General features: G+C 58.5%; 52 protein-coding genes and 3 pseudogenes (1 of these 55 running past the window's edge). 32 read left to right on the forward strand and 23 right to left on the reverse strand.

From position 1 onward, the window contains the following. Positions 1-122: 122 nt before the first annotated feature. Positions 123-981, forward strand: a pseudogene (locus AC1DUY_RS10425) (cyclopropane-fatty-acyl-phospholipid synthase family protein). Between the two features lie 3 nt (positions 982-984). After that, positions 985-1569 (forward strand): hypothetical protein, encoded by a 585-nt coding sequence (locus AC1DUY_RS10430; protein WP_478114073.1) that lies wholly within the window; start codon positions 985-987, stop codon positions 1567-1569. Here AC1DUY_RS10430 and AC1DUY_RS10435 read toward each other — a convergent pair. Continuing rightward, positions 1561-1971, reverse strand: a complete 411-nt coding sequence (locus tag AC1DUY_RS10435; protein WP_478114627.1) for a DUF2177 family protein — start codon at positions 1969-1971, stop codon at positions 1561-1563. The genes AC1DUY_RS10430 and AC1DUY_RS10435 overlap by 9 nt on opposite strands. Before the next feature lie 482 nt (positions 1972-2453). On the opposite strand from AC1DUY_RS10435, the gene AC1DUY_RS10440 reads away from it, so the two are divergent. The 5 genes from AC1DUY_RS10440 (at position 2454) to AC1DUY_RS10460 (ending at position 6860) form a co-directional block, all read left to right on the forward strand. Continuing rightward, on the forward strand, positions 2454-3290 hold the full coding sequence (locus tag AC1DUY_RS10440) for a hypothetical protein (protein WP_478114075.1): 837 nt from the start codon (positions 2454-2456) through the stop codon (positions 3288-3290). A 571-nt stretch (positions 3291-3861) separates the two neighbouring features. Then, a complete protein-coding gene (locus AC1DUY_RS10445) occupies positions 3862-4113 on the forward strand; it encodes a hypothetical protein (protein ID WP_478114077.1) in 252 nt (83 codons plus the stop codon). A gap of 15 nt (positions 4114-4128) precedes the next feature. Further along, entirely contained in the window at positions 4129-4290 is a 162-nt protein-coding gene (locus AC1DUY_RS10450) for a hypothetical protein (protein ID WP_478114079.1), read from the forward strand. A 650-nt stretch (positions 4291-4940) separates the two neighbouring features. Beyond that, a complete protein-coding gene (locus tag AC1DUY_RS10455; protein ID WP_068738686.1) occupies positions 4941-5144 on the forward strand; it encodes a CsbD family protein in 204 nt (67 codons plus the stop codon). Positions 5145-6182: 1038 nt separating this feature from the next. After that, on the forward strand, positions 6183-6860 hold the full coding sequence (locus AC1DUY_RS10460) for a Crp/Fnr family transcriptional regulator (RefSeq protein WP_478114629.1): 678 nt from the start codon (positions 6183-6185) through the stop codon (positions 6858-6860). A gap of 248 nt (positions 6861-7108) precedes the next feature. Here AC1DUY_RS10460 and AC1DUY_RS10465 read toward each other — a convergent pair whose 3' ends face one another. Beyond that, positions 7109-7672 (reverse strand): outer membrane protein, encoded by a 564-nt coding sequence (locus AC1DUY_RS10465; protein WP_478114081.1) that lies wholly within the window; start codon positions 7670-7672, stop codon positions 7109-7111. A gap of 750 nt (positions 7673-8422) precedes the next feature. Between AC1DUY_RS10465 and AC1DUY_RS10470 the strand changes: the two genes are divergently transcribed. From AC1DUY_RS10470 to AC1DUY_RS10515, 10 genes are all read left to right on the forward strand, one after another. Beyond that, positions 8423-8971 carry a hypothetical protein gene (locus tag AC1DUY_RS10470; RefSeq protein ID WP_478114083.1) on the forward strand — a complete coding sequence of 183 codons (549 nt, stop codon included), beginning with the start codon at positions 8423-8425 and terminating at the stop codon, positions 8969-8971. A 132-nt stretch (positions 8972-9103) separates the two neighbouring features. Beyond that, the gene (locus AC1DUY_RS10475) at positions 9104-9379 is read left to right on the forward strand and encodes a hypothetical protein (protein WP_478114085.1); all 276 of its coding nucleotides are present in this window, start codon (positions 9104-9106) and stop codon (positions 9377-9379) included. A 99-nt stretch (positions 9380-9478) separates the two neighbouring features. Then, on the forward strand, positions 9479-9691 hold the full coding sequence (locus AC1DUY_RS10480; protein ID WP_141137210.1) for a hypothetical protein: 213 nt from the start codon (positions 9479-9481) through the stop codon (positions 9689-9691). Positions 9692-9886: 195 nt separating this feature from the next. Next, on the forward strand, positions 9887-10390 hold the full coding sequence (locus AC1DUY_RS10485; RefSeq protein WP_478114087.1) for a YciE/YciF ferroxidase family protein: 504 nt from the start codon (positions 9887-9889) through the stop codon (positions 10388-10390). 404 nt (positions 10391-10794) lie between these two features. Beyond that, positions 10795-10989: a hypothetical protein gene (locus tag AC1DUY_RS10490; protein WP_147421763.1), complete on the forward strand. Its 195-nt coding sequence runs from the start codon at positions 10795-10797 to the stop codon at positions 10987-10989. 413 nt (positions 10990-11402) lie between these two features. Next, on the forward strand, positions 11403-11576 hold the full coding sequence (locus AC1DUY_RS10495) for a DUF3606 domain-containing protein (RefSeq protein WP_120293199.1): 174 nt from the start codon (positions 11403-11405) through the stop codon (positions 11574-11576). A gap of 71 nt (positions 11577-11647) precedes the next feature. Continuing rightward, positions 11648-11806, forward strand: a complete 159-nt coding sequence (locus tag AC1DUY_RS10500; RefSeq protein ID WP_478114090.1) for a hypothetical protein — start codon at positions 11648-11650, stop codon at positions 11804-11806. Next, the gene (locus tag AC1DUY_RS10505; protein WP_184511603.1) at positions 11806-12027 is read left to right on the forward strand and encodes a hypothetical protein; all 222 of its coding nucleotides are present in this window, start codon (positions 11806-11808) and stop codon (positions 12025-12027) included. Before AC1DUY_RS10500 ends, AC1DUY_RS10505 begins: the two co-directional genes overlap by 1 nt. Positions 12028-12084: 57 nt before the next feature. Continuing rightward, on the forward strand, positions 12085-12261 hold the full coding sequence (locus AC1DUY_RS10510) for a hypothetical protein (protein ID WP_172980498.1): 177 nt from the start codon (positions 12085-12087) through the stop codon (positions 12259-12261). Positions 12262-13441: 1180 nt separating this feature from the next. Continuing rightward, a complete protein-coding gene (locus AC1DUY_RS10515) occupies positions 13442-13954 on the forward strand; it encodes a hypothetical protein (RefSeq protein WP_478114092.1) in 513 nt (170 codons plus the stop codon). 78 nt (positions 13955-14032) lie between these two features. Here AC1DUY_RS10515 and AC1DUY_RS10520 read toward each other — a convergent pair whose 3' ends face one another. From AC1DUY_RS10520 to AC1DUY_RS10545, 6 genes are all read right to left on the reverse strand, one after another. Further along, positions 14033-14524: an antitoxin Xre-like helix-turn-helix domain-containing protein gene (locus tag AC1DUY_RS10520; RefSeq protein ID WP_478114631.1), complete on the reverse strand. Its 492-nt coding sequence runs from the start codon at positions 14522-14524 to the stop codon at positions 14033-14035. A 454-nt stretch (positions 14525-14978) separates the two neighbouring features. Then, positions 14979-15281, reverse strand: coding sequence for a hypothetical protein (locus tag AC1DUY_RS10525; RefSeq protein ID WP_478114094.1), 303 nt, complete (start codon positions 15279-15281; stop codon positions 14979-14981). After that, positions 15278-16000 carry an SOS response-associated peptidase gene (locus AC1DUY_RS10530; protein ID WP_478114096.1) on the reverse strand — a complete coding sequence of 241 codons (723 nt, stop codon included), beginning with the start codon at positions 15998-16000 and terminating at the stop codon, positions 15278-15280. Before AC1DUY_RS10530 ends, AC1DUY_RS10525 begins: the two co-directional genes overlap by 4 nt. Before the next feature lie 16 nt (positions 16001-16016). Next, the gene (locus tag AC1DUY_RS10535; protein ID WP_478114098.1) at positions 16017-16466 is read right to left on the reverse strand and encodes a hypothetical protein; all 450 of its coding nucleotides are present in this window, start codon (positions 16464-16466) and stop codon (positions 16017-16019) included. Then, positions 16463-16912 (reverse strand): hypothetical protein, encoded by a 450-nt coding sequence (locus tag AC1DUY_RS10540; protein WP_478114100.1) that lies wholly within the window; start codon positions 16910-16912, stop codon positions 16463-16465. The genes AC1DUY_RS10535 and AC1DUY_RS10540 overlap by 4 nt, the downstream gene beginning before the upstream one ends. Before the next feature lie 43 nt (positions 16913-16955). After that, on the reverse strand, positions 16956-17360 hold the full coding sequence (locus AC1DUY_RS10545) for a hypothetical protein (protein WP_478114633.1): 405 nt from the start codon (positions 17358-17360) through the stop codon (positions 16956-16958). A gap of 433 nt (positions 17361-17793) precedes the next feature. Here AC1DUY_RS10545 and AC1DUY_RS10550 point away from each other — a divergent pair, with 433 nt between their 5' ends. Next, positions 17794-18096 (forward strand): ribbon-helix-helix domain-containing protein, encoded by a 303-nt coding sequence (locus AC1DUY_RS10550; RefSeq protein ID WP_478114102.1) that lies wholly within the window; start codon positions 17794-17796, stop codon positions 18094-18096. Between the two features lie 702 nt (positions 18097-18798). Here the strand turns inward: AC1DUY_RS10550 and AC1DUY_RS10555 are convergent. Continuing rightward, the gene (locus AC1DUY_RS10555) at positions 18799-18972 is read right to left on the reverse strand and encodes a hypothetical protein (protein ID WP_478114104.1); all 174 of its coding nucleotides are present in this window, start codon (positions 18970-18972) and stop codon (positions 18799-18801) included. Between the two features lie 770 nt (positions 18973-19742). Between AC1DUY_RS10555 and AC1DUY_RS10560 the strand changes: the two genes are divergently transcribed. Further along, the gene (locus tag AC1DUY_RS10560; RefSeq protein WP_478114106.1) at positions 19743-20768 is read left to right on the forward strand and encodes an alpha/beta fold hydrolase; all 1026 of its coding nucleotides are present in this window, start codon (positions 19743-19745) and stop codon (positions 20766-20768) included. 172 nt (positions 20769-20940) lie between these two features. Here the strand turns inward: AC1DUY_RS10560 and AC1DUY_RS10565 are convergent, their stop codons facing one another. Both AC1DUY_RS10565 and AC1DUY_RS10570 read right to left on the reverse strand, forming a co-directional pair. Beyond that, a complete protein-coding gene (locus tag AC1DUY_RS10565) occupies positions 20941-22146 on the reverse strand; it encodes a PepSY-associated TM helix domain-containing protein (protein ID WP_478114108.1) in 1206 nt (401 codons plus the stop codon). 99 nt (positions 22147-22245) lie between these two features. After that, positions 22246-24525, reverse strand: coding sequence for a TonB-dependent receptor (locus tag AC1DUY_RS10570; RefSeq protein ID WP_478114110.1), 2280 nt, complete (start codon positions 24523-24525; stop codon positions 22246-22248). Positions 24526-25097: 572 nt separating this feature from the next. On the opposite strand from AC1DUY_RS10570, the gene AC1DUY_RS10575 reads away from it, so the two are divergent. The 3 genes from AC1DUY_RS10575 to AC1DUY_RS10585 all read left to right on the forward strand — a co-directional run bounded on the left by AC1DUY_RS10575 (position 25098) and on the right by AC1DUY_RS10585 (position 29180). Continuing rightward, positions 25098-25235 carry a hypothetical protein gene (locus AC1DUY_RS10575; RefSeq protein WP_478114112.1) on the forward strand — a complete coding sequence of 46 codons (138 nt, stop codon included), beginning with the start codon at positions 25098-25100 and terminating at the stop codon, positions 25233-25235. Between the two features lie 108 nt (positions 25236-25343). Further along, complete coding sequence (locus AC1DUY_RS10580) at positions 25344-27506, forward strand: exonuclease domain-containing protein (RefSeq protein WP_478114114.1); 2163 nt, start codon at positions 25344-25346, stop codon at positions 27504-27506. A 63-nt stretch (positions 27507-27569) separates the two neighbouring features. After that, positions 27570-29180 (forward strand): FAD-dependent oxidoreductase, encoded by a 1611-nt coding sequence (locus AC1DUY_RS10585; RefSeq protein ID WP_478114116.1) that lies wholly within the window; start codon positions 27570-27572, stop codon positions 29178-29180. Between the two features lie 109 nt (positions 29181-29289). On the opposite strand, the gene AC1DUY_RS10590 is transcribed toward AC1DUY_RS10585, so the two are convergent. From AC1DUY_RS10590 to AC1DUY_RS10605, 4 genes are all read right to left on the reverse strand, one after another. Continuing rightward, a complete protein-coding gene (locus tag AC1DUY_RS10590) occupies positions 29290-29766 on the reverse strand; it encodes a 2OG-Fe(II) oxygenase family protein (protein WP_478114118.1) in 477 nt (158 codons plus the stop codon). A gap of 259 nt (positions 29767-30025) precedes the next feature. After that, complete coding sequence (locus AC1DUY_RS10595; protein WP_478114120.1) at positions 30026-30343, reverse strand: hypothetical protein; 318 nt, start codon at positions 30341-30343, stop codon at positions 30026-30028. An 80-nt stretch (positions 30344-30423) separates the two neighbouring features. After that, positions 30424-30663 carry a hypothetical protein gene (locus AC1DUY_RS10600; protein WP_478114122.1) on the reverse strand — a complete coding sequence of 80 codons (240 nt, stop codon included), beginning with the start codon at positions 30661-30663 and terminating at the stop codon, positions 30424-30426. Positions 30664-30745: 82 nt separating this feature from the next. Further along, complete coding sequence (locus AC1DUY_RS10605) at positions 30746-30964, reverse strand: hypothetical protein (protein ID WP_089261481.1); 219 nt, start codon at positions 30962-30964, stop codon at positions 30746-30748. Between the two features lie 596 nt (positions 30965-31560). On the opposite strand from AC1DUY_RS10605, the gene AC1DUY_RS10610 reads away from it, so the two are divergent. Continuing rightward, complete coding sequence (locus tag AC1DUY_RS10610) at positions 31561-31719, forward strand: hypothetical protein (protein WP_478114124.1); 159 nt, start codon at positions 31561-31563, stop codon at positions 31717-31719. Positions 31720-31733: 14 nt separating this feature from the next. Here the strand turns inward: AC1DUY_RS10610 and AC1DUY_RS10615 are convergent, their stop codons facing one another. Next, complete coding sequence (locus tag AC1DUY_RS10615; protein ID WP_349636603.1) at positions 31734-32384, reverse strand: response regulator transcription factor; 651 nt, start codon at positions 32382-32384, stop codon at positions 31734-31736. Positions 32385-32549: 165 nt separating this feature from the next. Next, a complete protein-coding gene (locus tag AC1DUY_RS10620) occupies positions 32550-33959 on the reverse strand; it encodes a sensor histidine kinase (protein ID WP_478114127.1) in 1410 nt (469 codons plus the stop codon). 548 nt (positions 33960-34507) lie between these two features. Here AC1DUY_RS10620 and AC1DUY_RS10625 point away from each other — a divergent pair. The 4 genes from AC1DUY_RS10625 to AC1DUY_RS10640 all read left to right on the forward strand — a co-directional run bounded on the left by AC1DUY_RS10625 (position 34508) and on the right by AC1DUY_RS10640 (position 47010). Continuing rightward, positions 34508-41479 carry a peroxidase family protein gene (locus AC1DUY_RS10625; protein WP_478114129.1) on the forward strand — a complete coding sequence of 2324 codons (6972 nt, stop codon included), beginning with the start codon at positions 34508-34510 and terminating at the stop codon, positions 41477-41479. An 82-nt stretch (positions 41480-41561) separates the two neighbouring features. Continuing rightward, positions 41562-43313 carry a type I secretion system permease/ATPase gene (locus AC1DUY_RS10630; protein WP_478114131.1) on the forward strand — a complete coding sequence of 584 codons (1752 nt, stop codon included), beginning with the start codon at positions 41562-41564 and terminating at the stop codon, positions 43311-43313. Next, on the forward strand, positions 43310-45646 hold the full coding sequence (locus tag AC1DUY_RS10635; RefSeq protein ID WP_478114133.1) for a calcium-binding protein: 2337 nt from the start codon (positions 43310-43312) through the stop codon (positions 45644-45646). Before AC1DUY_RS10630 ends, AC1DUY_RS10635 begins: the two co-directional genes overlap by 4 nt. A 20-nt stretch (positions 45647-45666) precedes the next feature. After that, on the forward strand, positions 45667-47010 hold the full coding sequence (locus tag AC1DUY_RS10640; RefSeq protein WP_478114135.1) for an HlyD family type I secretion periplasmic adaptor subunit: 1344 nt from the start codon (positions 45667-45669) through the stop codon (positions 47008-47010). Positions 47011-47487: 477 nt separating this feature from the next. Here the strand turns inward: AC1DUY_RS10640 and AC1DUY_RS10645 are convergent, their stop codons facing one another. Next, positions 47488-47778 carry a hypothetical protein gene (locus AC1DUY_RS10645; RefSeq protein WP_478114137.1) on the reverse strand — a complete coding sequence of 97 codons (291 nt, stop codon included), beginning with the start codon at positions 47776-47778 and terminating at the stop codon, positions 47488-47490. Here AC1DUY_RS10645 and AC1DUY_RS10650 point away from each other — a divergent pair. Both AC1DUY_RS10650 and AC1DUY_RS10655 read left to right on the forward strand, forming a co-directional pair. Next, positions 47747-48050: pseudogene (locus AC1DUY_RS10650) on the forward strand (P-loop NTPase family protein); the annotation flags it as partial. The gene AC1DUY_RS10645 and the pseudogene AC1DUY_RS10650 sit on opposite strands and share 32 nt — an antisense overlap. 496 nt (positions 48051-48546) lie before the next feature. Continuing rightward, positions 48547-48809, forward strand: a pseudogene (locus tag AC1DUY_RS10655) (ribbon-helix-helix domain-containing protein). Between the two features lie 444 nt (positions 48810-49253). Here the strand turns inward: AC1DUY_RS10655 and AC1DUY_RS10660 are convergent. From AC1DUY_RS10660 to AC1DUY_RS10670, 3 genes are read right to left on the reverse strand one after another with little or no spacing between them, the layout of a single operon-like run. Beyond that, the gene (locus tag AC1DUY_RS10660) at positions 49254-49898 is read right to left on the reverse strand and encodes an HD domain-containing protein (RefSeq protein ID WP_478114139.1); all 645 of its coding nucleotides are present in this window, start codon (positions 49896-49898) and stop codon (positions 49254-49256) included. Positions 49899-49937: 39 nt separating this feature from the next. Next, a complete protein-coding gene (locus tag AC1DUY_RS10665) occupies positions 49938-50393 on the reverse strand; it encodes a carboxymuconolactone decarboxylase family protein (RefSeq protein ID WP_478114141.1) in 456 nt (151 codons plus the stop codon). Between the two features lie 19 nt (positions 50394-50412). Beyond that, complete coding sequence (locus tag AC1DUY_RS10670) at positions 50413-50832, reverse strand: cupin domain-containing protein (protein ID WP_478114143.1); 420 nt, start codon at positions 50830-50832, stop codon at positions 50413-50415. Between the two features lie 89 nt (positions 50833-50921). Here AC1DUY_RS10670 and pdxR point away from each other — a divergent pair, with 89 nt between their 5' ends. Then, positions 50922-52328, forward strand: a complete 1407-nt coding sequence (pdxR, locus tag AC1DUY_RS10675) for a MocR-like pyridoxine biosynthesis transcription factor PdxR (RefSeq protein WP_478114145.1) — start codon at positions 50922-50924, stop codon at positions 52326-52328. Between the two features lie 580 nt (positions 52329-52908). Here pdxR and AC1DUY_RS10680 read toward each other — a convergent pair. Further along, positions 52909-54192 carry a cystathionine gamma-synthase family protein gene (locus tag AC1DUY_RS10680; RefSeq protein ID WP_478114147.1) on the reverse strand — a complete coding sequence of 428 codons (1284 nt, stop codon included), beginning with the start codon at positions 54190-54192 and terminating at the stop codon, positions 52909-52911. Positions 54193-54864: 672 nt separating this feature from the next. After that, a complete protein-coding gene (locus AC1DUY_RS10685; RefSeq protein ID WP_478114149.1) occupies positions 54865-56607 on the reverse strand; it encodes a hypothetical protein in 1743 nt (580 codons plus the stop codon). Positions 56608-56657: 50 nt separating this feature from the next. Here AC1DUY_RS10685 and AC1DUY_RS10690 point away from each other — a divergent pair, with 50 nt between their 5' ends. Then, positions 56658-57014, forward strand: a complete 357-nt coding sequence (locus AC1DUY_RS10690) for a septal ring lytic transglycosylase RlpA family protein (RefSeq protein WP_478114635.1) — start codon at positions 56658-56660, stop codon at positions 57012-57014. Positions 57015-57479: 465 nt separating this feature from the next. Continuing rightward, positions 57480-57671, forward strand: partial view of a response regulator gene (locus AC1DUY_RS10695; RefSeq protein ID WP_478114151.1) — the 5' portion only. It continues 162 nt past the right edge of the window; 192 of the gene's 354 nt are visible here — the first part of the coding sequence; the start codon lies at positions 57480-57482; its stop codon lies beyond the right edge, outside the window.

Here is a 57671-nt window from a genome sequence, read left to right on the forward strand (position 1 = left end):
CTCGAAGGGCACATGTTGCGGTCGCGCGGCAAGGCCTTCCGAGAATACCAGCACCGCGTCAACGCATTCTGGCCCGGCCCGCAGAGCGGCGCTGGCGCCGCCGGCAACAAAGAAGACCTTTGATGAGCCTGATTTCCTCGGCGATACGCGTCGCGGAGTGCCGTCCGCTTCCCGACCCAATGACGCGAATGGGCATCGAGTTTCTGGTCGGGCGCACGAGAAGTAAACTTGCCGCTGCAAGCGATCGCGAGGAAGGCGATTTCGCGCGCGCCATGGCAGAGTACCCGATCGCAGAACATGCGAACGCCGCCAACGCACAGCACTACGAATTGCCGCCCGAATTCTTTGCCCTTACGGTCGGCCCACGTCGCAAATATTCCTGTTGCCTCTATTCGACGGGTCACGAATCGCTGGCCGAATCGAGGCGGAGGCCGTGGCCCGCGGTTTGGGAAATATCCGCGTCGTCACTGCCGACATGAACGCTTTCGAACCGGACAGCACATACGATCGGGTCGTGTCGGTCGAAATGTTCGAGCACATGTCCAACTGGCGGAGTTTACTCGCGCGCATCAAGACATGGCTTGTACCCCAACAGGGGCGGGTTTTCGTTCACGTCTTCAGCCACAGGCGCAGTCCCTATCGCTTCGATCATAACAACGATGCCGATTGGATCGGGCAGCATTTCTTCACTGGCGGAATCATGCCGAGCCATGGCCTTATCCGGCATTTTCCGGACTGCTTTGCCGTTGAACAAGACTGGCGCTGGAACGGCCTTCATTATCAGAAAACGGCGATCGACTGGCTGCCTCGCTTCGATGCAAACCGCCCGCACATTGATAGCATTCTGAGTAGAGTCTATGGACCGGACGCGGCGCTTTGGCATCAACGCTGGCGGCTTTTTACCTGGCGACGGCAGGGCTCTTCGGGCATGCCGGCGGTGAAGAATGGGGTGTGAGCCACTACCTCCTGCGCCCGGCATAACGCATGGCGTTCGTGATTCTAGTCCGGAACATCTGGCGGCGAGTTGCCGCTTATGCCGCTCACGATGATCCGATGGTCGCGACCTGCAACTTCGTGGCGCTTGTCGTCGCCTCCAACCAGCCCTTCTATCCGCTCTATGTCTATTGGGCCGTCAGCGAACACATTTGGCCGACCTTCTTCACGTTCCTGTCGACGCCATTTTTCCTCGCGGTACCCGCACTGGCTAGGCGATTGCCAACGGCAGGCCGTGCGCTTCTCGCACTTACCGGCATCGCCAATACGGTTTTGAGCGCAAAAGTGTTCGGGCAGGCATCGGGCGTGGAGATTTTTCTCATCCCTTGTGCGCTGATTGCCGCGACCTTCTTTCGACCATCTGAAAGGTTGACCGCCCTCATTCTGGTTGGGCTGGCGATAATGGCTTACCTTGGACTCGATGGCGCGTATGGCGCCCCCGGTCCACCTCTACGCGGTCTCAGAATACCGTGCTTTCCTCAGATTGAACGTCATGAGCGCTGGCATCCTCACCGTGTTCATCGGACTTGTCGCATCGGAAATGTTAAGCCGACGTGCTTAAGCTCGTCAGGATGAAGCTGTGAAGGCGCGCGTGATCAGAAAGCCGATGGTTGCGGCAGAGGCCGTCAGCAACGTTCCCCAGCATAGATCTGCGATCGTCACCGCCACCGGCCAGTTCCGCAACGTCGCCTGGTTGGTCAGATCGTAGGTCGCATACGCAACGAACCCGAGGAAAGCACCGTTGAGCGTGGCCGTTGTCAAACGCTCGCTGGCAATGGCCGGTGCAATGGCGAGCACCACGATGCCGGCAACGTAAATCAGATAGAAGAGCATCGCCGGTACCAGCCGGAAGCTATCAAGCAGCATCTCGCCCATCAGCGGTCGATACAGCCGCTGCGACGCAAGCGTAAGCCAGATCGCGTCCATTCCGAGAAATACCAGACCCGTCGCGACATAGGCGACGCCATAAGTTTTCAATGTAATTTCCTTTACCGAGTCGACGCTGAAGATTTTACGCGCCAGCGAGATGGTCGGATCACTCTGCCGCATGACGGCAATGTCCAACACCAGAAACAGATTGATTTCCCGTAGAAGGAATCAAAGCCGGCGCGTGCTGCGTCGAGGTCCGGGGCCACTCTGAAACATTTGTCGGGATTGAGCGTAAAAGCCGCAAGACCATTTCCAGACGCCAGACCGCTCCGGGTTCGGATCCCAATCCTGCTGAGCGATAGTACCGACGTCAACGTCGCCGTACCGGATTGGATGATGGGCGATCGTCTTGAGTTGGCTGATCGTTGCTCGAGGGGCTTAGCGTCTTTCTATCAAGCTCGTCGTCCGCCCACCTTTGCGCAATCGCTGAAGAGAGGCGAATTCGCCTTCGCGGGCGGAACCATACTATTGAATGCACATTGTGTGGGCATCGGTATCTATTCCGGAGCCGCTCCAATGGGAATTTCAGAATGATTGATACTGTTGTCGTGCAGCCAGCTTCCCCTGGCGTAGACGAGCCTTCGGTTGCGGGTGTCTCGTGGGCTGCAGTCGCGGCTGGTGCCGTCGTCTCGCTCGCGTTGACACTCGTTCTTATTGCTTTCGGGGCAGGGCTTGGTTTGTCAGTCGTGTCGCCCTGGTCGTCCAGCGTATCGGCTACGACATTCAAAATCACGACGGGAATCTATCTGATCGTCATCGCCATGATCTCGTCGTCGATCGGCGGATATCTCGCTGGTCGTCTGCGCTCGCGCTGGATTGGCGTTCATGCAGATGAGGTCTATTTCCGCGACACCGCGCATGGGTTTCTGGCATGGGCATTTGCAACGGTGCTCGGTGCTGTACTCCTAGCTTCGCCCGCGACGACCGTTTTAAGCGGCGCGACGTCGGGAGTCTCTGCCGGTGCGACGGCGTCTGCGGCGCAGGCGGGACCGGTCGAAGGCTTCATCGACGCACTATTGCGTCCATCGACACCATCTGGCGATGGCAACAGTGCTGACGCGCGCGGTGAACTGTCCCGCATAATGGCCTCTAGCCTTCGAGCCGGTGAGCTGAAGCCAGCCGATCGCGCTTACGTCAATAAAGTCGTGGCCGCTCGCACCGGTTTGAGCGAACCTGATGCTGACAAGCGCGTTACCGAAGTCACCAATAATGCAAAGGCCGCTGCCGATAATACTCGAAAGGCTGCAATGCAGCTCGCCTTTTGGCTCACGGCATCACTTTTGATTGGCGCCTTTTCTGCGAGCCTGGCGGCGACCGAGGGTGGTGGACTTCGAGACGGAACTTGGAAAGCGCGTCGCACGCGATAAGGAGAGAACAATGCCTATTCTGCTATGGCTACTTGGAATTCCACTGCCGCTGATCATTCTGGTCCTGCTGCTTCGATGAATTTACGCCCCGCGGCGCGGGGCCTTTATTCATTGCGTAGGAGTGCAGGGAACAAGAGCCGGTCGCATTACTTGACCTTCATCGCTGCTCGGATTTTGGCTAATAATCAGTGATGAGAGCATAGCTCCAGCCTGAAATGGGAGCGCAATATGTGTACCAAGTGCATCGGACTGGAAGATCAGATCGCCCGATATCTTGGTTTTGCCAGGGGCGTAGACGCTTTGACGAGGGGGCGCATCTACGATCTGGTTTTGCATCTCCAGAATGATAAAGAAGCGATTGTACACGCCCAGGATGCTCTTCGGCGCGGCTTCTTGTGTAGCTCACCTTGCCTGCACGCTTCTCGTTAGTTTATCTGACCGCCACGAGAAGAGCTTGGCGGGCCGGTTCGGGGATTGCCACGAGGCTGTTAGTGGGGGCCCGACGCGGAACGAGTCAGGCAGCGCCACGTTCGACTGACAAGGGCTTCATGAACAGATTGGCTTTGGTTCAATGCAAAAGACTATAACGATCAGCGCTACAGCGCTTCTCCTCGTCGGTGCCACGATGTCGTCGGCGTCCGCCGAAAAGTCCCGCCGGCACCACACTCAGCAGGGCGTCACCTCCGGTCAAGGCATGACCACCGGTACCGGCCGCACATATACTGGCGGCAATACCGCTCTGAAGGGCAACAGCGGCAATTCGGGGCAAGGGGACAACTCGCTGGGCAACATCAAGGGCGGCAACATCGGCGCCGGCAAGTAGCATTTCGGAGGGACCATGAGCAAAGAAAATCCCAAAGATGATCCCCGCACGGAGTCAGATTGGGCTCCGACGAAACAGACCGACAAGCCCTGGAAAGGCGTGCCGGAAAAGGAACAGTTTGCTCAGGACCGGGAAAAGCCGGACCTTGAAAAGTGGAAAAGGACCGCCACTCATTGACGTTGCGGCGGACGTGCATCGATCTTTTCGATGGGTCGACGATTGAGCCGCCCGAGCAATATGCTCGGGCGGCTTCTTTGCGAAAATGGTTTCGCGTCTTATGGATGGATGTCCGCTAAACGGCGGCGTCGATCCTCTCCTACGGTCTGACCCACGGCTCGGACACGTATGGGTGCTTCCGGCAACGGCATTCGCGACGTCTTCGGTGGGGGACCGTCATCCTCATCAAGGGATCGGAGAGCTGCGAGAATATCACCGATCCTAACAGTCTCATGGGAGCCTGGAATTTGGCGTAGCCATGGCTTCCCTTCGACAGTAAACGCATCCGATGCCCAAGCGGCTAGGATGCATCGCTTTTGCAGCGTGTCTAAGAAGGGATTGGCAAGAACCTCCCGCGGGTGCGAGAAGGTGCTGGCGAGTAGAGAATTTGCGTGGATTTCATTCATCGACATGGCAGCGCTTGTCATGCTGGGCCTCCTAACTCCTTTCGTATAAAGGCGATTATCGATGTAGATTTTCGCTGCTTTCGGTCAAGGGGTGACGCTAAAAATTTTCGGGGCGCTTCTCAGACTGCCGGGCGCTGTCTTAGTGTCGCACGGGAAACAAAGACCTGGTCACGACGTTCAGCCCACTAACAAGGGAGAGAAAAAATGGATTGGAACAGGGTCGAAGGAAATTGGAAACAGATGAAGGGCAAGGTCAAGGAGCAGTGGGGCAAGCTCACTGACGATGACCTCGACGTCATCAACGGCAAACGGGAGCAACTCGAGGGTCGTCTTCAAGAGCGTTATGGCTACGCCAAGGACCAGACCACGAAGGAAGTCGACGACTGGTATGGACGTCAGAGTTGGTAATCAGAACGTACTTCGCTCCAAAGTTGTTCCACGTTCACTTTTCGACAACAGGATTGAGCGAGTTGCCTCAATCTAACGGCTGATGGATTTGCGGTCGGAGTTAACGCAGCATGACAGCGACCGAATCTTGACCCCACAAGCCTCGCTTCGGTCGGCCCGGCGGTAGAGCGACCTACCCGCCAGGCCTTTAAGCAACTATGTTCCCTAACATTGCTGTTCGAGCAACCAGACAACACCCTCCAGTATCGACAAGCCGGTCAGGCCCGACGCGCACTTGCCTAGCTCGCAAGTACGTTAATCTTCGATCGCAGCCTTCTGCTGCCTCAACTTGCGCGTTGAGCCTCGGTCGAGGACCCTTCGGAAGTCTAACATGGAAGGCACCAGACGCGATTACATCGCCAGCATGGTGGAGACGACGCCGTGGGTGGCAAGGATCCGGGTGGCAAAACGGCGAAGGTGCACCGCAAAAAACAGTGAGATCCGCTCTCGGTAATTCGTCTCAAATGAGACGATGTGACCTCCTGGCTTGTGGTTCCATCCCGAGGAACCGTTGGAGGAACCGATATGAATGAGCGTCAGCTGATAACCCGCGCATGGCAAGATGCGGACTTGGAGAAGCTCAAACAGTTGCATGCAGAGGGGGCTACGCTTCTACGAGCATGTGCGGCTATGAAGCGACCAATGGCTTCCGTCAAAAAACGTGCTCGTGAACTTGGCCTGCATTTCGCAAGTGTTCGAGAAGTTCGGCGAGAGATCAGCGCTCGCGAGCAAACCCAATGACAGTTATTGGGTCTTCAGCGCCGAAATGCCCAAAGTGCAATCGCAAGATGACGTCATTTGAAAAGGGAGATTCGGAGTTCAGATGCTCAAAGTGCGAGGTCGATCCGATGGAGCGCAGCAAGGGTTGGCTTTCGAGCGAGTTGAAGCCACCGTCAAGATGACTAGGATGCTGAGCGCAGCCGAACATGTTCAGCCGCGTAGGAGGCTACAATCGACCCTCTAGTCGTCCTTATAAAAAAACTGAAAGAGCATTCACACCTGAGCCAAGAGGACCTTTTGGAGATCCGCCGGCTGCCGTGCTCTGTCCGCGAATTGGATAGTCATGAGGACTTCATTCGGCAGGGCGATCGACCCAAGGTGTCCGCCATCGTCGTCGAAGGGATGCTGGCTCGCTATCATCTCCTGCCGAATGGCGCGCGCCAGTATTTGTCCTTTCATCTCGCTGGCGACATGCCGGATTCACAGTGTCTTTTCATCGAGGTGATGGATCATGCCGTCTGCGCGATCGGCAACGCCGTCGTCGCCTCGGTCCCGCATCGGGACTTGATGAAGTTATTCGATAGCAGGCCAAAGGTTGGCGCTGCAATATGGCGTGAAACCCTGATTGACGCAGCCATCTTCCGTGAGGCTATCACGAACAACAGCGCGCGATCCGCTCCTGCCCGCATGGCTCATCTATTCTGCGAACTCTTCTACCGATCGCGGGCTTCCGGCTTGACGCGTGACGATACGTGTATTCTGCCGATAGGTCTTAATCAGCTGGGAGAGGCTCTCGGGCTGTCGCTAGCTACCGTAAACCGCGCTTTGGCCAACCTTCGAGACACCGATCTTGCCGACTTCAAGAGCGGGTCTCTCACCATCAGAAATTGGGCGGGTCTGGCGGACTGCGGCGAGTTCAATCCTCGCTACTTGCATCTGCGACGCGAGCCGTTCTGACATCGCGAATGTCAACGAACAGCACAATGGCGGCACCTATGCCAATCTCAAGACCGCTGTCGAGTTTGTAGAGAGGCTGCACAACGCGATCACGGTTCTTAGCATCTCGGCGGTCGTCGCGGTCTGACCGACACTAGCCTCTGACCAAATCCCGGTAACGCCTTCCCGGCATTGGCGGAGATTATGCGTAGGCAGGGAAAAGGCCCGGCTTTCGCCGGGCCCCGGTCTGTTGAATTCAGTGTTCGGACTTAGAAGTTTGAGCCGCCCCAGTTGAAGTGATAGTTGATGCCGCCCTTCACAGTGTGGGTGGTGGCACCAAGCTCCAGACCGCCCGGAGCAAATGCAGTCAGATAACGTTCGCTGCCATAGTCGGCGTACATGTACTCACCCTTGAGCGACCAGTTGGGGGCGAACATGTATTCCACGCCAGCGCCGACGGTCCAGCCCGACAGCACTTTGCTCTCGCTGAAGCTGCCGCCCAGGCCGGCGATCGAAAAGCGATTATCGGCCCATGCGTAACCGCCCTTGGCGTAGAACAGCGCTGCGCCTGACGTCACACCGACGCGACCGGTGACACTCCCGAATGAACGAATCTTATCCTCAAGCGTGACCGGAAAAATGCCGAACAAGCCGGTCTGGCTATATGAGATGTCTGACGCTGCCGCGTCTGCTTCAAGACCCCAGACCCAAATGCTACCGGGCGTCTGCCAGTTATAGCCTATAGTGCCGCCGCCGAAGCCGCCCTGCAGGTCGCTGCTCGTGGTCGTGACACCGCCGACGTTGACGCGATCCGACCAGCCGTAACCACCCATGACACCGAGATAGAAGCCCGACCAGTTGTAGCCTACCGGAATCGGAGCGGGCGGGGCTTAGTGTAGGGACGAGCTGCCAGATCGGCGGCAGAAGCCGAAGCTGCGCCCAAGGTTAGAATGACAGCGGCCATCAGAATCTGTTTCATGCGGACTCCCCTGTGAAAGTTCGGTGATCACAATCCTATGTGCACGCGCATCTCGAAGCTGTCACCGTTTCGCCACACGCGCGAGTTTTTACCGCGCCACAACCTCACTCCGATACCAACCGATGTGCTAAGTCGACTGCCGCAATAACCGATAACAATGTCTCCACGCTGCAGGGTAGCCATCCCTTGAAGCGAGAGTTCTTTGAGAAACTGGAAGGACGATTTCGAGCTCGACTGGACGCTCCGCGACATCCACGGCGGCAGGCTGAAGCTGTCACCGATCACGGAACACCAACTGAGCGAGCTATTGGAGATGGGCCTCGTGAGGTAGTGAACGATCAAGTGAAGCTCACCGAGACGGGATACCAGAAGATCCACTAGTGGAGCCATAGCAAGACGCCGATTAACAGGACCTGGACTCCAGAAGTCATTGCTCGATTGATCAGCCTTGCCGACAGCGGCGCAGTGTTGCGAGCCGCTGCCGCCCTCGGGCGGCCGGCGACAGCGGTGCAAACAAAGCCCGCGAACGAGAGAAGCCGTTGGTAGGTGTTCGAGACTCCAGGGCGGCAATACGAGCCCAATCGAGGCCAAGTGAGTGTGGAGAATGTTCATCGCAAGCTCCCTTGTTCTGTGTCAGCCAAATCAGAACACCAGAAGATCGTCCTTCGGTAGGAAGGCTTCACTGGATCTTCCGATTTCCGGCCTCCGTCAGTTTGACCTGGTCGTCCACGATTTCGACGAGGCCCATCTCCAGAAGTTCGCTGAGTTGGTGTTCCGTGATCGGGGACAGCTTCAGCCGGCCGCCACCGATATCGCGGAGCGTCCAGTCGAGCTCGAAATCGTCTCTCCAGTATTTCATCTGGTGGGACCGTCGCCGGCAGAGGTTGAAAAATTAGAAGCTCGCCGGATCGTCCGCGCGGCCTTTCACTATCTAATTCCGAAAACCAACGTAGAGACCAATCATGGTGATGGCCGATACCAAGATGAAGCAAAAAAGCCCCCACGCGATAATCGTGGCTTCATCTGGGGTATTCCGATTGGTCTTCTGAAGAACGTTCAATGGTCTCTCCCTGTAATCTATATCGTCAACGCTCGCATTTTGAGGCGAACTTGTGCAAAGCGTAGCGACGGTAGATCGCAGGGTCCAGAATGAATTGATGGTGCGCTGCAGCGCGGCGCGTCACAGCGGGTTGCCCATTTCGGTAGCTGCCCTAAGCACCGCAGCTCCCATTGAAGGAACTAAAACACCAAATGCACGATATAGGAGAAAACAAGGGAGGTCGTCATGTTGATGGAAGATCGAATTGCCGGACGGCCAGTCGCCAGCGCACCGCCATTGGTCGCGCAGATGGTCGACAAGCGAACAATTCTTGAGATGGAGATAGCCCTTACCAAAGCGTGCGAGGTCTTGCCGCGCGAGTTGGACAACCACAAGAACCGCTGTTTCGTCGCCAAGAAAATACTGAAGCGCGTGAATGCGGGTGAGCGCACGTTCGGCGGCATGGTGTCCGCGGGGATGGCGGCAGTGGAGACGCTACGGCGCAGGCAAGAGCAGGTTTGACGGCGTTTCCTGAACAATCATTCAGGAAATTTATCCTGAGACGACGGAACGGCCCCTATAGTCGCGCATTCAATCTCCGCTCATTCAAAGGAGAAGATAATGCGCAAAGTTCTTTTGGCTATCGCTGCCTTCGCTACCATCGGCATCGCTGTTCCTGCCGCTACTTCACAGGCTGATGCTCAGACCGTAGTGGTTCGGCATGGCGGCGGCCATCACGGCGGCTACCATCGCGGTCATCGTGCCAACAAGGTTGTTATCGTGAAGCGCGGTCATGGTCACATGCATCGTGGAATCCACCACGGCCATCGCTGAACGCGTTGCTCTTCAAAACAAAAGGCTCCCTCCCGGGGGCCTTTTTCGTTGGGCGCTATAAAGGGCAACTGAACAGAGGCCATCGCGTTTTGGAAAGAAGAGCGCAGCTCCTCATCGGAACTTAAGTTCCATCGGTCGGTTGGGCTGGCGTGATAAGCCGCCCCAGCTCACCGGGGCTACTGGAGGAAATTTCCCATGGCCAAAAAGCCAAAGCTTCTTGCCGACCTTTTCCATGACACGCTCAAGGATGTCTATTTCGCCGAGAAGAAGATTCTCGCCACGCTGCCGAAGATGGCAAAAGCCGCACAATCGAAAGAACTCAAGGCCGCCTTTCTGAAGCATCAGAAGGAGACCGTTGGTCAGATCAAGCGGATCGAAGGCGTGTTCAAGATATTCGGCAAGAAGCCGACCGCCAAGAAGTGTGAAGCCATCATGGGTATTACCAAGGAAGGCGCAGAGATCATGACCGAATACAAGGGCATGCCTGCTCTCGATGCCGGTCTTGCTGCCGCGGCACAGGCGGTGGAGCACTATGAGATCTCCCGCTACGGAACGCTGGCGACCTGGGCGAAGGAGCTGGGGATGCCTGAAGCTGTCTCGCTTCTCGATGCCACGTTGAAGGAAGAGAAGGCCACCGACGTTGCGTTGACCGCGCTGGCCAAATCTGTCGTCAACGTCGAAGCAGAGCAAGATCTCTAAGGCTAAATGTCCGGCTCCGTCACTGGAGCCGGACTACGTAAGTCCTCCCACCCGTCGAAGAAACCTTTAGCGCAACCGTGGCTTATGTTTTCGCTGAAATGGAGAGCGAAAATGCGCCAAGGTACGTCGTTTCGGTTGATGGCATCCGATGCAGCGAGACAGGCAAAAGAAGCCACGGACCAGGCTGAAGCTCTCCGGCTTTTACAGATGGCACACTACTGGATCTCAGCTGCAGACAACGAGGACTGGCTGAATGCCAACTCGATCCATCATCCGGTAAGATCACCTAGCTCCGACTGAAAACGGAGAAATTTCGGAACGATAGGAAGTAGCGGGACTTGACTTCGACAACTGTCGCACATGGCGACGGTGAACGGGTGGCTGTGGCCATCAGAAAGCTCGCCATGAACATCCCGGCCGTCGACCGCGCCATCGATATTTATGGCGCCCTCTCAGGACATTCGGAAGCACCGGGCGTCCGCGCGCAGCTTGCCCAGCATCTTGACCAACTGCACAATGAGGGGGAGACCGATCATCACCGCCTTACGGTGCATGGCCTCTCGTTCCTTCGGCAAAACGATCTTCAGCGCAACAGCTAGCCGCGCTGCATAGCTCGCTGCTTCTGCAATGATTTACGGAGCGTCGCTTTCGCAGAGTGAGCACGTTCCTTGTCGCTCGCCGATTTCTTGATCGGACGAAATGGGCCGGTCTTGGAATTTCCGGCCATCGGCATTGCCGGCATCATCTGCGAGCAGGATTCCGACTGGGAAGGTTGAAGGCCCATAGGGGCCGATGTCCGTGTGCGCTTGGGCATATTTCTCAACCCGCCACTCAACCCAAAGTTCATTCGTGCAGATCAAGCGGCGGCAAAAAGACACCTCGTCCCTTTAGAAGGCCGGCATCAGTACCGCGAAGAGGCGCGGCGACCTACCGCGGCTGCCGCCATACTGGCCGCGCCGGAACAAGAAAGTCAGAAATGCGTTCCTTTAGGCATCAAACACTGGAGGATGCCATGGACGATCTGAAGAACAAGGGGCAGCCGGATCGCAGCAAGATCAACATGCACGAGGCGCATGAGGTCAAGTATTGGACCAAGGAGCTCGGCGTGGATAAAGACAAGCTGCAGAAGACGGTTGCCAAGGTCGGCAACTCAGCCGCCGCAGTTCGCAAGGAGTTGGCAGCCTGAGCCAGTCAACGGAATCCCTGCACGAGCAATCTGTAAAGATCGCGCTGGATTACCTGGCGGGGGTTGGCCGCTTGCGCGACCTGCAAGATGCGTTTGAATTTATTGGAAAGCATGTCGCGTACCAGATCGGGCAGGGAGTCGTCAGTCCTCTGCTGCTGTCGAACCAGGCGATTGCAGCCTACGAGCGCCATAGGGAAAAGGCGCCGCTTCGGTTGGTGGAGTATGAGTGATGATGCCGCTAATCCGGCCTTGGTCGGCCGAAGAAAGTGAAAAACTTAAAGCCATGGCTGAAGCGGGTGCATCGCCGATCAAAATTGCTGCGGCCATGAAACGTAATGTGCAGGCCGTCAGACGTCAGGCGAATCGATTGGGGATCTCTTTGCCTACGACGCGAGAGACGCGCAAACGACAGCGTGCGTTAGAGGCGGAAGCCACAAGGTCTTCAGCATGACATCGCAAATAGGAACAAGCTGCGCGTTCCGTAGTTGCTAGGGAAATGGAGGTTCCCATGCTTACAGACGATCAACTGATGGTTCTGCGGGAAATCGATAACGCCTTCGCTTTTGACGATACAGCGAAGGCTGAAGAGTTGGTGCTGGACGGCTATGTCCAGAAGGACGGCGACCTTTATCAGCTCACGCCGAAGGGTGAGAAAAGCCTGCTCGACAATGGCGTCTCGGCATAGACTGCATCGCGAAGCGATTCCAGACCTCACATAGAAGCTCAGGGAGGACGACGAGGCGCTCTGGGACCGGTCGTCGCTCCAGAGGCGTCAAATTACATCGCACAATTGAGGGACAATTGAGCCAATCGAAAGCTGCCGGGTTCTGCGACTATGGCTAAGCACGATGTTGCCGACGATAGGTTTAGTTTGCCCCCTGCACCGTATCGGTCACAACTAGCCCTCCGCAACTTCACAGGAGGCTGTGAGATGGCACGGCGGGTATCCGCCCGCTGGCGGCCGGGCATTCGTTGTCCCGGCAAAACTCAGTCAGCATTCGCAAATTGTTGGTATCGACTTTGGTAGCGTCTCGGATCAACCTAAAAAATCATTTGTCTTGCAATGCGGAGCCACCCCTGGGCGCCATTCAATCTGAAAACGCTTGAGATAGTAAGTAGCGCAGATACAAACGCTTACCGCGCGTGGTGGTCACAAGCGGTGGGTCAATTGTGCGAATAGCTGACACGAGCCCTACTCATCGCGTCGGCTGTCGGCGTTCTCTGGCCTCACCATAGGCTTGTCGCCTCGAACCTCTAGGATCTCTTCAAGCAAAAGGGCTGGAAGGCGATAGGTCCCCACAGGAGCTTGACGAAGCCATTGTATAGCGTCTTCTGTTTCCAGGTTCGCGCTAGGGAGCGCGAGGCGTCAAATACGTAGCGGTGGCCCGGGACAGTCCGTTGGGACATCAGGCTGAGCGTCGTCTGTCCGATGCACCAAGTTCAAGGAATAGTGGAATTGATGGTAGCGCAAGACGCGCGTGGGTCGCTCAAGCCAAAATGACGAGGCAAGTCGAAGCGCGCGAAAACGCCGAACTAAGGTGTAAATGGCCACATCATTGGCCGCGCGGTCATTTTTCGTAGCCTACTCTAGTTCCCTGAATTTCGAGGGGCGAGCTGGTGAACGGTCGTGATAAGGAGCGTTGAGGGCGACCCTACGATCGGCTTTCCACCGTCGCTGAGGCGAGCACGGTGTCAATGATTTCAGAAAAAAAATCGAGGAAAAGCCCGTGATAGGGAAGCTAACCGCACTTAGCTTCCCTATCGCATTTGAGGCGTACCGCTTTTAGCAGATATCATCCTCTCCAAGAATAGAGGCTAAATCGCGATAAGTGAGTTGAGCCCGATCGAAACCAGGTGGGACCATAATGACCAAGACGCTAATACTCCAAGACATCAAGGATTTTCTAAAGCGATTGTCGATTACGATCGAACTCGATCAGCGTCGCGTCGACGGGTTGCCGCCGGAAAGATTTTCGCCCGAATACAGCCAAAGGATGTGGCACGACTGGCGGTGCCATCATCGCGATTTCATTGACAAGAAATTGCTCCCGACAGCAGATGCTATCTCGCCAGCTGTGCTGAATGGATTGACGGAGATCGCGCTCGCTTATGAACCGGCGCGTATCGGAGACGTCATGCTGGAGCTCTTTGCAGAGGTCGCAAGTAACAGCTGCTCGGACGGCGAACTTGAAACTGCGGAGCAATTCTTTGCTCGGCTGATCAAGCAAACGCGGGATGCGCCCGTGAGCAACTTCCGTCGCGTGGGCTCTCAAGCTGCGATTATGCAGTGGCTACCTATCGTCGACCCGCTGCGGATTGCTCGGGATCCCGAATGTGGCTATCGCCAAGGTGTTGGTCAGGGTATTAGCTGCTCATAGTGCCGCTCCTGAATTGGATATTGACGGCGTCGTCCATCTGGATCGGCAAAATCGATGGCGAGGGGGCGAAAGCGTCCATCACCGGAAGGCGATCTCCGTGTCGTCGTACGGCGTGAAGGCCTCGTCTATCGTGTTAGGTTGCGTGTAGGGGCCGCCACACGCGCCTTCGAGGAAACGACGCACCGAGAGCAACCCATCTTGAGAGCCATTAGTGATGAGGTCGAGTGGCGGATGTCCACCGAAGACGATCTCGTTATGTGGACTTTCCAGCCAGTCAACGCCGAGCCGTCCTTGGGGAAAGAGAATCCCCAGCGCTTGGTGGATGCCGAATACTACTGAAATGCGCGTGAGAACGTCCACATCAAGCGTGAAAGCGCCGTGCTCACGCGCCTGCTTGCACCAGCTATGGTAAGTGGACCGGGCTGGATACCCGAGGATCAGAAGGCGCTGCTCTTCCGTCAATCCCCACAGATCCACAATAGCGAGGAAGGTCCGTAAAGCTGGAGCGCTGAGCCGCCTTCGATTGGCGGTCCAGGGCCTCAATGATTGGCGGCCGGTGTCGTTCCGCAACCAGTGATCAGCCCTGCGGCGTAACGCAGCACGGATGCGCGGAACATCGTGCGAGCGGAAGTGTTCGATCTTTATTCCAAACGAAAGAGCTTGATGCCCACAGGTCAGCCAACGCCGCCACCGCGCGGAGCCGGGAAGTTCGCCGTCATCGCTGCGGTGATCGTCGCACTGATAATCATCGTGACGTTTGTTGGCATGAATATGCAGCACGCGCAGACTGCAAGAGAGCAGGAGGCGGGACAGGTCAAACCGGCCGACGCGCCTATGACCGAAAAGGACCTTGGTAAATTGCCCGCGAAGCCGAATTAACTGCAGTCAGGATGTCCTATGCGGCAAAGGCCATATGTAGTAGCTGCCGTATTTCTTCTTTTGGTGCTCGGAGGGGCGCTGATTTTGCGCAACTCTGGCAGCCGCGCGCCGCCCGACCAGGCTTTCAAAGCACAGCGAGAGTAAGCTAAGCGTCCTGCGGTTGATCTGTGCCGGGAAGTTCACCTTCGGGCGTTTGGTCCTTCCACATGAAGAACCCGCCGCACTCGTGCATTTTGATAATGCCGTCGGCTATGAGCTTGTCGCGGCCAAGTGTGTATTCCGTGACGCTCGCCTTGTCTTTCCATATGAAGGTCGAATTCCATTCCCCGATCGGCATGCGGCCCTCGTCGATCCGGAGCGTTTTGGCGATCTCAAGCAGTCTGGCGGCTGCGGCTTCGGGCATGGAGTAGGGGCGGTCTTTGACGTGCTTCTCGAACGGCTTGCTCATAGGGTGGGCACTTCGTCTCTCTTCCTGCCGCGACCGACGATCTTGAGCGCGCCATTCGGTAGAGGGCGCTGAAGCTGCATCGCCTCATCGGCCGGCGCCGACATCCAGACTTGCAGTTCTTCGGGCTTCGTCAGGATAACGGGCATGGCTTTCGGGTGGATTGCGCCGACTTCGGCATTCGGCTCGGTGGTCAGGAAGGCAAAGATGTCGTTGGTTGTCTCGCCTTCCTTGACCTTCCGAACCGACGTCCAGTTCGTCCAGATTCCCGCGAAGAATGCCAGAGGCCTTGCCTCGTCGAACGCAAACCAGATATCGCCACCCTCAGCTTTATTGAACTTGCTGAAGGATGTGAACGGCACCAGGCATCGGGATTCGACACTGAGCCATCGCTTCCAGTGCTTGCTGTCGAGGTTGCGGATGTTGGTCGTCCCGCTATCGGGCTCCATCCGCAGCAGTTCCTTAAAGTCGATCTGCATGCCCTTGTCTTGGAGCTTGGCGGCGCGCTTTTTAGCGGACTGCATCTGGGCGAATTGCGAGGAGGGCATGCCCCAGCGCGCGAGCGCCAATTCGGTCGCGTCAGCCTTGTTACGCACGATCGGGGCGGGATAGTCGGGAAAGATGCCGGGCATGGAGGGGAGGTTGCCGGTGCTGTCGATGTCGAAGGAGAACAGCCGCCGGATCGCGTCCTGGTTCTTCGTCATCGAGTAGAGATTGCACATGCAGCGTTCCTGTCCATTACGTTCCCGGAGGCCTTCCGGTGATGTGTTCGATATGGGCCATGGTTTGTTCGTGGATGCCCGGATTGAACATCGCGCCACATGCGCACCGGATCGGGCCTCGACCCAGCTTGTTGCGATATCCGGCATCCCATAGCGCGTATTTGTTTGCGGTCCACTGTTGCTGCCGGCGGCAGGCTTCGAACTCCGCCTCGGTGCGCCTCGGCAGGAACAACTTCCAAGCGGCATCGAAGCCGGCGCGGGCTGCGCCAAACTCTCGTGCTTCGCCTCTGAAGCACGCGTCGCGATGAAGCGGGTAGAAGCCGCAAGACCATTGCCAGATGCCAGACCTCTCCGGGTTCGGACCCCAGTCTTGCTGAGCGATGGAACCGACGTCCACATTGCCGTAGCGGATTGTCCATGTCTCATGTCGGTCGTTGGTGCGATGACGGGTGAGTTCGGGCATCATGACCGCTCCGAAGCGTGCCGTCGCTCAGGTGCCAACTGCAGCAATGTCGCAAGAGGGCGCTTTTTTGCTTTCGCGCAACGCTCACAGCGCAGGCGAGTGGCGAGATCGTGGATGCAGGTCGTGTCGACATGAGGGAGTTCAGCCAAGCTGACATCGCGTTTAATCCGACATCTTGAGCATTCGATTTCGAGCCAGGGGAAGCCACCGTTCAACGCTTGGTCGACGATCGGTGATGGGTCGATGGACTCGCCATCCGCCCACATGCGTTCATTCCAGCTTTCGCAGGACAGCCTATCGGCTTCCCGGATCAGCGCCTCACCCTTCGCGCGCAACTCCTCCGATTGACGTGCAAGCATCAGCGTCACGCCGCGCGCCTTGGTCAGCTCTTTGTTGAGAGCCTTGCGGTCGCCGCCCGATAGGGGCGTGGGGTGATATTTCGGAGCCATATGGGCGTCCAAGCTTGACGGTCAAAATGCAAAATCAAAAATGCTACGTTGTCTCGAATGACGGCCAGCAGCCGTCCTCTTCGAGGCGGCCTGTCCGTTCTCCGCAGCCGTCATCGAGCAGCTTCATCCCGACGTCTTTCCAGACCGCATGAGCGCCGTACAGGCGCACTGCATCCACGGTCTGAATTTCGACGATCCGATCGCAGCGACGGCAGGACACGCGCAGGACATGCCGGGGAATTTCGGATAGGCGCCGCTGTTGAATGGGGACGCCGCTACGGATTTGTCCGCGGGGATCCCGGACGATGGAATCCCAATACGCCTCCGGCAGATCGTCTGCGGGCCTGGGCGCCGGAATTGGCGGCTCGGGTGGTCGACTCGGCTTGGAAGCCAGCTTTTCCATCTGTTTTGGCGTCGGCATGCGCCAGCTTGCAGGTCTATCGCTCATGCCCTCAACTAGAACATAAGAAGAACAAAAGTCGAGTCCGCTGAGGTTGAATCCGGCTTCGCTTTGAGATGTGATGAGACCCAAGTCGCTGTCGTGCCAACGGACTGTGAGCGCGGTGCGGTGGCTTTTTTAGCCCGGCTTTTTGGGCTTCGTTGAGCCATGAATCTCGTAGATCAGGCTAATTGCTACGGCCACGAGTGCAATGAAAATTGCCGTAAGGACCATCGTTGCCTCATTGCTGGAGACACACCTACCAACAAGGACTTTCAGACATTTGCCGCGAATGCAGAGTAAAAGGTCGATAATTGGCATTTCGTTAACTACGTCGGTCCAGCTTGGGCTGGTGCGGTGGCACCGGGCGACTTTGGGAGTCGAAGATCCGTCCGGTGTCATGCCCGGGCGGCTTTTTCTGCTTGCGCGAAGGAACTTCAACATGCCCGAGCTGAAGAGGCCCACAACACCACGAAAGCAGTCGTTTACCAGACCCGACGGGACGTCGACGAGTATCAGCCTTGAGGACGCCTTTTGGGAGGCGTTGAAAGAGATCGCGAGCGAAAAACGTATCTCGCCGACAGACCTCACCAGGCGAATTGATCGGGACCGGGTTCGAGGCAATCTTACATCGACAATACGTCTTTTCGTCCTAGAGTACTTTATTGCGAAGTACCGATCGGCAACTGACGCCAATGCGGATAGGCAGCGAAAAGCCCGCCCCGAGGAGGGCGTGCGTTCTTGATAGTTGCACCAATTACTTTTCAGGATGACCGGAGCCGGGCGATATCGTTTCGGATCCCCGCCTTCTTCGACACGGCGATGCACCAAGTTTGGAAAACTTTTCTTAGCCCGTGCGACCGACAATTGGCCTTAGTTTGAAATTGACGAAATCCGCGACCAGCGGCAGAATTTAGCCGCTATGGGTCAAGCCGAAAGACCATCCTGTCCCCACTGTGGGGCTCATCTGATCTTGGCATTGCCGCCGGGCGGCAATGGGCCGCGTACGTTCCAATGTTTCGACTGCGATTGACCCGATCCGCTTAAAACAGATCAAGCGGTAGGCTGGTTAAAGGGCGAATTGCAGCCACCCAAATAGTGTCTGTGCGGAAATAAGAGCCGTCCATGCGTTCCTGTATCTGGAAGCGGGCGACAGGTGTAAAGTCTCCCCATCATCGCCCGTTCCTCGGTAATCATCGGTGACTGAGAGTGCTCTACGCTCCCGCCTGATCTCGCGGTGAGCATGTGCGAAAAATGTACCGAGCTTGATTTCAAGATTGCAAACTATCGGCGGATGTTAGTGGTCGTCACTGGCCAGCTTGCAAGAGGCGCAATCACCGGGCTGATCGAGCAAATGACGAAGATAACCTCGCTCATCATGAGAGCCGACGGCCGCCGCGCCTGAGGTTCGTGGCCCAGGGTCAGGTGCCGAGCCATGGCGAGAAGGTCAAGCGGGCGGTCGCTCAGACTTTTCTAATTCTGGTTGACTGGAAAGAAGCGCTACCGCTTCCGATAAGAGCGAGACCAGTTCGGGCAAGTCCAGCCGTTCGGCTCGACCGCGCAAAACGTGCAAATCGTTTTTTAGCAGAATCAGTTGCGCGCGGCGCGAAACGCCAGACATGGAAGGCTCCCAGCGTGGGAACCGCCCAGCTTAGCAACGTGGATTTAAAGATCGAATAATTCAGATTCGCGTTCGAGGCATCCAGGATGTCGTCAAAGCTGATATGCGAATAGCTGCGACCTAATCGCTTTCTAGTTGGTAGATCGCGCAAAGCCGTTCCTGCACTTGCGCGAAACGCCTCTCGAGATCTGGACTCTGCCATGGCGAGATCAACGACGGGATCGAGCGAACCAGGCGACAGGCCGCCCGGCGATAGACGCCACTCGCAGATTCAGAACAGGCCAAGCCACTGGCAAGGACTACCGCACCAGCCGTCGGCCGCCCGGATAGCACTTGTAGTCCGGCCCATGCTTTTGTTTGCATGAGGTATGCATTTCGGCCACGAAGAAGGCCGCCATCAGGACTACCAAAATTAAACACGCTATGGCTATTCGCGGGTTCGTCATCGCCGCTCGCAGATTCCAAGTAAGCCACTGAGTTCGGAGAAGCCATATCCCATTCACCCGATGGTGGGGAGCGCGTCACGGGGATTCACCAATTGTAGATCGAAGAGTTCACGTTGTTTAATCCGATGTGTCCTTGAGTCTTGCGACGGTCTCCGTCGTCGAGCAGGTCGATGTGTTGATCGCGCAGGGCCGGGAGGTTGCCGAGCGGCCGCTCAAGTGCATAGCCGCCGTTTTTTTTAAAGTGCATCGTCAATGGCGTAGAAGCAAGCGCACGGGAACTCTTTCAAGTTCAAGGACCTCTGAATTCAGCCGGAGTATTCAATCATGACAGACTTCCATCGGCCCCCGCTGATTTCGCGCACTTTCAGCAGGCCTCATCACACGACGCAGTACATCGAATGCGGCCCGGCTGATGGACCGTTGATGATTTTTCTGCACGGCTGGCCGAGTATCAGTCTGATGTGGCGAGCCCAAATGGACGCGTTCGCCACCGACGGCTGGCGCTGCGTGGCTCCCGATCTACGCGGCTTCGGCGGCTCGTCGGCCCCCGCAGCCCATGATGCATATGCGATCGAGGACGTTGTGGCGGACATGGCGGACCTCCATGACCATCTGGGCGGCGAGCCTGCGATCTGGATCGGCCACGATTGGGGGTGTGTTGTGGTCGGTGAACTGGTCGCGCATCAGCCCGAGCGCAGCCGTGGCGTCGTGCTGACCTCGCTGGCGTATCAACCGGATGGACACGCCCTGCGAACAATTGTCCCACTGGTCGACCGAGCGATCTATTCGCATGAGCAGTATCCCGATGGCCAGTGGGACTACTACCGTTACTACACGAAGCATTTCGAGACGGCGGTCGCCGACCTAGATGCTGATAAGGCGGCATCTCTGGCCTCGATCTTTCGGTCGGGCGATCCCGTCGCCATCGGCAAGGTGGCGCCGCTTGCGGTGGTCACTCGCAACGGAGGACGCTTCGGCAAAACGCACCGCGCCCCGCCGACCAAACCTGACCCGGCTATATGGCCGTCGGCGGACTTCGACGTATTGGTGCAGTCGTTCGAGGCTCGTGGTTTCGCTCCCTCCTGCGCGTGGTACATGAACGACGACGCCGACATCGCCTATGCGCGCGAAGCACCCGATGGCGGCCGCCTTTCGCAGCCAGTGTTGTTCGTCAACGGCGACTTCGATCAGGTCTGCACCATCATCGGAAATCGCCAGGGCGACCCAATGCGCGCGGCCTGCTCGGACCTTACTGTGAGGAGCCTGCCCGGCGGACATTGGCTACCGCTGGAACGCAAGGCAGAACTCGTCCAGGTCATCCGCATCTGGCTCGATAGTAAGAAGCTTTGATGGCGGCGGTTTGAAAGCAGTTTTACTAGGGTGTTTGCCTTCAGCGAGGCCGAGCCTCAACCAGTCGTGCGCCTGGTCGACTGCATCGAACTTGCTCTACGCAATCGTCCAGTCCTTGGCGAATAGATTGTCAATGCAGGTTGGCTTAACGCGTCCGTTTCGTCAGTACCAGCTAAAGGCATGTGTGTGAACGGACGTCTAAGCGGTATTTTCTGGTACGAGCCTTTCGCTTCTTCCACCAGATATACAGTCCCGTGTAAGCGCTGATGGCGAGAGCTAGGCCGATGATCGCGACGAATATGCGATAGGGCAGGCCGAAGACTTTTGCCATATGTAACGACTGCAACCAGCGGCTCACCGTGTCGCCTGAATATTCGCCGGTGGGAATGCGGGTGCCGAGCAGGGCGCCGCTGCGAGCATCGATGAACACGCCGGTCTGGCCGCGATCGTTCTGCACGTCGCGTGAGGTGTTCGCATAGTAGACAAATGCATCGAAGCCGCGATTGTAGAACAGCTGGCTGCGGAAATTGACGGTGAAGCCTTCCTTCGCCGCGAGGTCATCCATGGTCCGGACGGCGATGTCATAGGCCTGTTGCCAGCCAAGCAGCGGCTTGCTCACATCCGCCTTGCGGCGCTCCGGCGCCTTCCTGAATTCGAGGAAGGTGGACATCACAGGCGTGTAGACCTCTTGCCGCAGATTGAGCATGACGCTCGACCACGCAAACAGGAACAGCACGCCCCATAGCCACAGGCCGGAGGCGCGATGGATGTCGTAATGCAGACGATAAGTGCTGGCATTGCGCTTGATCAGCCAGGCCGGCAGCCAGCGCCGCCAGAATGGGGAAATCCGCGGAAATGTCGACACGATGCCGACCAGGCAATTCACCGTCCACACCAGAGCCACGATGCCGAATAACCATTCGCCGTAAGGCTTCGGCAGCGCCAGCGCATAATGGAGGCGGTAGATGAAGCCAATCAGCGTGGTGCGGTCGAACGGTGTCGCGCCGTATTTGCGGATGCCGAGCAGGCGTCCGTCATACGGATCGAAAAATGCCTGATCTGCATCGACCAGCTTCGGATCGCTACGCGTGAGGTTGAAGCGGACCGAACGATCAGCCTCGCGCAGAAACGGAAAGCCGAAGATCTGATAGCCTGGCAGCGCCGCGACGGCCTGCGCATGCAGCTCGAACGGACCCAGCATGGCAGCGGTGCGCCCCTCCGCATCGACGCGCGGCTGCACCACATATTGTTCGGGATTAACGAGGGCCTCGAGCTCCTTCTCGAAGGCAAGCAGGCTCCCGGTCACGCCGGCGATGATGAGAAACACAGCCGTGAACAGGCCCGTCCACTTGTGGATGAAGACTGAGAACGAGATCATGGGCGCCATGCCTCAAGCCGCACGCAGGCCGGGCGTCGAAGTGATCCGGTCCTGCATGCGTTCTTCGTCATGGTTGTCACGTTCCCAGCATGCCTCGCATCAGAAGCGGAACGTGGTCGATGCGAGATAAGTACGCGGTGCGCCGAGATAGATCTGTCTATCCGATGAACTGGTCATCCAGAAGGCGCTGTTGGCGACGTTTTCCACCGCGAACCGCAGCGTAATCGGCTTGCCGTTCCAGGGCGATGCGAATGTGTAGCGCGCGCCAAGATCGAACCGCGTCCAGTTTGGAATCAGGAAGCGGTTAGCGGCATCTGCATAAGCATCGCCGAAATGGATGGCGCGACCTGTGAGAGTCAGGCCATTCACGAATGGCGTATCCCATTCGGTGCCGAGGCTGACCTGCACATCGGGGATGCCGAGCGCGCGCTTGCCGTCATTGGTGCCGTTCTGGGTTCGCTCTTGACGGGCATCCATGAAGGAGGCGCCGCCGAGCAAACGCCAGCCGGGTGTCAGTTCACCGAAGGTGTTGATCTCGACGCCGCGATTGCGGTTAAGGCCGTCGATGGAGAAAATCGGCAGCGGTGTATTCGGGAGCGAAATCTGTGCCGGCTGCGAAATGTCATAGGCAGCCACCGTGGTGGTGAAACGGCCCCAGTCCACCTTCACGCCCATTTCATGCTGCGTCGATTTGTAGGGCGGGAAGATCTGGCCACGGTTCTGGAATGTCGAGTCCACGATCGTGCCCATTTGCAGGCCTTCGATGTAGTTCGCATAGACCGATACATTTTCCAGCGGCTTGACGATGAGCGTAAAGGCCGGCGACCAGGCTGCGGCGCTGTAGCTCGATGTGCTGGCACCAGTGACCGCATCGAAGGCGTCCGCGGCAACTTCCTGCCGGCGGATTCCCGCGGTGAACTGAATGCGCTTGTTCCACACGGACATGGTGTCGGCGATGCCATAGCTGTTCAGCGAGCTGGTGTTGGCTTTAACCACCGCCGCCAGCGGGATCGCCTGGAAGGGGGACGGCGTGGGATTATAGATGTTCGACGTTACCGGCGTGCCATTGGTGCGCGAGCCGTCGATCTGGTTGCTCCACATCGTGGTGTTGAAATTGATCTCGTGCAGCACCGGACCGGTCTCCACCATGGCGCGGAAACCGGCCTGTTCGGTGTGGTTGTGGCGGTCCTGTCGGTTCACGAAGGGCGATGCCGTAGTGTCGCCGCGGGCATTGATGATGGTTGGATTGGAGATGATCGGCGTGATCGCATTGTCGAAGAAGCCGCCGCCGCCATAGATGGTCAGCCAGTCGGTGACGTCGACTTCTGCCTGAAACAGCGCCGCGGTGTTCTCGCCTTTGATGCCGGTCCAGGACGGATTCCAAAAATTGGTTGGCGAGGGCGCGGCCGGCACGCCGGGCAGCGTGGTCGCCAGCGTGTTGCGCGCGCTCAGCCCGCTGCCGTCGAACTGATTGTAGAGAATGTCGGCGGAAACGCGCACGCGCTCACCGCGATAGTCCAGCGCCAGTGCGTGGGATTCATCGCGCAGGCTTTGATTGTCCACCTCGGTCTTGCCGTCGCGGTAGCTGCCATTATAGCGGATGCCGAATTCCTTGTGCTCGCCATAGCGCTGGCCGACATCGAGATGCACGCCGCCCTGGCCGCGCGAGGCGAAGGAGGTGGTGAGTTCGGCGATCGGCTCGTTGCGTGCGCGCTTCATCACGAGATTGATGGCGCCGCTGACGGAGTCGTCCGGCGACTGGCCATTGAGTAGGCCATTGAGGCCCTTGATGACCTCGACGCGCTCGACGGCATCGAGGACGTTGAAATTGTTATTGCCGATCAGGCCGAAATAGCCGTTGAAGCCGACGCTCGAATTGCCGAGCAGGAAGCCGCGGATCACCGGCTGCTCGCGGCCGATATTGCGCGGCAGCGCCGAGCCTACGGAGGGATCGTTCAGCAGAACGTCAGCCAGCGTGCGCGCCTGCGTGTTCTCGACGAACTCCCGCGTATAGGTCRTCTGGTTGAACGGCGTATCCAGCACGCCGCGATTGCCGAGCAGGCCGACCTGACCGCCGGTCGCGACTTGACCACCGGCATAAGTCGTCGTCAATGCGCCGATAGTGCCGCGTCCAGGCACGATATAGGGCACGGGCGCAGTAGCTTGCATCGGCGCTGCCGCACGGCGCGGCACAGCGCGCGTGGCTGATGCGCTGCGCGATGGCGTGACGCGGCGGGTGCTTTGACGTGACGGAGAATCAACTGTGACGGCCGGGAGCACGGTGGACTGGGCGAGAGTCGGGCTCGCCAGATCGATCGACAATGCGAGATAACTCACCGCGCCGAGGCAGACGGTCCGAGCCAGATTATTCACGTTCACGTTCAGGCACCCCAAGTCATCGCCAGCTTCTGCGGCGTTTCCGGAGTGCGGTCTAACCTATTGGAGCTTTCGTCATAGAAAGTGGAACGTAGAAGCAGTCTAAACCTTCGATAGCGTTTCCGTTTGTTGCTGCCATGACACGCCGAAACCCGCGTCGGTTGCAGGAAGTCGCGTGGTTTGATGTGTTCTTTGAACCTCTAAAAAGTCGCAGCGCCAATCGTCGCACCGACTCGGTTCTTCCCCGGCATTTTTGCGGCGATGAAGTCATCGGCCTTCACCCAGCCGGGCGTGCCCACGGCAAACCGAGTTTTGGCGCGCGAGGTAAGGTCGCGGTCAGGTAGCATTGGTACGCTCATCGCTGATCGGCGATGTTCACAGTTTGCATGCGCTGCTTCAATTTTTGCACCTCAAATCTTCGGAAGTGTCGCGAACAACGGCCCGGCGAATGCCCGTTCTCGTCCCCAAAAAGCGGAGGGCAGAATGCGCAAGCTAGCGATCTTCTCTGTGTTCCAGATAATGCGGTCTTGCAAAAGCGTTCCTATTATGTTCTGTCTCCTCGATGGAGGATTTCCATGGACAAAGCGAAGCAGCAGGAACTTATTCGGCTCTGGTGCCAACTTCGAAAGACTCGCGGCCCGTCGGCCGAGGAAATCCGAATCCGGATTCTTGGGAAGTTCGGGGAGCGCAAGGATGCGGACCTTGCCGCCTGAACATTTCAAGCTTGAAATTGAAGGCAAGGCATCGCCGGTCCGATCCCGATGTGATGGCAGAGACTTGAAGTCCGGCATCGTCGGATCGCTGTGGGCGCTTTTTCTCCCATGAAGCTGCCCGTATTGCCGGTGTACTACTATCTCGACCATTTCACTGAGATGCTGTCGTTTGTCGAAACGACGTACGGTTCGGTTTTGGCGGATGAGCATCGTGCGTTCGTCGCGCGATTCAAACGCTTCTCACAGGATGCGCGGTGTCTGCTGATCCGTATGATCAATCGACGCGGTGCGATCTTCAACAGCGGCCACTTCAGATACGAGGAGATCAGCAACCTCGAACGGGCGCTCGCCGATTTGCATGCGGCGGGCCACGCCAGACCGCTGCGCGACGCGGACTATGGGCAGTTCCTGGCGTGCCTTCCTAAGGCTGAATTGTTGAAGGGCGCGAAGGTCGCGGGCTTCTCGGGTGTCCGTACATCCTGGTCGAAACCTAGGGTCATTGATTTCTTCCTGACAGGTGTGCCGTTTTCGACCGCGTTCGAGCATTGCGGCGGACATCGCTTCGTCGCGTTGGACGACACCGGGCCGGTCGAATTTCTGCTCTACCTGTACTTCGGCAAGACCGAGGACGACCTGAAGAACTTCGCCTTGCGCGATCTCGGGATATTGCAAACCAATAAGGCGACTTCGTTCAGCACGCGCTTTGCGGACGGCGATGAGGCGCGGTCATGCTTCCATTACAGTCGGCTGCTCGACAGTCTCGCGACCAAGTCAGTCCATGTCCATCGGCTGGCGGTCGTCGAAATACTTGGCGGCCCTCATTGTCCAAGCGAATACGCCGCCGATCTGCGTGGGCGTGCTGCGTGCCAGGTCGGTCAATTCTTCGAGAAGCTCGGCGAAAGTGAACTCGCGCGTCAACTCTACCGGGTTGGGTTATCCGCGGATTGCCGGGAGCGACTGGTGCGGCTCTCGTATGGAGCAGGGGACAAGGCCGAAGCGGAGGATTTACTTCGCGAGATGATCGACGATCCAGCTAGCGACGAAGAGTTCACGTTTGCATCCGACTTCTACGCGCGCAAGTTCGGCGGGCGAAGGACGGGCGTCTGTACAGAACTGCTGCGCTCGGCAAGCACGATCACGGTCGATGACACATATCGTGGCAGTCCGGAGGCCGGTGTCGCCGGCGTCATGCGGCGCAAGGGTTTTCGCGTGATCTTTGCCGAGAACACGCTCTGGCGATCGCTGTTCGGGCTCCTGTTCTGGGATGAACTCTTTGAATCCGGCCAACTGCACAGCGGCTTCGACTGGTTGCCGCAATGCCTTAAAGACCGCAGATTCTCACGACAGTTCGCAGGACAGATCGAAGATAAGCTTGGAGCAGTCCGATCCGGAAATGCGCTGAAGCAGCTTCTCAAGACGGTTGCTGCGAAATGGGGACGGCCGAATGGCGTGTTCGCGTGGGATCACGTCGATGTCGAGGCACTGCGCCTGCTTCTGACGGGGGCCAGCAATGATGGTCTTGCCGCGATCCTCCGTAAGATGTGCGACGATTTCCGCGCAATGCGCGACGGCTTTCCAGACCTCATGATGGCCAAGGACGGCGAGGTCTCGTTTATCGAGGTGAAGGCGGAGGGCGACGTCATCCGCCGCAATCAATTGACGCGCCTCCGTCAGTTGGCCAACGCCGGAATTCCGGCCGAGATTGGACGCGTCGACTACCGCTTCGACCCCAACCAAGACTATGTCGTTGTCGACATCGAGACCACGGGCGGATGGGCATCATCCGACCGCATCACGGAAATTGGCGCCGTGAGGATCCGCAATCACCAGGTCGTGGGTGAGTGGCATTCATTGCTGAACCCGCAGAGATTGATCCCTTCCAAGATCGTGCAGCTGACCGGTATCACGAACGAAATGGTGCGAGAAGCGCCGCTGTTCGCGGAGGTCGCCGACAGTTTCATGGATTTTATGGGGGACGGCATCTTCGTAGCCCACAACGTCAACTTCGACTATGGATTCTTGAGCAGCGAATTCGGGCGCCTGGAGAAGCGGTTTCGGTTTCCCAAGGTCTGCACGTGCGCTGGAATGCGCAGGCGGTTTCCGGGCCACAAGTCCTACAGCCTGGGCAACCTGTGCAAAGCCTTCGACATCGACCTTAAGGACCATCATCGCGCTCTATCCGATGCCCGGGCCGCCGCTAGCCTACTCAATCTGATGAACGCAAAGAGGCAAGAGTCCGAGATCGAACCGGCCTGTAGCGCGGCAGCGTAGCGCCGCTCGACGTGGCGTCACGATGTTGTAGGTCCGGCCACACAAAACCGACGGAGAACTGGCTTGGAAACGATTGGCCGCGACTTGAACGAGATGCAGCGTGTACCGCTGGCCGACTCCCACGTCGCCGCGCTAAGGGCGGCAGGCAAGATTGCGCATTATCCGGCGGGGAAGGTCGTCGTCCAGCCGGGCGATCCAGTCGATCGTTTCGTCTACATCGAGGATGGAGAGCTTGAGGTGGTGAATTCGTTCACCGGCGAGCGTCACCTCTCGGCGACGTTGGGTCCCGCCCAGTTCATGGGTGAGATCTCCCTGCTGAACGGCGGTGTCTGGTCGATGCCTCTGCGCGCGGTCCGCGAGACGCGGGTCATCGAAGTGCCGCGGGGCGAGATGTTGACGCTGATGTCTCAAATTCCCGAAATGTCAGACATCATCATCACGGTTCTGGCGGCGCGTCGTCGCCGCCAGTTGGACAGTGGATACGGCTCGCTCGTCCTGATCGGCGTCGAAGCCAACCGGGATGTGCGGCGGATCGGCGACTTCGTCAGCCGCAATCGTTTGCCATACTCGTCTCACGCCCTGGGCAGTCGGGAGGCAGAAGATATTGCGTCAGCCTGTGGCGTGGCGCCCAACACCCCGGCGGTCATCTTCGGTCGCGAACAAGTGAGCGAACCCACCCCTGATAAGGTCGGCCGCCTGATGGGCGTCAGCCGCGATCTTCCGGAAGATGAGGCCTTCGACGTATTGATCGTCGGCGCCGGCCCGGCAGGGGTCGCGGCGGGCGTGTACGCCGGTGCCGAGGGATTGCGGGCGCTCGTCGTGGAGGATACCGCGATCGGAGGGCAGGCGGGCACGTCGAGCCGGATCGAGAACTACATGGGATTTCCGACCGGGATTTCCGGCGCTGACCTCGTCTGGCGCGGCGAGGTCCAGGCGATGAAATTCGGCACCCGTTTCGTCATTCCACGACGTGTGGCGAAACTGGAGCCGCTCGGCGACGGTTTCTGTGCCACCTTTGACAACGGCCAACGCGTCCGCAGTGGCGCCGTCGTCATCGCGACCGGAGTTCAGTATCGCCGTCCGCCGATCGACGGGTTGGCTGAGCTTGAGGGAGCCGGCGTCTATTACGCCGCGACGGAGAACGAAGCGCGGTACTGCAAGAACTTGGAGACGGTCGTCATCGGAGGCGGCAACTCCGCGGGCCAGGCGGCGATGTTTCTGTGCCGCTCGGCGAGCCACGTCCGCCTCATCGTCCGAGGGCCGTCCTTGGCGGCGTCGATGTCGAACTATTTGTCCAGCAGGCTTGAGGCCGATCCGGCGATATCGATCGAATACGATACCGAGGTCAAAGCGGTGCGCGGCACGGAAAAGGTGCATGCGGTCACGCTGCGCAATTCTCGCGACGGGACCGATCGCGAGATCTCTGCTTGTTCTGTCTTCGTCATGATCGGAGCAAAGCCGAACACAGCCTGGCTCTCCGACATGGTCGAACTCGACAAAAACGGCTTCGTGCTGACGGGAGCGGAAGCCAACACGGATTCTCCGTATGCCACCTCGCGGCCCGGCATCTTCGCGGTCGGCGATGTCCGTTCCGGATCGGTCAAGAGGGTAGCCTCCTCGGTCGGGGAAGGCTCCGTCGTGATTTCGAAGGTTTGGCAGCATCTCAAGAGCTAGATCGACTCTAGGACGATTGGCCCTTGCATCGTCCGAAACGTTATCGAGTACCGCTTTTCCGGAACGGCCGAGATGCTGTGTTCCCACTCCGTACGCGAGGACCCGGACATCATGTAAATTGAGCGGGCCCGGGCTTCCAAAGTGAAACGCTCCCACTTCGTGGAGACATGCCTCCGGAAGCGCAGCTGCAGTCCGATCCCAGAGAAAGTCCGAAGATGCGGTCGAAGTGCGGCTTATCACGGTGCCAGCCGATCCCGACGCCGACGTCGTATTCCGTGCAGAGCACCTGCTGGATCCGCGTCGACGGACCGCCGAATGCCTCGACGTTCTGGATCACGTCGCTGAGCCATTCCGGAATGGGAGCAGCCTCGGTCAGTCGGCGGAGTGTGTAATCGTAGCTGAAGCCGAAGGAGGCGATCCGGCGCTTGCCTTCGAATTGGCCGAACTGGAATGGCGTCAGGGGCAGGGTGGAGATCTCGTGGATCAACGCCTTTTCGACGTCGAGCGATACGAAGATGTCGGCGTGGCGGAGTCCTACGGGACGGTTAACTCTTTCATTTGCGAATAGGCTGAACTGCTCCGACACCACCGGCTCCTGATCCAATCGGCACCGCGCCAATATGGAGATGGGAAGGCCGAAATGAAGACGCAAGCAGGTTATCCAGCTTGACTGGGCAGGTCAAAGAATCCGGCCTCTCTGGAGGATTTCCCCGCATGACGCGCTCACGCGGTGAGAGGGATACCAAGCCAATCCGAGACGAGAAGCTGCAGCTCACGAGCTGTCTTTGGCTGTTTTGCCATCGCTTACGTCACATCTTCCAGTTTCCCCGCCTTGCACGCGAGGTCTATCGATCATGAACGTTAAGCCAAAACTCGATTGTCCGCATAGCCCTCTGCCACTCGCTAGAGCCATGGGCCGCGCTTCTCCCATGCTGATGCCCGGCAAGTTCGCGGATCGCGGCCAGAGCTGCTCGTTCGGCTTCAGCCATGGGCTCCGACGTGTTGGTAGTCGGTTGCTCGGTCGCCAGACCTTCCAGCAGTCCCCGCGCTTCCTGATCGGTACTGATCGCGGCCACTTTCAAAATCGATCTGCAGTAACGGGCTTTGATGAGGCTTTGCTCATCGCTCGTTGAAGCGAGCTGGCGGTTAAAAACGTTGTTCAAAATGCGCCCCTCGTCGATGGGGTCATAAAACAGGCCAAGGCGGTTTAGTTCCGAAGGAAAAACGCGCAGTCAGTCCAACGTCAGTCGCCAGACAGCTTATACTTCTGCCGAAGCTCCAGTGTCAGCGCTCCGACAGTACGGGCGCACTTAAAGTGGACTAGGCTATCCTCTGTGCTCGTCACTGCGCTCCATCCGGGACCTTCGGAGGTCTTTACCTCGCGGATCTCAACGGAAATGCCCTGCGGACATTCAGGGTGTTCGTCCATGCGCTCGCGAAAAAGCTGCGCCAGTTCGGCTTTGGAAATCGGCTTCTTTGCCATCGGTCCCTGCCTTCTGGCAGTGACCCTAGCAGCAAACGACCGAAGCCGGCGGTATTAGCAGCGCCCCGACGTGAACTCAGTCTTATTTCAGGCTGTAGCGATCCCGCAGCTGCGTTTCTATGCCCGCCACCATACTCGCGAGCTTTGGAAATTGCCGACGCTGACTGGCATTCGTCAGCGCGCTCCAATCCCAGCGGCCGCTTGGGATGATCGCTATGCGGGCGTGGCGGAGGTTCGACCCTGCGAGCTTCTCGTGAAACATCCAGATGAGCTCATCGGCGGTGAGATGTTCTTTGATCATGAAGGGCAGCCTACAGCTTCAGTGCTGGTTCGATCAACTACCGCGAGGCTCCGCTATGAGTGAACAGTCCGCTGTCAGGTTCTGAAGGCTGTGATCAAACGCGCAATCATCGTGCTCGACGCGCTCGGCGACTCTGAGATGAGGTTCCAGAACCAGGGGCAGGTCTGGAACAGGGCAATCAACAATGCTGCAAAGCTCAACGGGATATGTCGCGGGTGCTAGTAGTGGCCTTCGCCCCTATACCGCGCCCACTCTGTCCAGCGCATCACGGCAGCACCTTCGGTTCGACCTTTAAGGCTGTGCGATGTGCCGACGTAGCTGCCGCTGGCAATCCAAACACTTTTTGATTTCTGATCGGTGACGACTTCACACGGCACGCCCCAGACCAATACTGAAAAAGAAGCCACCTAAACCTCGTTTAAAGAATCGACCATGTCACGCGAGCGACTGCACGCACAACGTCGCCTGAGCGGAATATGATCGCCCGGCGACGTTGGCCTGATTACTGGGCCCGCAAAATCCCCAGCTTCCATAGGTGTGAAAGATCGCGCAGAAGGTTCAGCACATTTGGCCAGTCACCAAATAGGTGAGGTGGATTGACGCGGTTCGTCACCGGCTTCGACCGATCAGGCGCAAAACAGGCTGACATCGACGCCAAGGAGCGTGAGGCCACCGGCAAGCTTCAGGAGCTGATCCTGAGCCCGCGCCACCAGGTCAAAGAGATCACTATTGGCGACAAGCGGGACGTGCACTGATCGCGCCTTGCGCACTAGTGCATCGCTGCCGCGCCTCGCTCATCCAGCTTTTGGGCTGCAATGACAACTTCTAGGCGATTTCGAACATGAAGCTTCTGCATCAGCAGTGTCATGTAGTGTTTCACCGTCTTCTCGCTAATGCGGATTGTTAGCGCGATTTCCTTGTTCGTTTTTCCATGAAGGAGGAGTCGAACGATTTGCTGCTCGCGAATGCTCAGTTTCACAGCTTCGGCAGCCCGACGTCGTAATGACGTATCTCGCAACGCTGCGATGACACGGCTGGCAAAATGTTGTGTGATGTAGGTTTCGCCGGAATGCGCAGATGTGATGGCATCGATGAGCTCGCGTGAGCTACTGCCTTTCAATACATAGCCGGTGGCGCCGGAGTCGAGTGCGCGTATTGCTGAATCGACACCCGTCGCGGCGGTGAACGCTATAACCTTGGTCGAAGGCGACGCGCAAATAGCTGCCGACATTGCAGTATAAATATCGCCTGGCATATTCAGGTCGACGACGATGACCTGCGGCGTGTTTCGTGTGCAAATGTCGACCACGTCATTCGCACACACACCTGTAGCAACGACGTCAAATCTACCGGACCGCAGAAGTAGCGACGATATCGCCTCAATCATTAGTGGATGATCATCCACCAAAGCGACGGACATTAAACTCATCACAAGCCTCGAAAAACGCTGACGAATTTCAAATCAAGTAAGACTAATATGTACAAATACGCATGCTGTTTGCATGACCAATGCGATAAACTGCGCACGCTTTAGAGGTGTTGTAAATGTGGAACTTAACTTAGCGTTAAGCACTGCTTTTGTTGATTACAGGTTGCTATTTAAGGTTGTGGACGCCGACGTTCTTGATATGGGAAGCGTTACGGTGACTGTCATACGGTCATCTTGCGGTTCGACGAAGAAGCTGCCGCCAAGCGCCATCACTCTCCTACGAAGGCCCAACAGCCCGAGACGCGCGCCTCTGCCAGACGAAAGTTTCGTGCTGAATTCATTGATCCCGCTGTTGCCTACAATGATCGTCACAGACGATGCATCCTCAACTACTGTCACATGTTGGTCCTGGCCGTCTCCATGCGCATATGCGTTGTTTAGGCATTCCTGAACCACACGAAACACGCATACTTGAACTGATTGTTCTGGGCGAAAAGATAATGGGTCGATCTCGCATGTCACATTGGTCGCCGTGTTTCGTTCATGGCGCCAAACTGCAAGCTTGATTGTCTCGGCGCAGGTGAGCCCATCAAGCTCGGGCAACACGAGGCCGGTTGAGATGTCGCGTAGTTCTTTGAGGATATTAGAAGTTAGGTCTGTAACGTTCGGCAACAATTCACGTGTAGCGTTCGGGTTTGTGTCGGCAAGTTCACTCAATTTAAGTGCCAAAACGCTGGCGAGTTGAATAGGACCATCGTGAAGATCTTGTCCGATTTCTCCTAATAGGCGTTCGTTGGAGTGCATGGCGGCGAGTTTAACGGCCTCGGAACCGCGGCGGAGCTGATCATTCTGCGTTGCAAGTGCTTGAGCCTCGTCAAATCGGTTTTGAAGCGAGAGACGCTGACCGGAAACAATGGCGTTGGCGCGCCATACCGTCACAAACAGTATGATCATCATGGGTGCGGTAACGGCGCCGACAATGCTGGCTGTGGTTACCCTCATCGTCCGTAGTTCAGCGGTGAAACGCGCTCCGCTATTGTATACTTCCCCGACAGCAATGATGTCGCGAGTTCCAGCCCCATAGATTGGTGCGTAGATCTCGATCAGCGGTCGTTCGAATTGCTGTTCTGTCTGATGTTCCGCATCGTCCGTATCCGCAAATCCACCAAAGGCATTACCGGCAAACGCCGCATCCCGTTCGATAGATGGAAATTTCTGCCCGATGAGCCGCTTGTCGGTTGCATAAGCCAACGTACCATCTCGTAACCAGATTTTTAGCGCCTTGGTGCGCTCACCCATGGTTGTCTTAAGCAGATTGTCCAGCGTTAGTGACGTGTTTGAAGTTAGCGTCGAGGACGTTGCCAGCTCCTGGAGGGAGGGGCCAAGGAATACGTCGACCAGAATCGCGCCTTCCTCCGCTGCCGTTTCCATCATGCTCGTCTCAAGCTGGCGAGAGATGAAATACGCGAGCAACGTCATGGAAATGACGATCGTCAGCGTGGCGGCAATGAAGAATTGTCGAAAGAGGTTTGATTTGTGACCGATATCGAGTCGGTGCCAGATCATATCGGGGTTCCGCTTTAATTAATCGAGTTACTGAAATCGCATTTAATTGTTTGATAGTCGGAATGAGAAAATCGACGGGTAGTGGCGGATAAAGTCAGATTCGTCAAAGTTGTCTAAAAGCGATCACTAAGCGAACGCATCAGAATTGGGGCCGTCGCATCTTATCCTTCCGTCGGACCGCGAACTATTCCACGTAAAGCTAACTCGGCGACGGTTGGCCCCGATACAAATCCAAATACCGATCATTGGACGGCGGACGCACCGATCCAGAACGCGTTCCTGCCCACAATGGTCATTGAATGTTGTCGCGCAACCGACACAAAGGTCGTCAGACCAAGGTCCGATCGTGATTGGTCTTCAGTCCGAGTCCCGCTCGGACCTTATCCCCTGAGCAAGCGAATAGGCCGGCCCTAGCGTGAGATCTGACGCGAGAAGGGCCAGCCATGACCACCAGCTTGATTGTGACCTCCGTTCAAACATCGACAACTGTCGGGCGGAATAGTCGCAGACGGGCTTAAGGGTAAAACGACTTACATAGGGAGAGCATTATGGCCAATTATATCAAGAGCGATCTGGAATTCATTCTAGAGCAGATCAAGATCGCCGAAAAGCACGCCGCCTATGTTGCCAACCCGAATGATCCGAACGCTGCCCCGCTCTACGGTGTAGGCGATGCCGGTCAGGTTGGCTCGGTTCCGGCCTATACGCTGAGCCTTGGGCTGCGCACCGTCGACGGCTCTTACAACAACCTGTTGCCGGGCCAGGAACATTGGGGCGCGGCCGATTTGCCATTCCCCGAATTGCTCGATCCGGTGTTTCGGCCGGCCCAAAACGTCCCGCCCGGCTTTGGCCCCCCAATGCCGACCAATTACAATCCCTCCAACAATCCTGGCTCTATGGTCTTCGACTCCAGCCTGCGCACGATCTCCAACTTGATCGTCGACCAGACCCTGGGCAATCCGGCCGCCATCATCAAGGGTCTGCAGGTTGGCGGCCTCGTGGCCGCGGACCTCACCAACGTGGCCCTCGTGCAGGCCATTTACGCGGTTTACAAGCCGGTCTCCAATGCGGAATACCAATCACGAGTTGTTATGGATAATGCCAAAGCAGCGGCAAATGCCCTGAGCGATGGCAATCCGGCCACGCCTCCGACTCCCGCCGAGCAGAATGCAATAGATGTGCTGGCAGCGGCGACTGCCGCGCACGATGTCGCTGTTGCCAATCTCGAAGCCGCGAGCATCGTTCGCGATGCGGCGCTTGAGCCGTTCGGCATCGCCATGGATGGCGATAACGTCATGGTCACCAACGTTGCACCTGACGCGGGCCTGTCGGCCCCGTTCAATTCTTGGTTCACCCTGTTCGGCCAGTTCTTCGATCACGGCCTTGATCTCGTGAACAAGGGCGGCAGTGGCACGGTGTTCGTTCCACTGCAGCCGGATGACCCGCTTTATGTGGCGGGCAGCCCGACCAATTTCATGGTGCTGACACGCGCTACGGTTGGCCCCGGTGCCGATGGCATTATGGGAACGGCCGACGACACTCGCCCGGTCAACACCACAACGCCCTTCGTTGACCAAAATCAGACCTATACCTCGCACGCTTCGCATCAGGTTTTCCTGCGGCAGTACGCGATGGGTGTCGATGGGAAGCCACACGCTACTGGTAATCTCATTGAAGGCGGCGGCGCAGAGCCGGGCGGCATGGCCACTTGGGGCGAGGTCAAGGAACAGGCCAAGATGCTTGGCATCCTCCTAACCGACCAGGATGTTGGCGCTGTGCCACTCCTCCGCACCGACGCCTACGGCAACTTCATCCCCAATGCCGCCGGTTTTGCCCAGATAATCACCGGCGTCGGCGCCGATGGAGTTCCCAATACTGCCGATGACATCGTCATCTCCGGCACCTTTGCCGCCCCGGTCGGACTCGCCAGCGCAATCCGCATCAATGCGGCATTCCTGGCAGATATTGCCCATGACGCGGTGCCAAATGGCATTGCGGACGGCGACATCGAAATCGGCCTGCTGAACCCCGGCAACAACCCGGCGGTCTATGACAACGAACTGCTCGATGCGCATTTCATCGCCGGCGACGGCCGCGTCAACGAGAATATCGGCCTAACTGCCGTGCATCACATTTTCCATTCCGAGCACAACCGTCTGGTTGAGCACACCAAGGAAATCGTGCTCGCCAGCAAGGACATTGCCTTTATCAACGAGTGGCTGGACATCGATCTCACGCAAGCGCAGGTCAACGCCATCCCGACGAACCCGACCGCCCTTGCAGCCTATGCCGCCACCTTGACCTGGGACGGCGAGCGCTTGTTCCAGGCAGCCAAGTTCGGCACCGAAATGCAATATCAGCATACGGTGTTCGAGGATTTTGCCCGCAAGATCCAACCCAATATCGACTTCTTCGTGGTTCCCGACGGGTATCACGCGGACATCAACCCGGCCATCGTTGCTGAGTTCGCCCATGTGGTTTACCGCTTCGGCCACTCCATGCTGACCGAGCAGATCGACCGGCTGGATGCTTCATTCACCAATGATCAGATCAGCCTGATCGAGGGCTTTCTCAACCCGATCGAGTTCGATACGGGCCACACCGTCGCCGACAACATCGCCGCTGGTGATATCATCCGCGGAATGACACGCCAGGTTGGCAATGAAATCGACGAGTTCGTCACCAGTGCACTGCGCAACAATCTGCTGGGGCTACCGCTCGATCTGGCCACAATCAATCTCGCGCGCGGCCGGGATGCAGGCGTTCCTTCGCTAAATGCGGCTCGCCGCGAGTTCTTCGAGGCAAGTTCGCACGCCCCAGAACTCAAGCCCTACGATAGCTGGGTGGAGTTTGCCGGCAATCTCAAGAATGAAGCCTCGGTCATTAACTTCATGGCCGCCTATGGCCTGCACAGCTCGATTACTGGCGAGGCAACGATTGAAGGTAAGCGCGCCGCGGCGATGGCCATCATCTTTGGCACGCCGCAGTCTATCATCGATGACCCGGCGACTGCGGTGAACGAAGCCCGCACGATCGGCGTGCCGGCTGACGCGGAGGATTTCTTGAACGGCACCGGCGCGTGGGCCAGCTTGCCCAGCGGTGTCACGATCACCGGCCTCGACAACATCGACCTGTGGATTGGTGGTCTTGCCGAAAAGATCCTGCCGTTTGGCGGCATGCTTGGCTCGACTTTCAACTTTGTATTCGAAGTACAGCTCGAGCAACTGCAGGACGGCGACCGGTTCTATTATCTGCAGCGCCTGGATGGCATGCATTTCCTGTCGGAAATGGAAAACAACACCTTCGCCAAAATCATCAGCCTCAACGCCGACGCGGGCCACTTGCCCTCCGACGTCTTCTCGACGCCCGGCCTCATTCTGGAGATCGACCGGACCAAACAATGGAATCCCGGCCTCGGTGAAACTGCTGGCTTGGACGGCATCCTACTGGATGATCCGAACACCGCGATCGACGAATCCGCCGACAACCTCGGTAACGATCCGACCGGCGGCAGCATTCTCACCCCGCTGGTTATTCGTAATAACCCCGGCACGGTTGGCCCAGATTCGAACTACCTGAAATATACCGGCATTGAACACGTTTTGCTCGGTGGCACCAATGGCAACGACATCCTGATCGGCAGCGAAGGCGACGATACGCTCTATGCTGACGGCGGCAATGATCGGCTCGAAGGCGGCGCCGGAAACGACTCCTACTTCGGCGGCGACGGCGACGACATCATCACCGATCTGTTCGGCGACGACATTATCCGGTCCGGCGCAGGACACGATGCGATCAATGCTGGCGCCGGCGTCGATTTGATCGTCGGCGACGCGGGGCAGGACTTCATCGTCCTGGGTGCCGATATGCTTGACGAGGCTTTTGGCGGGGTCGGCAACGACTTCGTGCTAGGCAGCAAGACCACCGAGCAGACGCTTGGTGGCGAAGGCGACGACTGGATCGAAGTCGGCGCCTGGACCGGTGCGGTCGGCGATAACTTCGACGACCAGTTCCAGGCCGACGCGGTCAAGGGTCACGACGTGTTCCATGGCGATGGCGGCTTCGACGAGTTCATCGGCGAAGGCGGCGACGATATCTGGTTCGGCAGCCTTGGCCGCGGCAAGTTCGACGGCATGTCCGGCTACGACTGGACGACCTACGGCGACATGAACTTCGCCGTGGATGTCGATCTCGCCCGGCAGATACTTCCCGGCGTCCCGGTCCTTCCAGCTAATGTGGCACTGGATACATTCACCCAGGTGGAAGGTGCTTCGGGCTCGACCAAGGATGACGTGATCCGCGGTACCGACGTCACCGCCGCGGATGTGCCGACCGAAGGCTTCCGCGGCAGTGCCCTGGATGCCGAGGGCATAGCCCTTATCCAGGGTCTGCAGCAGCTGCTAGTTGGCGCCGGGGCAGCCTCGTTCGATGCCCAGGGCAGCTTTGTCGGGGGCAACATCCTCCTCGGCGGTGCCGGCAGCGACCTCATCGAAGGCCGTGGCGGCGACGACATCCTCGATGGCGACCAGTGGCTGAGGGTCCGCATCGCGGTCATGTCCAGCTTCGACGCCAATGGTCCGACCGGCAACACAGTCCTGAGCTACCATGACTCGATGACGACGCTGGTCTCTTCGGTTCTGTCCGGCACAGTCAATCCCGGCCAGCTCAAAATCGTCCGCGACATCGTCTCGGCCACTGGAGTTGGCGATACCGACACCGCCGTCTTCTCCGATATCCGGGCAAACTACACGATCACGGGTAATGCGGATGGCAGTATCCGGGTGGAGCATCTGATTCCAGATGGGGCAGGTGGGTTCACACCCGGCGGTCTGGATGGCATCGATGTCCTCCGCAACATGGAGCGCCTGCGCTTCTCCGACGTGGAAATAGACGCGCCGCGTCCGCCCACTGACATCCAGTGGAACGGTGTCACGCCGGGCAACACAACGCTCCCCGGGAACGGCACGATTGCAACCCTGAGCGCAGTCGATCCCAATGGTGCAGGTACCTTCACCTACGCCTTGCTGGCCGGGAGCAGCGCAGGCTTTACGGTGAGCAACGGCGGCACGGTGGCGCGCACCGGCGGCACCATGGGCACGAACGCCACTTACACGCTCAATGTCCGTGTCACGGACGACACCGGGTTGACCCGTGTCGAGACCTTCACGATCAGAACCGGATCGAACGCCAACGATACAATCGCCATAACGCTTACGAACGATCACATCATCTATGGAGGCGCAGCTGGCAACGACACCCTGAGCGGCAATATCGGCAACGATACGATATTCGGCCAAACCGGCAACGACACCCTGAACGGCAACGGTGGCAATGACACGCTGCTCGGCCAGGACGGCACCGACACACTGAACGGCGGCATCGGCAACGACACCCTGACCGGTGGCGACGGCAACGATATCGTCAACGGCGGTGCCGGCAACGATACCATCCGCTACACATTCGGCGACGACACCGACACCGTGGACGGCGGCGCAGATATCGACGCGCTGGAAATCACCGGGACTGGCGGTGGTGAGACGCTCGACGTGACCTTCAACGGCACGGCGCTTACCCTATTCGAGGGCGGCACCATTGCCGGCGTTGAATCGGTTACGGCCGACCTGGCCGGTGGCACCGATACCCTGATCTACACGTCGGCGGGTCCCGTCACGGTGGATCTCAACAACGGCGCGGCATCGGGCTTCTCGTTCGTGTCGGGCATCGAAAACGTCACCGGCGGCGCCGGTAACGATACGATCACCGGCGACGGCAATGCCAATACCCTGCTGGGTCTTGGCGGTACCGACACCATCGAGGGCGGTGGGGGCAACGATGCCATCAACGGCGGAGCGGCCAACGATGCGATCCGTGGTGGTTCAGGCGCCGACACGATCACCCAGCTCAGCACCGACGGCCGCGATATCATCGATGGTGGCACGACCGCGATAACCGCCGGACGGGATACATCCTCGGACACCTACGTGCTCACTGGTGTTGCCGCTGCCGAAGCCTTCCGTATCTATACAAGGGCGGCATGGGGTGCTGTGGCGGGCAATAACCTTGCCTCGCTCGCTGCTGGCACTGAAATCGTGATCACACGCAACGGCACGAACAATGCCTCGGTCATTGCCGAACTCGACAACATCGAGGAAATCCAGATCAACACCACCAACGTCACCGCCAATGACGGCGGCGGCCTGAACGGCGGTGCATCGAGCGGCGACACGATCACGGTGATCGGCGACTTCAACCTGCCGAACACCAGCCTCAACTTCAGCACCATCACCATCGACGGTAATGTCGGCGACGACACCGTGGATATCACCGCCCTGAGTTCGGCGCATCGCATCGTGTTCCGCTCCAATGGGGGCCACGACACCATCATTGGAACTCTGCGTCCGCAGGATGTGATCGAACTGCCTGCAGGTACGACGGCCGCCGACTACGATGAGACGGTTACGAACGGCGTAACGACCCTAACTAACGGTGCCCACAGCATCAGCTACGTCGCAGCCGGCGCTGGCCCTCAGGTGGGTTCCGGCGATCACGACGATGATTGTGGTGGCGAAGACGAAGACAACGAGGAAGCCGGGAATGCTGTCCCGTCAACCGGCGCAGTCCGAACCGGAACCCCGCAGATGGACGTGCTAGTCGGAACGGCAAGCGACGACAACATCATTGCATTCGATGGTGATGACGTCGTGATCGGCAATGCTGGAGCCGATGCGATTTCGGCGGGCGACGGTGCCGACTTCGTCAACAGCGGCGACGGCCGGGACGTGATCTTCGCCGGCAACGGCGACGATCAGGTGTTCGGGGGTAATCAGGCCGACATTATCTACGGCGAATCCGGAGCAGACCGTATCCTGGGTGAAGCAGGCAACGATCTGATCAATGGCGGCGCCGGAGCAGACACGGTGTTCGGCGGTGCCGGCGACGACCTGATCGTGGCGGAGGTGGCTGACGGCGACGATGTCTATTTCGGTGACGATAGTGAAGGCGGGACGGGGATAGATACCCTCAATATGTCGGCGATCACCGCCAACATCACCGTCAATCTGGGCTCCGGCCCGGCCGCCTTTGCCAATGGAAGCGTATCAAGCTCGCAGACCGGTAATGACACGATCTGGGGCATTGAGAACGTTTCAACCGGATCCGGGAACGATGTCATCATTGCGAGTAATGCCGTCAACGTGATGAACGGCGGTCTAGGTAATGACACGTTCACATTCACATCCGCGTCGGCTACGAACGGCGACACCATCCTCGGATTCCAGCCGGGCGACCGGATCGACCTCACCGGCATCGATGCCAATATGACTGCAACTGGCGATCAGGCTTTCGAGCTGATCAATGGTGCCGCGTTCAGTGCCGCGGGCCAACTGGCTGTCAGCTTCGTGTCTCGAGATGACGGTGACTTCACAATCGTGCAGGGCAACATCGATGGAAACACGGACGCCGATTTCAAGATCGAAATCGCTGGGCATCAGCAGCTGACGGCGGCCAACGTCGGGCTCTAGTCTGCAAGATCGGGAGCGGTGGATCGTTGATCCACTGCTCCCAAACTCGTCCTCTTGAGTTTGAAATCCGGGCGGCATCACAATGGTAAAATCAAAAGAACTCACTCCCGCAAAACGCAGGAGCCTTGCAGAACTCACGCGCGGCTTGCGCGGAATCGTTATTTTCTTGTTCATCGTATCGGGGCTGATCAACGTTCTGGCTCTGACTGGCTCGCTATATATGATGCAGATCTATGACCGAGCCTTGACCAGCGGAAGCATACCGACGCTGGTCGTGCTCTCAGGTCTGGCTGTGGGGCTGTATCTGTTTCAGGGCTGCTTCGACGTCATCCGGTCCCAAGTGCTTGTTCGTGTCGGTGCCCGGATGGACAAGAAGATTGCGCCACTCGCGCACCGGGTCGCGATCGATATGCCGCGTTTTGGCTTTTCGACATCGGAGGCTCTTGAGCGGGGTCGCGATGTCGATACGGTTCGTGGTTTCCTGGGCAGTCAGGGACCGGCAGCACTGTTCGATCTTCCCTGGATGCCGATCTATCTTGCATTCATCTATTTCCTTCATCCGCTGCTTGGTGCGTTGACGATCGCGGGCGCGCTCTTTCTGACGGTTATGACGGTTGTCAGCGAAGTGCTGACAAAACGTCTCAGCGTGTCAACACGCAAGGCGGCGCTCGCGCGAAACACGATTGCCGACTGCAATGCGCGCAATGCCGACGTTCTCAAGGCCATGGGCTTTGCCGGGCGAGCTGTGGGTCGTTTCAACGAGGCAAACGGCGAGCATCTGGAATTGCAGACCAAAGCCAACGATATCACAGGTACATTTGCAGCTGTCTCTCGGGTCTTCCGCATGATCCTGCAATCGGCGCTGCTTGGCCTTGGCGCATATTTAACAATCAAGAATGAATTGTCCGCCGGTGCGATCATTGCATGTTCGGTAGCCTCTTCGCGCGCGCTCGCGCCAGTCGATCTCGCGATCGGAAACTGGAAGTCGTTTATCGCAGCACGCATGGCTTATGCGCGGCTACGCGATACGGTGATCGCTCTTGCTGCGGCGGACCAGCCAATGCAACTACCAGCCCCGAGCATGCGTCTAACGGTGGACAAGGCGACCATTGCTGCCCCGGGATCAGGCCAAATTATTTTGAGCGATATCAACTTCGAGATCGAGGCGGGACAGGCGCTTGGAATCATCGGCCCCAGTGCGGGCGGTAAGACCACCATGGTGCGTGCACTGACCGGCATATGGCCCGTGCTGCGTGGAAGTGTGAGGCTCGACGGGGCCGATCTTAGCCAATGGCGCGAGGACGAGATTGGCCAGCACATCGGCTACCTGCCACAAGAAGTTAGCTTGATGGATGCAACAATCGAAGAGAACATCTGTAGGTTCGAGCCGCAGCCGGACTTTCGCAAGGTTGTCGACGCCGCGAAAGCGGCTGGCGTTCATGAGATGATCGTGAAGATGCCGTCGGGATATCGGACCCAACTGGGTCCGCAAGGCGCGGCTTTGTCCGCCGGTCAACGACAGCGCGTCGCGTTGGCACGCGCGCTCTATGGCAACCCCTTCATCGTCGTCATGGACGAGCCGAATTCAAACCTTGACGGCGAAGGCGAAGAAGCACTCACGCGAGCGATCGGGGGTATTCGCGAGCGCGGGGGAATCACGATCGTCATCGCGCATCGGCCAAGCGCGCTTGTGGCGGTGGACCTCGTCGCCATCGTACAGAATGGCCGGATGGTCGCTTTCGGCAATAAGCACGACATTATGACGCCGGGTCTGCAGGGGGCTGCCAAGCCGGTTACAGAAGATCAACAAACAATGGTCAGGAGGCCAGCATGATTACAGCCAGGGCCACCAAGCAGGAATCCGGACCGGCGAAACAGAGCCGCGATGATTTTGTCGAGAGCGACAACCACAAGGGAAGGCTTGTTCCGGTTGTCTTTCTATTATTTTTGGCCAGTTGCGTAGCCTATCTGCGCAGCTTTCTGCCGATTCGCGTCGAAGCGCGCGCGGATGAAAAGCACGAACAGCCTAATAAAGAGAGCAGCGAAGACGGAAGCGATAACGAACAGCGCGTTCAAGGCGAAGCAGAATCAGAAGAGGACGTAACTGGCGGCACGGAACGGACGCGAGGATCGTCGAGATCCAATGCTCCGATCCTGCCTAAATCGGAGGAGGACGTACAGAACAGCTCCGTCACGCATGGGAGTGGGCTGGAACGGCCACCTGTTGTGCACCTAAGTTCCGGATCATCGATCGATCCGGAGCGCCCGAAGGATAACCGGCCAGCGGGGCAGGGTGACACCGGGCGAACCGGCGGCGGCGGCGGCGGAGGCGGAGGCGGAGATGGAGACAGCAGAGGATCGGGCGCACAGCCGCAAGGACCGCGTCCACCCCTGATCGACATTCCAAATTCCGGAGGCGTGAATCCAGAGACGGCGCGGAACAGGGCGCCGCGCATCAACGGCCCGGTGTATCTCCAGGACATATATGGTTGCCAGGCGTTCTTGATTTCAATGCTCGCTCTTCTGGCAGGCGCGAGCGATGCTGACGGTGACAGTCTGCGTGTTGTCGGCTTGTCTGCGAACACCGGGCGCGTGAGCCAAAGCGCCGAGGGCGATTGGTCTTTTGTTCATGATCAGGGAATGCTTGGACCGGTCAAGTTGACGTATTTCATCACAGACGGGTTCGTCGTTGTACCTCAAGTAGCCTATTTTAATGTCGTGGCAGCGCCCCCGATCGTCGGAACGAGCGGGGACGACAATCTTCTTGGTACGCAATGCGTTGATACCATCAACGCTGGGGACGGCAATGACAATATAGATGCGCGCGAAGGCAATGATGTCATTATCGGTGGCGCGGGTAACGACCACATCGTCGCTGGGGCCGGCAATGATGTCGTCTATGCCGGTGCGGGAAATGATGTTGTGTTTGCAGGTTCTGGCAATGACATCGTCTTTGGCGGGGCAGGAAACGACCGGATCTACGGCGAAGACGGCGACGACAACTTGATGGGTGAAAACGGCAATGATGTGCTGTTCGGTGGCGCAGGTAATGACATCATTCTTGCCGGTGCGGGCGAAGACCTTGCTAGGGGCGATCGAGGCAACGACACACTCGACGGTGGGGATGGCGACGATAATCTCGATGGCGGCGATGGCGCGGACATTGTGATTGCCGGTGCCGGCAATGACCTCATCGCGGGTGGCGATGGTAACGATACACTTTCCGACGGCGTCGGTCGCGACACCGTTGATGGCGGCGCGGGTGATGACTACCTGATTGCGGCCGCAGACGGCGAAGCAGACAGCTACGATGGCGGGGCGGGCATCGATACTTTGGATTATTCGACCGCGACATCCGGAGTTGTGGTTGACGTCGCAAATAATGCTGCGAGCGGCGCGGATATCGGAAGCGACACAATCACGCGATTTGAAGCCGTGATTGGCGGAAGCGGCGGTGACACGATCGTCGCCGCAGTGTCGTCGCTGTCAATGGATGGGGCGGCGGGCAACGACAGATTGATCGGAGGAATTGGTGACGATGTCGTCGCGGATGGTGCGGGCCAGGACATCGTGCAGACCGGGGAGGGCGATGATCGCGTCTTGGCGACCGCGGATGCTGCGAGTGATCAATTCGATGGAGGCGACGGCTCAGATACACTGTCTTATGCCACCGCGACCCTCAGCGTCACCATCGACCTTGCGAATGGACGCGCGGACGGTCAGGACATTGGTCACGACCTGATCAATTCGTTTGAAAAGATCATTGGTGGAGGGGGGGACGATCGCCTGATTGCCGGTTCGGGATCGGTTTCCATGACCGGCGGCCCGGGCCGGGATCGTTTTGAGTTTCAACGCAGCGATGACGACCATGAGCCGCTCCTGATCCGCAAGATCACCGACTTCACGGTGGGCGATCGCATTTTTGCGGCGACATACGAAATCGCCTATTTGCAAGAAGCGGACGCCGGGCAGCAGATCGCGGATATGTTCGACGACATCTATCTGCAGGGTAATCAGGATAACCGACCGGTTCGCTTTCGGTTCGAACATCTGGATGAAGGTGAATTTACCGTGGTGGATGTGCATGACCGACCGGATTCAAACGACTTTTTCTCCATCGAAGTCGCCGGGCATCACCAGCTCCAGTTCACAGTTGCCATAAGCTAAAGCAGGCAGGACCTCGGATAATGAAACATTTTGACGCCAGACAGTTTGAGGCAGAAGTTGTCGCGCCGGAGCCCGTTCGCGGCAATTCCTTCCGTATATGGCCGCGTATCGTTGGAGGTCTTACACTCGTTCTACTGTTGGTAGCCGGCTGCGGGGGATGGGCCGCGCTGGCAATGTTGGAGGGGGCCGTTGTCGCGTCGGGTGTGGCGAAAGTCGACCAGAACCTAAAAGAAGTTCAGCATAGGGATGGAGGTATCGTAAAGACTCTCGCCGTCCGGCACGGCGATTTCGTCAAGCAGGGGCAGATTCTCGCGACGCTTGATGATGTGCAGATTAGGGCCGAACTCCTGATCGTGCGGTCCCAGCTTGGCGAGTCCCTTGGGCGTCAGGCGCGATTGACCGCTGAGCGTGATAACTTGCCGTCCATTGATTTCCCTGCCGAACTTCCAGCAATCTCGACCTCGGTTGATACGGTGATTCAGGGAGAACGGCGCTTGTTTGCAGGCAACAAGCTTGGTCGAGATAGCCAGAAGGAGCAGCTTGAGCTGAGCATTGCTCAAACCGGCGAAGAAATTAACGGAATGGAAGCGCGTCTGACAGCTAAAGAGGAAGAGATCAAGCTCGTGGGCGTCGAGCGTGACAAGCTGAACGATCTTTTTGCCAAGCAGATCGTCGAATACACCCGCGTCTATTCGGTTCACCGGGATTGGGCGCGGATTCGCGGCGAACGCGGCGAAATCATCTCCAGTATCGCCCGTGCGAAGGTCCGGACTAGCGAAATTCGCGTACAGATTATTGCCGTCGATCAGAACGCCAGCACCGAGGCGCAACGTGATCTGAGATTAATTGATGCTCGAATATCTGAGTTGAACGAACGCAAGCTCGCCATTGAGGACCGGCTATCACGTACCGAGATTCGTTCGCCGATCACAGGATACGTAAATGAGCTCTTCGTGTTCACCATTGGAGGGGTCATCACGCCTGCCGCGCGCATTGCCACCATCGTGCCTGAAGGTGTCGAGCTGAAGTTCGAGGTGAAGATCTCTCCTACCGATATTGATCAGGTCAGAGAAGGGCAGAGTGCCCGGGTGCGATTGACTTCGTTTAACCGTACAACCACGCCTGAACTTACAGCGCGCGTCGCTATGGTATCGCCGGCATCGGTGAAGGACCCGTCAAATGGGCAAGAGTACTACATGGCCTATCTTCAGCTCACGAACGACGCCATGTCGAAGATCAAGGATATGAGGCTCGTTCCCGGAATGCCTGCCGAGGTCTTCATCTCCACAAAAGAGCGAACAGCAGCGTCGTATTTGGTGAAGCCGTTTACGGACCAGATGAACCGGGCATTCCGAGAAAGGTAATTAGAAATTGGCGATTTGCAGAGAGCGGTTGAGGTCCCCTGTTGGCGGATTTCGTTGGAAAACTCCCCTGATAAAGGGGAACGCGGTCGCTGCTGCTATCTCGGTATCGGCGGAGACTGAATCGATGATGGGTCCAAAGCAGACTGATTAGGCAGCTCTGTTCCACGGGTTCACTCGAGCGGCCAGCACTGAATTTCGCCACGCCGGACGCCGGTTCGCTGCTGGATTGGCGGCGGGCTTGCGGATGACCTGGTAGAGCAGCTGATCGCCACGATCGCTGCCAATCTAAGTGTCAGGACGCCTCCGATCTGCGCCCATCGTGGCACCTCGGCGGATCTACGCGGAGCGAACTTGGCCCAGCGCCGAATGTTAGAGGGAAATTACCTAGAGTTTCTGGACATGCTTTTTAGCGGGAACGTCCGAGACAGACATCTTAATGCATTCTCCAGGCAGCGGCTTCCGAACGTCATTCAGGCGTCATTGATGATGAGGAAGGTCGATGTCGCTGCGCCTCAGCAGATAATCAAGACCGCCGATCCGGAACCAACGGCAGCCATTGCCCTCCAGGATGAGGTGGTGCTTGCCCTTATCGTCGGCACGGCTGTGGCTTTCGGACAGCAAGTTGATGAGATGTAGATCGCGTCCGTAGTCCAATCCGACCGCAAGAGTGACCTCGCGAGCCTCATCGTCGAAGTTGTGAACGAACGGCAGGGAATTGTTGCGTGCTGCGAGAGGGAACGCCTGCAGAAGCGGTCTGGCCCAGTTCATGTATCGCGCCGATGCTGAGACGCAGACCGTCGCTCGCCTGAGCGGTGGACTACTGATTCGCGCTGGCCTCGCCTGTGTCCTCGGCGGCCTGGAGCCGCCATCGCTGCTGATCATGGACGAGCCCACCAATCATCTGGACATCAACTCCATCGAGGCCATTGAAGCCGGATTGCGCGCCTATGACGGCGCGCTGCTTGTCGTGAGTCACGACGAGGGGGTTTTTGGACGCCATCGGGATCTCGCGAAAAGTTTGTCTCGGCGCGGCGGCCTGATCAGGTTGATGTCGCTGGATGCGCCGCATGAAGGGGCGGGGAGTCCCAGAGGCAAGGCGAAGTCCCTATAGATTTGAGTTTCGCCTATTTCGATTTCCCCCAAGGAATGCCTAGAGTTTCAGACCCGACGGCTCGGCGGCGACGATCTCAAAATCCAAACTATTTCTCCAGTCATACGAGCCGAGCGGATTTTGCGATTCTTCCGGATCCCGGCGAACTTCGGGGTTATGCTCAGGTGGAAGGTGCGCTGCGCTCCCACGATACGCTAGGTCGGGGGGGGGGGGCCGGTGGCTCGGGAAGGCGTGGTGAGCGTAAGCGGTCCAGTCAAGGCGGCCATGCTTGGTACCTCATGGGCCTTTGGGGCAGTCGCGGTCGCCCTGCGCGACCATTGTCAGCTCCTAAAGCGTGGCCTGATAAATGCCATCGGTCTGCGATGGTCCTGAGCAACGGTTATCTGTAACCTACTATTGAGTGGGGAAAGCCAGGGAGCAATCGTATGAAGTCTCCCGTAGCCGAGAGGTCATTGTCATTGGTGGTCATAAGACGAGCGTCAGTTTGGAAGAAGCGTTTTGGAGCGGGATGAAGGAAATCGCCGGTGCGCGCAGTATCACTGCTGTCGATCTAGCAAGCGAGATCGATCGCAACAGGGATCAGGGAAATCTGTCGGCGGCTGTTCGGCTTCAGGTTCTCGCGCATTATCGCGATCAGATGCCGCCGCCCAATTTGCCGCCTTCTGAACGAATTCACTCGGTAACCTGACACACTTCATCGACGGAATGTCACGCGACGACTTGGGCGATCCTTCGAATACGGATATCACATCGAAGAGGATCTCACTTCGGCAGAGCGAGTTGCGGAGTTTCTTCGACGTCCGATCAAAACGACGATAGTGAAACACCAAGCAGCCGCACCGCCTTCTGTAGCGGTATCGCATTTTCGAGCAAGCCGACGCGATGTTTGCGAGTTCGTCGCGGCTGCCGACGTTCAAGGCGACGAACCGGCTCCCGCGACATGATCTCGAAATCGGAGAACCTCTCCTTGATTCCGTCCGAGGGGGGTACCTTTGCCGGCTGACCGCGGTCCAGTGGTGCTTGGTTAATGTATCAGCTACTCCATGGGTTATACGTCGCGCGCCGAGCTCGTGGCTCGCACCTTGCGATAAACGCCACGGTTCTGTTGTTCGACCTGCTCGGCTCCTTTGGTTCAGCTGTCCCACTTCGAAGCAAGCACGATGCTGCACATATCGATCCGCCGAAAGTTCGGATCCTTGAATGCAAGGACGTCGTCGTTGAATGTTCCGAAGGTGGTGTCGGGGCGGTGCTTCATGCCCTGATAAAAGGCATCGATAATTCCATGCTTGAAGTCGTGGCCGCGCGGAAAGGCGGCGGCCACGGCCTCGCGTTCCGCATCGGTATATTGGTCATAGCCGCGCCCAGCGACATCCATGCCCGCCCCTGCCTGTACCAGCGCGATCTCGGGGCGCATGAATTGAGGGATACCGGGCGTGGTGTGAAGCGCTACGGCGTTCCAGACCGTTTCGATATCGCTTTCGGAGATGTTGTGGCTCCGCAGAAAATCACGCGCGGCATTCGCGCCGTCCACTTCGAACCGCAGGTGGCTGTGTTGGTAGTGCGCGGTGAGCCCGATATCGTGAAACATAGACGCTGCGTAAAGGAGCTCGGGATCGAAAACGAGCCCCATCCGTTTTGCTGTCAGGGCTCCCCAGAAATAGACCCGCACGGAGTGATGGAAGAGCAAATCGCTCTCGGTGTTACGGATAAGCTCGGTCACCTCACGCGCGATCTTACTGTCGGGGATGCGAACTCCAGATATCTGCTCAACGGTCATGGCTTGTCCTCATCGTGACTTGATCGGTGGAGCACGGGCTCAATGTTCGAGTACGGCCTGCGGCGTATTCCGGAAGCTGATGGCCAGGCGGTTATAGCTGTTCATCAGGCCGATCGCGATCGTCAGATCGACGAGCTGCTTCTCGTCGAAAACCTCACGCGCGGCTCTGTAAGCACTATCCGGCACGCCGGTCTCAGTGACGCGCGTGACGCTCTCGGCCCAGGCCAGCGCGGCGCGTTCGGTCGCGCTGAAGAGATTGCCGCTCTCTTCCCACGCCTGCACCAGCGCAAGCTTTTCGATCTTCACGCCCTTCTTGATGAGGTCGCGGGTGTGCATGTCGAGACAATAGGCGCAGTTGTTGATCTGCGAGACCCGCAGATAAACGAGATCCACCAGCTCACCCGACAGTCCGCTCTGCATGACATAACCATAGACACCGCCGAGTGCCTTGATCCCGTTCGGAGCAATCTGGTTGTAATCGAGTCTTTTGGTCATCGCTTCAATCCTTCGAGTTTCACTTGATGCGCGTGGTAAGCGTCTTGTCGTCGGAGTCGACGACGAAGACCGCGAGCAACTTCGCAGGCCTGGTCTTGCTCGCATTACGGCTGATGGAATGGGTCGCGTTCGGCGGTTCGGACCAGCTCTCGCCGGACTTGTAAATGCGGGTCTCGCCGTCGTTCACCTTCGACTCGACCGCGCCCGAAACCACATAGGCATAGATGAAGGCGGACTTCGCATGGGTGTGCGGCGGCGATGCCGCGCCCGGTGCATAGTTGACTTCAACGGCGACGAGCGACTTACCAGGGATGTTCGGAATTGCCTGATTGAACTTGGGCGTGACCGTTTCGGTCTGGCCGTCATGTGCCGAGGCGGGCCCGGCGACCGCGAAAGCGAGCGCGGCGCAGGCGATGGTGACAAGGGTGCGGATCGTCATGAGCTTTCTCCTTCTGTAAACCCGAAGATGGCCCAGGCTGGGCCAGAAAAAAGCACCAAGAACGCGAAGAAATCATATACTTCGACGCCATGACTCTGAACCTGAATATCGACCGTAAAGCGAAGGTCCCTTTGGCGGAACAGATCCGAAAAGGCGTGACGACCGCCATCGAGGGCGGCGTGCTGGAGCCCGGTGCGCGTCTGCCGTCATGGCAGGATCTCGCCGCGCAGCTCGGTGTCGCGCGCGGGACCGTGCGGACGGCCTACGAGAAGCTGGCCGCCGCCCAGTTGATCGAAGCCTCGCGGGCGACCGGCACGCGCGTCGCATTGCGTCCGCGCGCTGTCGTCAAGCGCGAGCAGCCGCCGGACGCAGGCTCGTTCATGGAGACCTATCGGGAAATGACGCAGGGACCTGCGTTGTTCCAGATGGGCGTGCCGGCTATCGAGACGTTTCCGGCAACCTTGTTCGCACGCATTCGCGCGCAAGCGGTCCGTGCCGAGGCGAGTGCGCCGCCCATTTATCCCGACCCGCGCGGCGAGCTTGAACTGAGGCGGGAGATCGCCGGCTATCTGGCCATCGCCCGCGGCATCAATTGTTTACCATCGCAGGTCATGGTCACCGGCGGTTTCAGCGCTGGCCTCGGCCTGGCAGTCAGCGTGCTCAATCTCGGTGGCCAGACGGCCTGGGTCGAAAATCCGGGCTTTCCATTCACCAGAAAGGGACTCGAACTCGCAGGCCTATCCCTCGCCGCCATCCCGGTCGATGCCGACGGCATCGATATCGATCATGGCCTGCGCCACCATCCGGACGCGAAGCTCGTCGTCGTGACGCCCGGCCAGCAGGCGCCGCTCGGTGCCACTTTGTCGCTTGAGCGGCGCCTTCGCCTGCTTGAGTGGGCAGCCACGAACCAAGTCTGGGTGATCGAAGACGACTATCTGAGCGAACTGCAACTGGTCGGCCGGGCTGCGCCGGCACTGGCGTCGCTCGACCGCGACGCGCGCGTCATTCACATCGGTTCGTTCAGCAAAACGATCAGCCCGACAGTTCGGCTCGGTTTCCTGGTCGCACCGGTCGAACTAGCCGATCGGTTCGGGGAGGTCGCTGCGTGTCTCGCGCCCGCCCCCGGCCCCGCGGTGCAACTCGCAACCGCCGAGTTCATGCATGAGGGGCACTACATGCGCCATCTCCGGCGCACCAAGCGCGCCTATGCCGCCAAGCGGCAGGCGCTGCTGGATTGTCTTCAGGCATCCGTCGGCGCCGATCGCGTCGCCACGCCTGGCCTGGCCGTATTGCTGAAATTGCCGAGCAGAACGTCAGATTTGGTTGTCGCACGCGAAGTCTCGGCGTTCGGCATGGCTCCATCGCCGCTTTCGTCTTGGTATGTGTCGACTGACGGCGTCAAGTCCGGGCTTCTGCTTGGTGTCGCGACGGCACCCACAAGAAGCCTTGCTCGGATCTGTGATCGRCTCTTTGAAGTAATCCACCGGTTAACCTGATCAGATTGAAGACTGAGGCAACTGGTCCGCCTGTGGATCGATGACTGAACGTGCAGATGAATTCGTGGAATTCTGGATTTCCAAGCATCTCAAAGCGGAGATTTCGCGAAGGCGCAGGATCTCGCGGAGCAATGCCTGACGGCGGCGAGGGGCGGCCAAGATCTCGGTATCTGAAGTTACGGACGAATTTCCCGATCTGGTGAGCCACATGGCGTCAGAGATTGAAGACGCCAGCGATCGCGTCTTGAAGGGGTTGGTCAATTCCTGCGAGCAAGCGTAAAATCGAGGTGTCCACAGATTCGGGGAAAGATATGCAAACAACCAAGGTTCGCGTTACGACGCCTATGTCGGAGGGAAAGCCGCCTATGGTGTGGCATTTGGAACTTATGACGGCGAATCCGGCCGAGGCGATTCGATGGACGAAGGCCGCTCCTCAAGTTTTGGCGAACGCCACCGTGGAAGTTATCGGGCAAGCTGCTGCCTGAGATCTTTCAAAGACAGGTGAGGGCGTGGGACCGCGCCTTCACATAGCCGAGCTGCGATAGGCAGCGCGGCTTTCCTTATGCTCGGTGCGTCCCAGTTAGTCTGAACCCAAAGCCTGGGCAATGTCGGCGATCAGATCGGCCGGGTGTTCGATGCCGATGGAGAGACGGACCGTGGAATCGAGGATGCCAAGCTTCAGGCGGACGTCTGCCGGCACTCCGGAATGCGTCATGCTCGCGGGCAGACTCGCGAGCGACTCCGTTCCGCCTAGACTGACGGCGAGCTTGAAAATCTGCAACGCGTTGAGAAATTTGAAGGCGGCGCCCTGACCGCCCGCGATGTCGAACGAGAAGGTGGAGCCGGCGCCGGTGCACTGCCTCTTGTAGAGGTGGCCTGCCGGGGAGTTCTCGTCGAGGTGACCGAGGTAATGGACCTTGGCTACTCCGGCGTGGTCGCGCAGGTAGTCCGCGACGAGCCGCGCGTTGGTATCGGCTTTTTCCATCCGGATGCTCAATGTCTCGAGCGACCGGCTGAGCATCCAGCAGGAGTGCGGGTCCAACTGAGTGCCGATGGCTCCGCGCAGCGCCCCGATGTCTTTCATGAGAGTTTTCGAACCGAGCGCGGCGCCTGCGATGAGATCGGAGTGACCGCCAACGTACTTCGTAAGCGAGTACAGCGATAGATCCGCACCGTGTTCGATTGGTCGCTGAAAGATGGGACCGAGCAGCGTATTGTCACACGCAACGAGGGGAGCATGACCCTGCGCCCGGCCGATCGTGTCAGCCACCCGGCGCACCATCGCGATGTCGACAAGGCCGTTGGTCGGATTCGCCGGCGTTTCGATGAAGATCATCGCGACGCGGCCTTTGCTCATCGCATCTTTCGCCGCCGCGCTGAGTGCTGACTCGTCGACGCCATCGGCGAAGCCCACCGCGCCGATGGACAGACCCGCGAGCGTGTTGGCGAAGAGGGTCTCGGTTCCGCCATAAAGAGGTTGGGAGTGGAGGATCACGTCGCCCGGCCGCACAATTGCAAGGATCGTGGTTGCGATCGCCGACATTCCGGACGAGAACAATGCGCACTTCTCAGTGCGCTCGTAGACAGCGAGCCTGTCCTCCACGATCTCGCTGTTGGGGTGATTGAAGCGCGAGTAGACCAACCCCGCGCCCGTCCCCTCGGGCGGCTCGCGCCGACCCGAGACGTAATTGAAATAGTCTTGTCCGTCCTCCGCGGTCTTGAAAACGAATGTCGACGTCAGGAACACGGGAGGCTTGACGGCACCTTCGGACAGTTGCGGATCGTATCCGTAGTTCAGCATCAGTGTTTCGGGATGGAGCGCGTGGTTGCCGATGTGCGTCTTCGATGGAAACGGTTTCACCATGGTCCAACTCGCTTTCCGGTTCGATCAATTACAGCCTTGCTGCACACACAATTGGTGCAAATATGTTAAACGCAACAGATGGCGGAACGAAGAAAAGAGCAGACCTGTTACTCGCTGGTGCAGGGAACCGGGTAATCTCTCGGCATCGCCGTGTCAGTCGCGGGCGAGGATGGGCCAATCTCCGGTGAGGCAGTCGAATGCTAGTCTGCTGTTTCAGCGAAACAACAGCGCGGGCGCTTAATCCAGGGACCTCGGCGCGGTTGCCTTCCAACGCGCTGGCAGCACAGATAAAGGAGAGTTCGGCAACGCTGAAATTATCGAGAGGTTTGGGAAGACTCCAGACGATCTTTCCGCTCTGTAGGGCGAGCAAACGTTTCAGGCCCGAGGCGCTCGAGGGCGTCGCAGGAGCCACACGTGAGCTGGCGTCATTAGCAAAACCGGTGATGGAGATCTGCCACTTGTGACGGACGCCCATCGATATGCGGTTTATTCTACTGATGATCTTGGGCCGACGGCCAACTTAGATAAATCTTCTTTCACCGAACTGGCGCCTAGATGGACATTGGTCGGGCTTTGTCGTGCTCCTGCCGTCAGCGCGCGACGACTGGTCGGTGTCCCGCAAACTTCCGTGCGGAAACCAATGCCAGCACGGTCAACGACTAGCATGCGCGCTTAGGCTGCAGAGTGCTTTTGGATATCGGAAACAGGACCCGGGGCCGGCGGGCCGGCGATATCTGCAGGAGACGCCCCGATGGTGTCCGGCGACACCGCAGGAACGAGCGCGGCGAGATTCATCCTATCCGCTCCGTGAGCGCCGACTGCCTCGGGCGAGACCGTCCCTGTTGCGGCAGTCGCCGTTATTTGCGCGACCGTGCCGCCGCTGGATTGGTGCGCCTTCGGCCGCCTAAACATGTAGACCACGGTCCCGAGCAGAGCGACGATCACGGCTGTCAGAAGCATCACCAAGCCGTTGCCATCACGCGGAGCTGATGGCGTTGAGGCTGGCGTCGCTGCGTTGGTCGGAGCTGACGGACGTAGGTCGATCGGGGAGCCGACCACCCGCACGGTCGCAGGCGTATCCGGTTGCGGAGCTGCGGACGGAGCAGCCTCTATAGGGGGCGTCGGCGCAGCGGGAGCGGCTGGTGGTTTGGGGACGGCTTGTGCCGGTGCGGCGGGCGAAGCTGTGCCGTCCTGCGGGCCCCCAGCGGCTTGTACTGCGACTGTAGTCTGCATCGGGGGCTCGGTGGCGGCAGTAGCGGCGCCAGGCAACCGCGACGCGTCGATCGCGATCATGCGAAGCGCTCCGCGACCCCGTCGACCCCAGCTCGCGGTCCAGACGTAGCCCGGTCCCCCTTCGAGCCGATAGACAGGCAGCCCCGACTGCGCGGATTTCTGCGGATTCCCGATATGGTCGATGAGGAGGCCTGGCCGATCGTCGGCGCCGGCTGCCAGAGACGCCAGGCGATCCGGCTTGACGGGACGCAGAGTCACCGTGCCCCATGACGCGATGACGCCGTTTCGTGCTCCCCCGGTGTCCGACATCGGCAGCAGGGACGCCTTGCCGAACGATGCCGACAACCGGGTGATCTCGTCGTCGGCTTCGTCGTTACCGATATAGACGGGCTCCAGACTCTGACCTACGTAGACGACAGAGCCATCGGCGGCATGCAGCAGCGAAGTTGACACCGAAGTGCGGCGGCGACGCGAGCGCTCCGTTGTCTGACGGCGGCAGGCGGTCAAACCGGGGTATTGCCGGCTCGGTGTACACTCGAAGTCGCGGAGTCGCGAATTTTCGGCGACGACGCTGCCCAGCCGGATGTCATCGACGACATATCCCGGGTCGGCGGGCTCAGCGTCGGCCGAGGCGGCTGGCGTCTGCGGGGAGGCCCCGCGCGCCTGGAACGCGGCGATTGTCGTCAGCTGGATCTGCTTTATGCATTCGGCATCGGCGTCGCACGCGTGGCGCCGTTCCAGGAGCGGCTCCGATATGTTCTTCGCGACCCGAGATCCTCTGCGGGTCAGTACTTCTTGGTACGCCTGTACGACCGCGCGGTCGAGCCGCGCGAGCTCGGGATTATCGCAAATGACCTTCTCGTCAGGATAGGTCGCCGCACGGCACTCGAAGCTGGGCGTCGCCAAGTCGGCATTCGGGGGCACCTTGGCGCCACAGTCGCGGACGATGCGCGCAAGGCGAGAGTCCGAGGGCCCCACGCCGCGATCTATCAGGGCGTTGACAGACCGGTGGGCGCGACGGAGGCGGCCGTCGACGCACAGCAGGACCTTCGGCGACATCCGCTCCCATTCGGCCTGGACCGTTTGTCGCCCCGATTGGTCTGAGTTCTGCGCCATCGCGCTGCCCAAGCTTGCCAGACCGACAAGGCAAGCTAAAAGAAGCTTGACAGTGGAAGAGGTCATCGGCGCTCCGTGGACGCCGTAATGCATTGGGCGGCGAATTGGTAGAACGCGTGGGTTTGCCTTTGGGTTCCAGAACTATCATCCCGCCTTCGCGCAGCTCCCGTTGGCCCGCAGGTCTTTTCGCGGCCTTCTTAACGGGGCGCCTGTACGGCGTGCGAGACGGCTACCATGGCAAGCGGACGGCCAATGGCGAACGGTTCAACACCTGCGCCCTGACGGCGGCGCACCGCACCAGGCGCTTCGGCCGCCACGTCACGGTAACGAACAAGAACAAGGCCAACGGGCGGTCGGCGCGCGTGCGGATCACGGATCGCGGGCCGTTCATCAAGGGACGTTGCATTGATCTGTCTGGGGCAGCGGCCAACGCAATCGTCACGGGCGTCACGGCGCGCGTCACGGTCCAATGACACCCTGGCTGTGCGTGGCCGCAGCTGGTGCCCTTGCCGTCGGAATCTGGGCGCTTAGAGGCGTGCCCTCCACGTGACCATACGATGAAGGGCCGCGCGGTGTATTGCCCGGGGCGGCTTTTCGCCGGTCCTAGAACGCAAACGTGAACTGATGAGGTTGGCAGGCTAGTTGGCCCGCGGAACTCTTACTGGGGAACCGCATTATTTGGGCTGAAAAACTGGAGGTGTGTCATGTCTACAAGACGAGACGATGCCCTTAACAACCAGTCCGAAAAAGGCCGCACCGAAAAGTCCGGAGGGAAATCGGAAGTCTCCGGCAAAAAGATAAAGGATGAAGTGGATGAGCGCTCCAAGGGGGGGCGGAATTCAGGTCTAAATCCCCCTGATTAATGCCGGAACGATTTTGGACTAGATAGCTTCATATCGGCAGTTGTGGCCTGTCATTCGCCCACCTTGGGAGTGCCAATGCCGACAGTGTTAGTAGTCGAGGACGAAGTCCTCATCCGGGATGTCGTCTGCGACGAGTTGGCGGACGCGGGCTTTGAAGTGATTCAGGTCGGTACAGCTGATGAGGCCATTGCAGTCCTGGAAGCGCGCCAAGACATCCACCTTGTCTTCACCGATATCGACATGCCGGGTTCAATGGACGGTATCAAG

It is taken from the genome of Tardiphaga sp. P4_G1 (genome assembly GCF_056401215.1).

Coding starts and splice junctions, on each gene's coding strand:
- AC1DUY_RS10430 (WP_478114073.1), top strand. CDS start 985: ATGGCGTTCGTGATTCTAGTCCGGAACATCTGGCGGCGAGTTGCCGCT.
- AC1DUY_RS10440 (WP_478114075.1), top strand. CDS start 2,454: ATGATTGATACTGTTGTCGTGCAGCCAGCTTCCCCTGGCGTAGACGAG.
- AC1DUY_RS10445 (WP_478114077.1), top strand. CDS start 3,862: ATGCAAAAGACTATAACGATCAGCGCTACAGCGCTTCTCCTCGTCGGT.
- AC1DUY_RS10450 (WP_478114079.1), top strand. CDS start 4,129: ATGAGCAAAGAAAATCCCAAAGATGATCCCCGCACGGAGTCAGATTGG.
- AC1DUY_RS10455 (WP_068738686.1), top strand. CDS start 4,941: ATGGATTGGAACAGGGTCGAAGGAAATTGGAAACAGATGAAGGGCAAG.
- AC1DUY_RS10465 (WP_478114081.1), bottom strand. CDS start 7,672: ATGGGTGGTTACGGCTGGTCGGATCGCGTCAACGTCGGCGGTGTCACG.
- AC1DUY_RS10470 (WP_478114083.1), top strand. CDS start 8,423: ATGTTCATCGCAAGCTCCCTTGTTCTGTGTCAGCCAAATCAGAACACC.
- AC1DUY_RS10475 (WP_478114085.1), top strand. CDS start 9,104: ATGTTGATGGAAGATCGAATTGCCGGACGGCCAGTCGCCAGCGCACCG.
- AC1DUY_RS10480 (WP_141137210.1), top strand. CDS start 9,479: ATGCGCAAAGTTCTTTTGGCTATCGCTGCCTTCGCTACCATCGGCATC.
- AC1DUY_RS10485 (WP_478114087.1), top strand. CDS start 9,887: ATGGCCAAAAAGCCAAAGCTTCTTGCCGACCTTTTCCATGACACGCTC.
- AC1DUY_RS10490 (WP_147421763.1), top strand. CDS start 10,795: ATGAACATCCCGGCCGTCGACCGCGCCATCGATATTTATGGCGCCCTC.
- AC1DUY_RS10495 (WP_120293199.1), top strand. CDS start 11,403: ATGGACGATCTGAAGAACAAGGGGCAGCCGGATCGCAGCAAGATCAAC.
- AC1DUY_RS10505 (WP_184511603.1), top strand. CDS start 11,806: ATGATGCCGCTAATCCGGCCTTGGTCGGCCGAAGAAAGTGAAAAACTT.
- AC1DUY_RS10510 (WP_172980498.1), top strand. CDS start 12,085: ATGCTTACAGACGATCAACTGATGGTTCTGCGGGAAATCGATAACGCC.
- AC1DUY_RS10515 (WP_478114092.1), top strand. CDS start 13,442: ATGACCAAGACGCTAATACTCCAAGACATCAAGGATTTTCTAAAGCGA.
- AC1DUY_RS10525 (WP_478114094.1), bottom strand. CDS start 15,281: ATGAGCAAGCCGTTCGAGAAGCACGTCAAAGACCGCCCCTACTCCATG.
- AC1DUY_RS10530 (WP_478114096.1), bottom strand. CDS start 16,000: ATGTGCAATCTCTACTCGATGACGAAGAACCAGGACGCGATCCGGCGG.
- AC1DUY_RS10535 (WP_478114098.1), bottom strand. CDS start 16,466: ATGATGCCCGAACTCACCCGTCATCGCACCAACGACCGACATGAGACA.
- AC1DUY_RS10540 (WP_478114100.1), bottom strand. CDS start 16,912: ATGGCTCCGAAATATCACCCCACGCCCCTATCGGGCGGCGACCGCAAG.
- AC1DUY_RS10545 (WP_478114633.1), bottom strand. CDS start 17,360: ATGAGCGATAGACCTGCAAGCTGGCGCATGCCGACGCCAAAACAGATG.
- AC1DUY_RS10550 (WP_478114102.1), top strand. CDS start 17,794: ATGCCCGAGCTGAAGAGGCCCACAACACCACGAAAGCAGTCGTTTACC.
- AC1DUY_RS10555 (WP_478114104.1), bottom strand. CDS start 18,972: ATGTCTGGCGTTTCGCGCCGCGCGCAACTGATTCTGCTAAAAAACGAT.
- AC1DUY_RS10560 (WP_478114106.1), top strand. CDS start 19,743: ATGACAGACTTCCATCGGCCCCCGCTGATTTCGCGCACTTTCAGCAGG.
- AC1DUY_RS10565 (WP_478114108.1), bottom strand. CDS start 22,146: ATGATCTCGTTCTCAGTCTTCATCCACAAGTGGACGGGCCTGTTCACG.
- AC1DUY_RS10575 (WP_478114112.1), top strand. CDS start 25,098: ATGGACAAAGCGAAGCAGCAGGAACTTATTCGGCTCTGGTGCCAACTT.
- AC1DUY_RS10580 (WP_478114114.1), top strand. CDS start 25,344: ATGAAGCTGCCCGTATTGCCGGTGTACTACTATCTCGACCATTTCACT.
- AC1DUY_RS10600 (WP_478114122.1), bottom strand. CDS start 30,663: ATGGCAAAGAAGCCGATTTCCAAAGCCGAACTGGCGCAGCTTTTTCGC.
- AC1DUY_RS10605 (WP_089261481.1), bottom strand. CDS start 30,964: ATGATCAAAGAACATCTCACCGCCGATGAGCTCATCTGGATGTTTCAC.
- AC1DUY_RS10615 (WP_349636603.1), bottom strand. CDS start 32,384: ATGTCCGTCGCTTTGGTGGATGATCATCCACTAATGATTGAGGCGATA.
- AC1DUY_RS10620 (WP_478114127.1), bottom strand. CDS start 33,959: ATGATCTGGCACCGACTCGATATCGGTCACAAATCAAACCTCTTTCGA.
- AC1DUY_RS10625 (WP_478114129.1), top strand. CDS start 34,508: ATGGCCAATTATATCAAGAGCGATCTGGAATTCATTCTAGAGCAGATC.
- AC1DUY_RS10630 (WP_478114131.1), top strand. CDS start 41,562: ATGGTAAAATCAAAAGAACTCACTCCCGCAAAACGCAGGAGCCTTGCA.
- AC1DUY_RS10635 (WP_478114133.1), top strand. CDS start 43,310: ATGATTACAGCCAGGGCCACCAAGCAGGAATCCGGACCGGCGAAACAG.
- AC1DUY_RS10640 (WP_478114135.1), top strand. CDS start 45,667: ATGAAACATTTTGACGCCAGACAGTTTGAGGCAGAAGTTGTCGCGCCG.
- AC1DUY_RS10645 (WP_478114137.1), bottom strand. CDS start 47,778: ATGAACTGGGCCAGACCGCTTCTGCAGGCGTTCCCTCTCGCAGCACGC.
- AC1DUY_RS10660 (WP_478114139.1), bottom strand. CDS start 49,898: ATGACCGTTGAGCAGATATCTGGAGTTCGCATCCCCGACAGTAAGATC.
- AC1DUY_RS10665 (WP_478114141.1), bottom strand. CDS start 50,393: ATGACCAAAAGACTCGATTACAACCAGATTGCTCCGAACGGGATCAAG.
- AC1DUY_RS10670 (WP_478114143.1), bottom strand. CDS start 50,832: ATGACGATCCGCACCCTTGTCACCATCGCCTGCGCCGCGCTCGCTTTC.
- AC1DUY_RS10680 (WP_478114147.1), bottom strand. CDS start 54,192: ATGGTGAAACCGTTTCCATCGAAGACGCACATCGGCAACCACGCGCTC.
- AC1DUY_RS10685 (WP_478114149.1), bottom strand. CDS start 56,607: ATGACCTCTTCCACTGTCAAGCTTCTTTTAGCTTGCCTTGTCGGTCTG.